Annotated in this window: 59 protein-coding genes and 1 pseudogene (2 of these 60 running past the window's edge); 30 read left to right on the top strand and 30 right to left on the bottom strand. The window is 64.0% G+C overall.

The genetic code is table 11. From position 1 onward, the window contains the following. Window positions 1–48: the beginning of an iron-containing redox enzyme family protein gene (locus H276_RS0111315; RefSeq protein WP_026356862.1), read on the bottom strand. 972 nt of this gene lie to the left of the window's left edge; the window shows 48 of its 1,020 coding nt (coding positions 1–48); its start codon is at window positions 46–48; its stop codon lies off the left edge, out of view. Between the two features lie 193 nt (window positions 49–241). Between H276_RS0111315 and usfY (H276_RS0111310) the strand changes: the two genes are divergently transcribed. From usfY (H276_RS0111310) to H276_RS0111300, 3 genes are read left to right on the top strand one after another with little or no spacing between them, the layout of a single operon-like run. Next, entirely contained in the window at window positions 242–553 is a 312-nt protein-coding gene (gene usfY / locus H276_RS0111310) for a protein UsfY (protein WP_155943047.1), read from the top strand. A 52-nt stretch (window positions 554–605) separates the two neighbouring features. Further along, window positions 606–1,577 (top strand): glycosyltransferase, encoded by a 972-nt coding sequence (locus tag H276_RS0111305; RefSeq protein WP_019971421.1) that lies wholly within the window; start codon window positions 606–608, stop codon window positions 1,575–1,577. Between the two features lie 20 nt (window positions 1,578–1,597). Next, on the top strand, window positions 1,598–2,833 hold the full coding sequence (locus H276_RS0111300) for a glycosyltransferase (protein WP_019971420.1): 1,236 nt from the start codon (window positions 1,598–1,600) through the stop codon (window positions 2,831–2,833). A 36-nt stretch (window positions 2,834–2,869) separates the two neighbouring features. On the opposite strand, the gene H276_RS0111295 is transcribed toward H276_RS0111300, so the two are convergent. The 5 genes from H276_RS0111295 to H276_RS0111275 all read right to left on the bottom strand — a co-directional run bounded on the left by H276_RS0111295 (window position 2,870) and on the right by H276_RS0111275 (window position 7,516). Continuing rightward, entirely contained in the window at window positions 2,870–3,067 is a 198-nt protein-coding gene (locus tag H276_RS0111295) for a hypothetical protein (protein ID WP_019971419.1), read from the bottom strand. Between the two features lie 161 nt (window positions 3,068–3,228). Further along, on the bottom strand, window positions 3,229–3,582 hold the full coding sequence (locus tag H276_RS0111290) for an STAS domain-containing protein (protein WP_231376656.1): 354 nt from the start codon (window positions 3,580–3,582) through the stop codon (window positions 3,229–3,231). Window positions 3,583–3,924: 342 nt separating this feature from the next. Then, a complete protein-coding gene (locus tag H276_RS0111285; RefSeq protein ID WP_019971417.1) occupies window positions 3,925–6,033 on the bottom strand; it encodes a catalase in 2,109 nt (702 codons plus the stop codon). Window positions 6,034–6,127: 94 nt separating this feature from the next. Then, the gene (locus H276_RS22870) at window positions 6,128–7,162 is read right to left on the bottom strand and encodes an alpha/beta hydrolase (RefSeq protein ID WP_196807890.1); all 1,035 of its coding nucleotides are present in this window, start codon (window positions 7,160–7,162) and stop codon (window positions 6,128–6,130) included. A gap of 129 nt (window positions 7,163–7,291) precedes the next feature. Beyond that, window positions 7,292–7,516, bottom strand: a complete 225-nt coding sequence (locus H276_RS0111275) for a hypothetical protein (RefSeq protein WP_019971415.1) — start codon at window positions 7,514–7,516, stop codon at window positions 7,292–7,294. Between the two features lie 89 nt (window positions 7,517–7,605). Between H276_RS0111275 and H276_RS0111270 the strand changes: the two genes are divergently transcribed. Together H276_RS0111270 and H276_RS0111265 are read left to right on the top strand one after the other, a co-directional pair. Continuing rightward, window positions 7,606–9,390, top strand: coding sequence for a thiamine pyrophosphate-requiring protein (locus H276_RS0111270; protein WP_019971414.1), 1,785 nt, complete (start codon window positions 7,606–7,608; stop codon window positions 9,388–9,390). A 158-nt stretch (window positions 9,391–9,548) separates the two neighbouring features. Continuing rightward, complete coding sequence (locus tag H276_RS0111265) at window positions 9,549–10,064, top strand: DUF6328 family protein (protein ID WP_026356860.1); 516 nt, start codon at window positions 9,549–9,551, stop codon at window positions 10,062–10,064. Window positions 10,065–10,070: 6 nt separating this feature from the next. Here the strand turns inward: H276_RS0111265 and H276_RS22865 are convergent, their stop codons facing one another. Continuing rightward, window positions 10,071–10,364: a hypothetical protein gene (locus H276_RS22865; RefSeq protein ID WP_019971412.1), complete on the bottom strand. Its 294-nt coding sequence runs from the start codon at window positions 10,362–10,364 to the stop codon at window positions 10,071–10,073. 229 nt (window positions 10,365–10,593) lie between these two features. Here H276_RS22865 and H276_RS0111255 point away from each other — a divergent pair, with 229 nt between their 5' ends. Together H276_RS0111255 and H276_RS0111250 are read left to right on the top strand one after the other, a co-directional pair. Then, window positions 10,594–11,376, top strand: coding sequence for a beta-phosphoglucomutase family hydrolase (locus H276_RS0111255; protein WP_019971411.1), 783 nt, complete (start codon window positions 10,594–10,596; stop codon window positions 11,374–11,376). Further along, window positions 11,376–13,736, top strand: coding sequence for a glycoside hydrolase family 65 protein (locus H276_RS0111250; RefSeq protein ID WP_019971410.1), 2,361 nt, complete (start codon window positions 11,376–11,378; stop codon window positions 13,734–13,736). The genes H276_RS0111255 and H276_RS0111250 overlap by 1 nt, the downstream gene beginning before the upstream one ends. Window positions 13,737–13,779: 43 nt before the next feature. On the opposite strand, the gene H276_RS0111245 is transcribed toward H276_RS0111250, so the two are convergent. Beyond that, window positions 13,780–14,103 carry a hypothetical protein gene (locus H276_RS0111245; protein ID WP_019971409.1) on the bottom strand — a complete coding sequence of 108 codons (324 nt, stop codon included), beginning with the start codon at window positions 14,101–14,103 and terminating at the stop codon, window positions 13,780–13,782. A 107-nt stretch (window positions 14,104–14,210) separates the two neighbouring features. On the opposite strand from H276_RS0111245, the gene H276_RS0111240 reads away from it, so the two are divergent. Then, window positions 14,211–15,332: an AI-2E family transporter gene (locus H276_RS0111240; protein WP_019971408.1), complete on the top strand. Its 1,122-nt coding sequence runs from the start codon at window positions 14,211–14,213 to the stop codon at window positions 15,330–15,332. Window positions 15,333–15,336: 4 nt separating this feature from the next. Next, entirely contained in the window at window positions 15,337–15,996 is a 660-nt protein-coding gene (locus H276_RS0111235) for a UdgX family uracil-DNA binding protein (protein WP_019971407.1), read from the top strand. On the opposite strand, the gene H276_RS0111230 is transcribed toward H276_RS0111235, so the two are convergent. Beyond that, window positions 15,982–16,971 (bottom strand): helix-turn-helix transcriptional regulator, encoded by a 990-nt coding sequence (locus H276_RS0111230; protein ID WP_019971406.1) that lies wholly within the window; start codon window positions 16,969–16,971, stop codon window positions 15,982–15,984. The two genes, H276_RS0111235 and H276_RS0111230, sit on opposite strands and share 15 nt — an antisense overlap. Window positions 16,972–17,446: 475 nt before the next feature. Between H276_RS0111230 and H276_RS0111225 the strand changes: the two genes are divergently transcribed. Further along, entirely contained in the window at window positions 17,447–17,848 is a 402-nt protein-coding gene (locus tag H276_RS0111225) for a heme-binding protein (protein ID WP_026356858.1), read from the top strand. A 30-nt stretch (window positions 17,849–17,878) separates the two neighbouring features. Here H276_RS0111225 and H276_RS0111220 read toward each other — a convergent pair whose 3' ends face one another. Beyond that, complete coding sequence (locus tag H276_RS0111220; RefSeq protein WP_019971404.1) at window positions 17,879–18,997, bottom strand: FAD-dependent monooxygenase; 1,119 nt, start codon at window positions 18,995–18,997, stop codon at window positions 17,879–17,881. A gap of 71 nt (window positions 18,998–19,068) precedes the next feature. Here H276_RS0111220 and H276_RS0111215 point away from each other — a divergent pair, with 71 nt between their 5' ends. Continuing rightward, window positions 19,069–19,677 carry a TetR/AcrR family transcriptional regulator gene (locus H276_RS0111215; protein WP_019971403.1) on the top strand — a complete coding sequence of 203 codons (609 nt, stop codon included), beginning with the start codon at window positions 19,069–19,071 and terminating at the stop codon, window positions 19,675–19,677. Window positions 19,678–19,736: 59 nt separating this feature from the next. On the opposite strand, the gene H276_RS0111210 is transcribed toward H276_RS0111215, so the two are convergent. From H276_RS0111210 to H276_RS0111180, 6 genes are all read right to left on the bottom strand, one after another. Further along, window positions 19,737–20,990, bottom strand: a complete 1,254-nt coding sequence (locus tag H276_RS0111210; protein WP_019971402.1) for a S9 family peptidase — start codon at window positions 20,988–20,990, stop codon at window positions 19,737–19,739. A gap of 72 nt (window positions 20,991–21,062) precedes the next feature. Next, a complete protein-coding gene (locus H276_RS0111205; RefSeq protein ID WP_019971401.1) occupies window positions 21,063–22,184 on the bottom strand; it encodes an FAD-dependent monooxygenase in 1,122 nt (373 codons plus the stop codon). Window positions 22,185–22,194: 10 nt separating this feature from the next. After that, complete coding sequence (locus tag H276_RS0111200; RefSeq protein ID WP_019971400.1) at window positions 22,195–22,980, bottom strand: alpha/beta fold hydrolase; 786 nt, start codon at window positions 22,978–22,980, stop codon at window positions 22,195–22,197. Window positions 22,981–23,758: 778 nt separating this feature from the next. Continuing rightward, on the bottom strand, window positions 23,759–24,361 hold the full coding sequence (locus H276_RS0111195) for a TetR/AcrR family transcriptional regulator (RefSeq protein WP_026356857.1): 603 nt from the start codon (window positions 24,359–24,361) through the stop codon (window positions 23,759–23,761). A 1,139-nt stretch (window positions 24,362–25,500) separates the two neighbouring features. After that, window positions 25,501–25,869, bottom strand: a complete 369-nt coding sequence (locus H276_RS0111185; RefSeq protein ID WP_231376655.1) for a PE-PGRS family protein — start codon at window positions 25,867–25,869, stop codon at window positions 25,501–25,503. A 40-nt stretch (window positions 25,870–25,909) separates the two neighbouring features. Then, the gene (locus H276_RS0111180) at window positions 25,910–27,226 is read right to left on the bottom strand and encodes a bifunctional lysylphosphatidylglycerol flippase/synthetase MprF (RefSeq protein WP_019971396.1); all 1,317 of its coding nucleotides are present in this window, start codon (window positions 27,224–27,226) and stop codon (window positions 25,910–25,912) included. A gap of 231 nt (window positions 27,227–27,457) precedes the next feature. On the opposite strand from H276_RS0111180, the gene H276_RS22860 reads away from it, so the two are divergent. The 3 genes from H276_RS22860 to usfY (H276_RS0111170) all read left to right on the top strand — a co-directional run bounded on the left by H276_RS22860 (window position 27,458) and on the right by usfY (H276_RS0111170) (window position 28,297). Continuing rightward, the gene (locus tag H276_RS22860; RefSeq protein WP_019971395.1) at window positions 27,458–27,667 is read left to right on the top strand and encodes a hypothetical protein; all 210 of its coding nucleotides are present in this window, start codon (window positions 27,458–27,460) and stop codon (window positions 27,665–27,667) included. Between the two features lie 34 nt (window positions 27,668–27,701). Next, window positions 27,702–27,857, top strand: coding sequence for a DUF6131 family protein (locus tag H276_RS24640; RefSeq protein WP_019971394.1), 156 nt, complete (start codon window positions 27,702–27,704; stop codon window positions 27,855–27,857). Window positions 27,858–27,988: 131 nt separating this feature from the next. Further along, a complete protein-coding gene (gene usfY / locus H276_RS0111170; RefSeq protein WP_026356855.1) occupies window positions 27,989–28,297 on the top strand; it encodes a protein UsfY in 309 nt (102 codons plus the stop codon). A gap of 69 nt (window positions 28,298–28,366) precedes the next feature. Here the strand turns inward: usfY (H276_RS0111170) and H276_RS0111165 are convergent, their stop codons facing one another. Beyond that, the gene (locus H276_RS0111165; protein ID WP_026356854.1) at window positions 28,367–28,720 is read right to left on the bottom strand and encodes a hypothetical protein; all 354 of its coding nucleotides are present in this window, start codon (window positions 28,718–28,720) and stop codon (window positions 28,367–28,369) included. A 51-nt stretch (window positions 28,721–28,771) separates the two neighbouring features. On the opposite strand from H276_RS0111165, the gene H276_RS0111160 reads away from it, so the two are divergent. The 4 genes and pseudogenes from H276_RS0111160 (at window position 28,772) to H276_RS0111150 (ending at window position 31,568) form a co-directional block, all read left to right on the top strand. Further along, a complete protein-coding gene (locus tag H276_RS0111160) occupies window positions 28,772–29,758 on the top strand; it encodes an LLM class F420-dependent oxidoreductase (protein WP_026356853.1) in 987 nt (328 codons plus the stop codon). Between the two features lie 291 nt (window positions 29,759–30,049). After that, window positions 30,050–30,301, top strand: a pseudogene (locus H276_RS24050) (ChaB family protein); the annotation flags it as partial. A 95-nt stretch (window positions 30,302–30,396) separates the two neighbouring features. Then, window positions 30,397–30,819, top strand: coding sequence for an anti-sigma factor (locus tag H276_RS0111155; protein WP_051111419.1), 423 nt, complete (start codon window positions 30,397–30,399; stop codon window positions 30,817–30,819). Window positions 30,820–30,845: 26 nt separating this feature from the next. Beyond that, a complete protein-coding gene (locus H276_RS0111150) occupies window positions 30,846–31,568 on the top strand; it encodes an RNA polymerase sigma factor SigF (RefSeq protein ID WP_231376658.1) in 723 nt (240 codons plus the stop codon). 119 nt (window positions 31,569–31,687) lie between these two features. Here the strand turns inward: H276_RS0111150 and H276_RS22855 are convergent, their stop codons facing one another. The 5 genes from H276_RS22855 to H276_RS0111120 form a co-directional block, all read right to left on the bottom strand. After that, on the bottom strand, window positions 31,688–32,020 hold the full coding sequence (locus H276_RS22855; RefSeq protein WP_018601548.1) for a hypothetical protein: 333 nt from the start codon (window positions 32,018–32,020) through the stop codon (window positions 31,688–31,690). A 75-nt stretch (window positions 32,021–32,095) separates the two neighbouring features. Then, complete coding sequence (locus H276_RS0111135) at window positions 32,096–33,892, bottom strand: acetyl/propionyl/methylcrotonyl-CoA carboxylase subunit alpha (protein WP_019971388.1); 1,797 nt, start codon at window positions 33,890–33,892, stop codon at window positions 32,096–32,098. A gap of 147 nt (window positions 33,893–34,039) precedes the next feature. Continuing rightward, entirely contained in the window at window positions 34,040–34,453 is a 414-nt protein-coding gene (locus H276_RS0111130) for a SufE family protein (protein WP_019971387.1), read from the bottom strand. Then, window positions 34,450–35,346, bottom strand: coding sequence for a sulfurtransferase (locus tag H276_RS0111125; protein ID WP_026356852.1), 897 nt, complete (start codon window positions 35,344–35,346; stop codon window positions 34,450–34,452). Before H276_RS0111125 ends, H276_RS0111130 begins: the two co-directional genes overlap by 4 nt. A 55-nt stretch (window positions 35,347–35,401) precedes the next feature. Then, entirely contained in the window at window positions 35,402–35,716 is a 315-nt protein-coding gene (locus H276_RS0111120; protein ID WP_019971385.1) for a hypothetical protein, read from the bottom strand. Window positions 35,717–35,965: 249 nt separating this feature from the next. On the opposite strand from H276_RS0111120, the gene H276_RS0111115 reads away from it, so the two are divergent. Beyond that, a complete protein-coding gene (locus H276_RS0111115; protein ID WP_019971384.1) occupies window positions 35,966–37,075 on the top strand; it encodes an alpha/beta fold hydrolase in 1,110 nt (369 codons plus the stop codon). Between the two features lie 30 nt (window positions 37,076–37,105). Here the strand turns inward: H276_RS0111115 and H276_RS0111110 are convergent, their stop codons facing one another. Further along, complete coding sequence (locus tag H276_RS0111110) at window positions 37,106–37,744, bottom strand: nucleoside triphosphate pyrophosphatase (RefSeq protein ID WP_081625453.1); 639 nt, start codon at window positions 37,742–37,744, stop codon at window positions 37,106–37,108. A gap of 590 nt (window positions 37,745–38,334) precedes the next feature. Here H276_RS0111110 and H276_RS0111100 point away from each other — a divergent pair. Next, window positions 38,335–39,825 carry a sugar transferase gene (locus H276_RS0111100; protein ID WP_081625443.1) on the top strand — a complete coding sequence of 497 codons (1,491 nt, stop codon included), beginning with the start codon at window positions 38,335–38,337 and terminating at the stop codon, window positions 39,823–39,825. 245 nt (window positions 39,826–40,070) lie between these two features. Here the strand turns inward: H276_RS0111100 and H276_RS25010 are convergent, their stop codons facing one another. Genes H276_RS25010 through H276_RS0111085 form a run of 3 tightly spaced genes read right to left on the bottom strand, consistent with a single transcriptional unit; the run spans window position 40,071 to window position 42,178 of the window. Beyond that, complete coding sequence (locus H276_RS25010) at window positions 40,071–40,211, bottom strand: hypothetical protein (protein ID WP_196807898.1); 141 nt, start codon at window positions 40,209–40,211, stop codon at window positions 40,071–40,073. 39 nt (window positions 40,212–40,250) lie between these two features. Beyond that, window positions 40,251–40,544: an acyl-CoA carboxylase subunit epsilon gene (locus H276_RS0111090; RefSeq protein WP_026356849.1), complete on the bottom strand. Its 294-nt coding sequence runs from the start codon at window positions 40,542–40,544 to the stop codon at window positions 40,251–40,253. Then, on the bottom strand, window positions 40,541–42,178 hold the full coding sequence (locus H276_RS0111085) for an acyl-CoA carboxylase subunit beta (protein WP_019971378.1): 1,638 nt from the start codon (window positions 42,176–42,178) through the stop codon (window positions 40,541–40,543). The genes H276_RS0111090 and H276_RS0111085 overlap by 4 nt, the downstream gene beginning before the upstream one ends. A 418-nt stretch (window positions 42,179–42,596) precedes the next feature. Here H276_RS0111085 and H276_RS0111080 point away from each other — a divergent pair, with 418 nt between their 5' ends. Both H276_RS0111080 and H276_RS0111075 read left to right on the top strand, forming a co-directional pair. After that, window positions 42,597–43,883, top strand: coding sequence for a methyltransferase domain-containing protein (locus H276_RS0111080; protein ID WP_019971377.1), 1,287 nt, complete (start codon window positions 42,597–42,599; stop codon window positions 43,881–43,883). After that, entirely contained in the window at window positions 43,880–44,692 is an 813-nt protein-coding gene (locus tag H276_RS0111075; RefSeq protein WP_019971376.1) for a sugar phosphate nucleotidyltransferase, read from the top strand. The genes H276_RS0111080 and H276_RS0111075 overlap by 4 nt, the downstream gene beginning before the upstream one ends. Before the next feature lie 37 nt (window positions 44,693–44,729). Here the strand turns inward: H276_RS0111075 and rfbC are convergent, their stop codons facing one another. Next, a complete protein-coding gene (gene rfbC / locus H276_RS0111070; protein WP_019971375.1) occupies window positions 44,730–45,284 on the bottom strand; it encodes a dTDP-4-dehydrorhamnose 3,5-epimerase in 555 nt (184 codons plus the stop codon). A 409-nt stretch (window positions 45,285–45,693) separates the two neighbouring features. On the opposite strand from rfbC, the gene H276_RS0111065 reads away from it, so the two are divergent. Together H276_RS0111065 and H276_RS0111060 are read left to right on the top strand one after the other, a co-directional pair. Beyond that, window positions 45,694–46,506, top strand: a complete 813-nt coding sequence (locus H276_RS0111065) for a biotin--[acetyl-CoA-carboxylase] ligase (protein WP_019971374.1) — start codon at window positions 45,694–45,696, stop codon at window positions 46,504–46,506. Between the two features lie 10 nt (window positions 46,507–46,516). Then, window positions 46,517–47,035, top strand: a complete 519-nt coding sequence (locus H276_RS0111060) for a PH domain-containing protein (protein WP_019971373.1) — start codon at window positions 46,517–46,519, stop codon at window positions 47,033–47,035. Here the strand turns inward: H276_RS0111060 and H276_RS0111055 are convergent. Further along, window positions 46,990–47,652 carry a GtrA family protein gene (locus H276_RS0111055; RefSeq protein WP_019971372.1) on the bottom strand — a complete coding sequence of 221 codons (663 nt, stop codon included), beginning with the start codon at window positions 47,650–47,652 and terminating at the stop codon, window positions 46,990–46,992. The genes H276_RS0111060 and H276_RS0111055 overlap by 46 nt on opposite strands. Before the next feature lie 122 nt (window positions 47,653–47,774). On the opposite strand from H276_RS0111055, the gene H276_RS0111050 reads away from it, so the two are divergent. Genes H276_RS0111050 through H276_RS0111040 form a run of 3 tightly spaced genes read left to right on the top strand, consistent with a single transcriptional unit; the run spans window position 47,775 to window position 50,722 of the window. After that, entirely contained in the window at window positions 47,775–48,995 is a 1,221-nt protein-coding gene (locus H276_RS0111050) for a 5-(carboxyamino)imidazole ribonucleotide synthase (protein ID WP_255327471.1), read from the top strand. Further along, window positions 48,985–49,512, top strand: a complete 528-nt coding sequence (gene purE, locus H276_RS0111045; RefSeq protein WP_019971370.1) for a 5-(carboxyamino)imidazole ribonucleotide mutase — start codon at window positions 48,985–48,987, stop codon at window positions 49,510–49,512. Before H276_RS0111050 ends, purE begins: the two co-directional genes overlap by 11 nt. 40 nt (window positions 49,513–49,552) lie before the next feature. Further along, a complete protein-coding gene (locus H276_RS0111040; protein ID WP_019971369.1) occupies window positions 49,553–50,722 on the top strand; it encodes an acyl-CoA dehydrogenase in 1,170 nt (389 codons plus the stop codon). A gap of 98 nt (window positions 50,723–50,820) precedes the next feature. On the opposite strand, the gene H276_RS0111035 is transcribed toward H276_RS0111040, so the two are convergent. Then, window positions 50,821–51,537: a TIGR03089 family protein gene (locus tag H276_RS0111035; protein ID WP_026356847.1), complete on the bottom strand. Its 717-nt coding sequence runs from the start codon at window positions 51,535–51,537 to the stop codon at window positions 50,821–50,823. Further along, window positions 51,534–53,021 carry an LCP family protein gene (locus H276_RS0111030; RefSeq protein ID WP_026356846.1) on the bottom strand — a complete coding sequence of 496 codons (1,488 nt, stop codon included), beginning with the start codon at window positions 53,019–53,021 and terminating at the stop codon, window positions 51,534–51,536. Before H276_RS0111030 ends, H276_RS0111035 begins: the two co-directional genes overlap by 4 nt. Before the next feature lie 66 nt (window positions 53,022–53,087). On the opposite strand from H276_RS0111030, the gene rfbD reads away from it, so the two are divergent. The 3 genes in view from rfbD to H276_RS0111015 are tightly spaced (at most 1 nt apart) and all read left to right on the top strand, a layout consistent with a single transcriptional unit that may run on beyond the window. After that, a complete protein-coding gene (gene rfbD / locus H276_RS0111025) occupies window positions 53,088–53,984 on the top strand; it encodes a dTDP-4-dehydrorhamnose reductase (protein WP_019971366.1) in 897 nt (298 codons plus the stop codon). Then, window positions 53,981–54,880, top strand: coding sequence for a glycosyltransferase family 2 protein (locus H276_RS0111020; RefSeq protein ID WP_019971365.1), 900 nt, complete (start codon window positions 53,981–53,983; stop codon window positions 54,878–54,880). Before rfbD ends, H276_RS0111020 begins: the two co-directional genes overlap by 4 nt. A 1-nt stretch (window position 54,881) precedes the next feature. After that, window positions 54,882–55,389: the beginning of a sugar phosphate nucleotidyltransferase gene (locus H276_RS0111015; protein WP_019971364.1), read on the top strand. 572 nt of this gene lie beyond the right edge of the window; only the first 508 of its 1,080 coding nucleotides appear in the window; it begins with the start codon at window positions 54,882–54,884; its stop codon lies off the right edge, out of view.

The following is a 55,389-nucleotide window of genomic DNA, read 5'->3' as shown; positions in this document are numbered from 1 at the left end:
GCGGGCGTCGGGTAGCTTGGGCTGCGCACAAATCGGGAAAGTCGTCATATCGGCCGGGGGTATTCCCCGCCCGACGCACTGCAAAACGTCTATGGCGACTCCTGCTCGCAGGAACGGCTACCCGATGGCGGAAAAGGGCAACCGTCAGCGCCGCGTTTGAACCTGCCGAATCCCGGGAAAACGCGGACGTGGATGGTCGGTGGATCGGCATCCGCCGACCGATGAGCCGAGAGGAGCAATGATGGGGAACACCGCCAAGGACCCTGTGGATCATGCCCGTACGACCCGACCGCACGCCGGCGAGACGATGAAAGACACGGCCAACATGCCGGCATTGGTCTTGCTCTTTGTGGCTGTGGTGTCATTCTTCGCGTGTCTGGCGGCATTCGGAACCTCACACGGCGATGTCGGCACATGGTTGGCCGTGATCTCCGCCCTTCTGTTCGTGGCCAGCGGATGGTGGTTCGGCCTCGAGCATTGGCGGGTGCGTCGGAACGAACGTCAATGGAACGCCCGCCACCCCGGCGCGGGCGGCCGACCCGAGAGCAGCTGAGGCCAAAACTCTTCGCGCGTTTAAGAGTCGGTTGCCCGGGTATTTCCGCCCAATGGATTCAGACTTCCCGCGCACAGTGCTTGCGTGGCATGTCCACGGCTCGTGGATGGAGTCGTTCGTCGCAGGCCCGCACCGCTATCTGGTACCCGTCAACGGTGCCAAGGATGCAGATGGCCGGGGCCTTATTGGCCGCAGTTGGCCACGCGCAGAAGAAGTTTCGACAGACAAACTAAGAGATCAGGACATCGACCTGATCGTGCTGCAGCGGCCGCACGAGATCGAGTTGGCCGCCGAGTTGCTGGGTCGGCGTCCCGGTGTCGACGTACCGGCGGTGTATGTCGAGCACAACGCCCCTCGACCGTACGCTGCGGACAGTCAACACGTACTGGCCACGCGCACCGATATCCCGATCGTCCACGTCACCGAGTTCAACAGGTTGATGTGGGACAACGGGGTTGCCCCGACGAGGGTGATCACCCACGGAATCGCCGATCCCGGCAATCTGTACACAGGCGATGTGGCTGCGGCAGCGACGATGATCAACGAACCGCTGCGTCGCTGGCGCACTGTCGGGGCGGATCTCCTCGACGAGCTCAGCAGCCAGGTCCCGATCGACGTGTGGGGCATCGGCTCTCGGGAACTCAACAGGAAAGGCGCCCTTGCGGCGGTGCGCGGTAAGGGCGACGTTCCGCACCCGCATGTCCTGCATCAGATTGTCCGCCGTCGCGTGTACCTGCACACCGCGCGATGGACGTCCTTGGGCATCTCGCTGATCGAGGCGATGTTCCTCGGGATGCCGATCGTTGCGATCGGCTCGACGATGGCGCCGATGACGGTATTCGCCGAGGCCGGCGTCGTCAGCGCCGATGTGAAGACGCTTGCCTACGCGCTGCAGGGATTCGTGACCGACGTGTCGGCGGCTGCGGTTGCGGGTAAGGCAGCGCGCGCATACGCGCTGGCGCACTTCACCCTTGACCGGTTCGTCAACGACTGGGACCGCGTCATCGCCGAGTGCTGCCGATGAGTTCCCGAAGGAGGATGTGAATGAAAATCGCAATGGTCTCCGAGCACGCCAGTCCGCTGGCGGCGCTCGGAGGAACCGATGCCGGTGGCCAGAACGTCCACGTGGCCGAGCTTTCCGCGGCGTTGAGCCGACAAGGTCATCGGGTAGTCGTCTACACCCGACGAAACGACCCGAATCTGCCGCAACGAACGACGACACCGCACGGATACACCGTCGTACACGTCCCTGCCGGTCCGGCTGAACACGTGCCCAAGGACGAATTGCTGCAATACATGGGCGAATTCGCAAGATTTCTCGACCGCGCCTGGACGGTCCAACGGCCGGATGTCGTGCACGCACATTTCTGGATGTCGGGAGTCGCCAGCCAACTGGCCGCCCGGCATCTGAATCTTCCTGCGGTGCAGACATTCCATGTTCTCGGCGTGGTCAAGCGCAGGCATCAGGGCGAGCTGGACACCAGCCCACCCGAGCGGCTCAAGCTTGAGGCCATGGTGGCGCGTGGGGCGACCTGGGTGACAGCGACGTGCACGGATGAGGTGTTCGAGCTCATGCGACTGGGACGGTCGCGGTCCCGGACCTCGGTGGTGCCCTGCGGCGTGGATCTGGAACTGTTCACCCCCGAAGGACCTAAGTCACGCCGTGGTGCGCCGCACCGTATCGTCAGCGTCGGTAGATTCGTGCCGCGCAAGGGTTTTGATCTCGCGATCCGGGCGTTGCCCAGTCTTCCCGACACGGAACTGGTGATCGTGGGCGGTCCGGACCGGGTCGGGCTCAAAGCAGATCCGGAAGCACGCCGGTTGCGGGCACTGGCTCGAGAACTCGGTGTCGCCAGTCGGGTCAAGCTTCGCGGATCAGTGGCCCGCGCTGACATGCCGGCCGTGTTACGGTCGGCCGATATCGTCGCGTGCACGCCGTGGTATGAGCCCTTCGGCATCGTGCCGCTGGAAGCGATGGCGTGTGGTGTCCCGGTGGTCGCCTCGGCTGTCGGCGGGATGCTCGATACGGTTGTGCACGACGTCACGGGTCGGCTTGTCCCGCCGAAGCGACCGGATCTGTTGGCCGACACGCTCTCCAGTCTGCTGCGCGACGACTTCCTGCGCCGCAGCCTCGGCGCCGCGGGCCGGGACCGCGCGCGATCACGCTACTCATGGAACCGGATCGCCGCTGACACCCTGCGGGTCTACGACCGAATAGGCCCCGCGGTCTACGTATCACCGACGATGTCTGGTGTCGTCTCTCGGAGCGCTGTTCAATGAAGGATTGGTAGCGGAAGACAAAGATGCGGCGCTCGCTCACTGGAAGCGGAGGAAAAGATTCTTGGCGTTGCCGGAGTTGATCGCGGTGGCCTGCTCGGCTGTGAGGCCGGTCTCCTCGTCGAGGATTCGGCTGAACTCCGCCGACACAGCGCGCGAGGCGTATGGGTAGTCGACCAGCGGTCCCGGTACCCCGGCCAGCGGCGGCAGCGGGCGGGCCGGGTGTACGAACACCACCGCGGATCGACGACCTGTCCCAACACCTCCTGGTGTTCATCCGGTCATCCGACGCTGCGGACCCGCAGAACAGCAGGCGACGGCCGTCGGTGTAGCCCGCGTCCGCCGACTACGCTGCGGCACAGGCATATTCGAGCACGAGCTGACCGGGCGCCGACTCGTCACACGGCAAAGAAGGCATCTGGCGAAGCTTCCGCGGCGGTGATCGAGCCGGTGATCCGCCGGCTTCGCAGTGCCGACAATGCCGTCGCGACGGTCGCCTCGATGGGCAGCTGCCCATCGAGGTCGCAAACGCGGAGCACTCGGGCAACGGCGGGGCTGGGTATCAGTACCCAGCCGACACCTTCACGTCCGCAGCGCATGTTCAGGTTGTGCAGCGCCGGGAAGCAGGAGATCGCGAAAAACCCGACGGCCATGAGATCGAGGATGAGCTCTTTGCTATGGCTGATATGGCCCACCGCGTACTCCGCGAATTGGCGGGCGTTGGCCGCGTCGAGTTCGCCGTACGCGGTCACCACTGCAGTGCACGACCGGGCCCAGTGAGTGCTGAAGCCTGCGGTTTGGTCACCGCGAAGACTGTACTGTTTTCCGGCAGTAAGCGGCACGTTGACAACAGACACGTTGCCTCCATCAATCGAAATAGTCGATTCTTGTATGGCACGCAAACGAGCTCTGGTTTTTCAAAGCAATGGGTACAGGGAGTCTTGCATAGCCCTGCACGCCGACGCGCGTGTGCGGCTGTGAACTCAACCTAGATATGACTCTACGTCGCTTGGGCGGTGGGGACAATCGTCTTAAGGGATCTCTCATAGCTGGGCAGCTGCCGCGGTGTCGATCGGAAGACTTGCGACGGATCGTCAGGCGGGAATCATGTCGGTCACCCGGTCCCATACCCGGTGTCGTTCGACAGCTCCGACGAAAGCTCCGATGAACGCGTCGTCGAGGTCGTCGGCGCCGCTGTCGGAGGTGACCACGCCGGTATCTGCGCCGGCGACGGAGCCATTCATCGGCCGAGTTCTCACTCCGGCGGCCTGCAGCACATCGATGCCTGCGCCGAATGCAGCAACGGGCTTCAGGTGCTTGTATGCCTCGCTCACGAAATGAACCATCGATCCGTCTTGTGTGAGCTGCCCGGCCGATTCGGCTCCGCCAGGAACCAGCACTGCGTCGTAGAGCGCTGAAGAGGTGGTATTGATGCCGAGATCCACCGTGAGTTCGTCGCCGGTATCACCGCGCACGGTGCCACCGGCCATTGTGCTGATCATGTCCACTGTGGCGCCCAGCCGCTGCAGTGCCGCCATCGCCCGCTCGGTCCCGCGCGCATCGACTCCGCTGGCCACCAGGACGGCGATGCGTCGTGTGTCGATCGTGTGGGGGGCGGCCGTGAGCTGAGATAGGGCAGGGGAGGGCGGCTGCCGGTCCTCGATGGGAACTGCCGTGGGCGCCGTCAGCCCAAGCTTTGCGGCGACCCGTTCTGCGAGATCGTGGTCGATCATGTTGAGCTGTTCGATGACACGCGGGCGAATGCCGGTGGTGGGTCCGACTTTTCCGAGCTCGAAGGCGAACGCGGCAACAATATGCTCGGCTTCCACCTGGGACATGCTGTCCCAGAACATCCGCGGCTGGCTGTAATAGTCTTTGAAGCTCTCCGCGCGTTGGCGAATCTTGTGTCCGTCAACGCGTTCGGTGTAGTGGCGGAAGACGTCGTCATCGGCGATGGCGGGGCAGCCACCGCCGAGGGTGTTCTTGTAGTAGCTCGACGGACCTTGCGGAATCGTTTGCTGACCATAGCCGTCGCGCTGGTTGTTGCGAACGTCGGCGACGGGGCGGTTGATGGGCAGCTGGGCGAAGTTGGGTCCGCCCAACCGAATGAGCTGGGTGTCGAGGTAGGAGAAGTTGCGGAACTGCAGCAACGGATCGTTCGTGAAATCGATGCCCGGCACGACGTTGGCGGTGTGGAACGCCACCTGCTCGGTTTCGGCGAAGAAGTTGTCCGGGTTGCGGTCGAGCACCATCCGTCCCACCGGGAGCACCGGGACACGTTCCTCGGGGACGACCTTGGTCGCGTCGAGCAGATCGAATGGGAACTCGAACTCGTCGGCCTCGGGGATCAGCTGTACCCCGAACTCCCACTCCGGATAATGGCCGGCTTCGATTGCCTCCCAGAGGTCGCGGCGGTTGAAGTCGGGATCCTTCCCGGCGATCTGCTGGCACTCCTCCCAGATGAGCGAATGCACCCCGAGTAGTGGCTTCCAATGGAATTTGACGAAAATACCTTGGCCCGATGCATTTACGAGCCGGAACGTGTGTACGCCGAACCCTTGCATCATGCGGTAGCTTCGGGGCAGCGCGCGGTCGGACATCAGCCACATGATGGCGTGCAGGGTCTCCGGTTGCAGCGAGACGAAGTCCCACAGGGTGTTGTGTGCCGACGCTGCCTGGGGAATCTCGTTGTGCGGCTCGGGTTTGACGGCGTGGACGAAGTCGGGGAACTTGATACCGTCCTGGATGAAGAAGACCGGGAAGTTGTTACCGACAAGGTCGTAGTTACCTTGTCCGGTATAGAACTTCGTGGCGAAGCCACGCACATCTCGGACGGTGTCCGCTGAGCCGCGGGAGCCGGCGACCGTGGAGAACCGGACGAAGACGGGGGTCCGAAGGCCGGGGGTGGTCAAGAACTTTGCCGCGGTGAACTCTGCCAGACCGTCGTCGTAGGGCTCGAAATAGCCATAGGCGCCTGCACCTCTGGCGTGGACGACACGCTCGGGAATCCGCTCGTGATCGAAGTGGGTCACCTTCTCCCTGGCGTGGAAGTCCTCCAGGAGAGTCGGGCCGCGCTCACCGGCGGTGAGCGCGTCGTCGGTATGGTCGACGCGCACGCCTTGTTGGGTCGTCAAGTACGCCTTGGCATTGTCTACGCGCGCATTGTCGAGCTGCCGCTGCTTCGGGTTCGGGGTGTTGTTCACCGTATTCCTCTCATTGCGGGGACGCTTGGCCGGTGGGTACCCGAGGTCCTCACACGCAAACACCGCAGATGTCTCGGGTCAAAGCCTGAGCCCGTCAGAGAGAGGCTGCTCTGGCGTAGTCGCGGGCGACGGCGTCCTCGTCTGAGGCCGGGGTGACCTGCTTGATGAACTCACCGACATAGCGGATGGCCCGGCGTCCCTCTGGGAGGATGTCAGCCGCCAGCGGGAAGTCGTGGATCTGCCCGTCCCACAGGTGTAGATCGCAGGTTGCTCCGGCATCGTTCATGCGCTGGTACATCAGCTCGGCATCGGACAGCAGCAACTCGTCGGTGCTCACATGGATCGAAACCGGTGGCATGTCCGTCAGCTTCGCATCGACGGGAGAGATGATGTGCCGGTTGAATGCGCTGCGGCGCTGCGTCGCGAGGTGGCGGGCGAATACCGACATGGCGCGCGCGGTGAACATCGAGCACCGACCCGAATTGGGTTGGTTTAGTTTGCTTTCCGGGTTCAGATCGGTCAGCGGCGAAATCGCGGCCACGCCTGCTGGGGTGTGACCACGCCGCAGCAGTTCCAGCGTGGTGACAAGCGCAAGATAACCACCGGCGGAGTCGCCTGCCAGTACGATGTCGCGGTCCTGATAGCCACGGCGCACGAGCCATCGGAGCCCGTCCAGAGCATCGGCGACCGCTGCCGACGGACCGTAGTTGGGCAGCATGCGATATCCGATGTTGAGAACTTCGGCGTCCGCGGCGCGCGACAGCCGTGTCACCAGGGGCCGGTGGGTGTTGAGCCCACAGGTCAGGAACGCACCACCGTGCAGATACAGCACCGCACGGCGCGCTGATATGCCTGCCGCGCAGATCAACTCGGCGGGACACGAGGGCAGATCGATCAGCTCGACGGACACCGCCGCCGGCAGCGGCGCGAACTCTGCGAGGCGATCGATCGTGTCGAACGGCCAGCGCATCTTCGGTTGCAGTGCCCACATCCGAACGGCGTTCTTGACGATGACTCGGCACCCGGCCTCCAGCGCCAAAGATTGTGGGCTCCGGTGATGATGGTGATGCCGCTTGCCCACGACCGGGCTACGGGCGCAGGCGCCGGCATCGCGTCGGGCTGTTCTCATGGCGATCAACTCCTGTCCCTGACAGGGATACCCCAGGTGGCGGGACCGAAACGGCTATTGATCGAATCATGTTTGGCCCGTTCTGGTTTCGCTTTGACCACTACAACGGTCACGGTCGCGACGGCGCCATCAAACTCGTGGTGATCCTTTCCTGCGGGTCACCGCTTCGTCGCCCGAAAAGGTGATGACGTCGTCCGGGTCTTTGTCATAGAAGCTGAACACCCCACTGCCCTCGCCGGAGGCCACCTGAATCTCGTTCACGGTAAACCAGCGGTCTGCCGCCGGATCTCTTATGACATCGCCCTCTGCGACGTCGCCGGGAAGGATCGTCTCAACCGCGCAGTCAGCCGTCATACGGGTGGATTACCCAGCGTTTCCGGCGGTTACTCCCCGCGGCATGCGGGTACTCGCCGAAACAGAGCCGAAGACCTGAGGGAGGCGGCATGACGACGACTGTCGGTGACTTTTTGATCGAGCGATTGAGGCAGTGGCGGATTCGCCATGTGTTCGCCTACCCGGGCGACGGGATCAACGGCATCGTGGCGGCTTTCGGGCGAGCGAAGGACGCACCACAGTTCGTCCAGGCCCGGCACGAGGAGATGGCGGCTTTCCAGGCAGTCGGATACGCCAAGTTCTCCGGCGACGTCGGCGTGTGTATGGCAACCTCCGGGCCCGGCGCCATTCATCTACTCAACGGGCTTTACGACGCCAAGCTGGACCGAGTTCCCGTCGTGGCCATCGTCGGTCAAACCGCACGCAGCGCCATGGGTGGCAGCTATCAGCAAGAGGTAGATCTGCAGAGTCTGTACAAGGATGTCGCCAGCGACTACCTGGTGGAGGTCAACGTCGCCAGCCAATTACCCAACGCACTCGACCGTGCCATCCGCACGGCCCTCGCCCGGCGGGCGCCCACGGCCTTGGTGATCCCTTCGGACCTGCAGGAGCAGCCCTACTCGGCTCCCGGCCATGAGTTCAAGCAGGTCCCCTCGAGCGACGCCGCGTACGTCCGGCCTGTCGTGGATCCGCAGAGCGACCAAATCCGGTGCGCGGCAGAGATACTCAATGCCGGTACGCGGGTTGCGACTCTGATCGGGCAGGGAGCCCGTTCGGCCGCCGCCCAGGTGCGTGAACTGGCCGAGCGCACGGGTGCCGGAGTGGCCAAAGCGCTTCTGGGTAAGGACGTGCTCCCTGACGACCTGCCCTACGTCACCGGATCCATCGGATTGCTCGGTACGCGTCCCAGTTACGAGATGATGCGCGATTGCGACACGCTGCTCATCGTGGGCTCGAACTTCCCGTACAGCCAGTTCCTTCCCGATTTCGGGCAGGCCCGCGCGATCCAGATCGACATCGACGGAAGTGCTATCGGCATGCGCTACCCGACGGAAGTCAACATCGTCGCCGACGCCGAAAGTGCACTCACCGAACTGCTTCCGCTCGTGGAACCCAAGAAGGACCGCTCGTGGCGCGAGGACATCGAACGCGGTGTGGCCCGATGGTGGGAAACGCTGGAGCGGCAAAGCCTGCTGTCGGCCAAACCGGTCAATCCCATGCGCGTGGCGTGGGAACTGTCGCAGCGGCTGCCGGAGCGCGCCATCGTGACCGCTGACTCGGGTTCGTCGACCAACTGGTATGCCCGCTGCCTCAAGTTCCGTGAGGGTATGCGAGGCTCGTTGTCCGGGACCCTGGCGACGATGGGACCCGGTGTGCCGTATGCGATCGGAGCGAAGTTCGCACATCCGGACCGCCCGGTGATCGCTCTGGTCGGGGATGGCGCCATGCAAATGAACGGCATGGCCGAACTTCTCACCATCTCGCGCTACCACTCCCAATGGTCCGATCAGCGCCTGGTGGTCTGCGTCTTCCACAACAACGATCTGAACCAGGTCACCTGGGAACTGCGAGCCATGGGCGGAGCCCCGAAATTCGTCGATTCGCAAGCGCTTCCCGATGTGTCGTACGCCGACATCGCATGCACGATGGGCTTGAACGGAATCGTGGTGACAGACGGGGATTCGATGGGCACGGCGTGGGACGAGGCGTTGTCCGGTGCCGGTCCGACCGTCCTCGATGTCCACTGCGATCCCGAGGTGCCCCCGATCCCGCCGCACGCCACCTACGAGCAGATCAAGGACATGGTCTCCGCGGTGCTCAAGGGCGATCCCAATGGCTGGCACCTGATGTATCAGGGAGCGAAAACCAAAGCACAGGAGCTGATCCCACACTAGGGGCGCAATATGACCAGCAATACACCGACAGCCCTACGGGACGACGTCGACAGCAGGTGCTCATGGCCGCCGACAGTGGCGATCGCCGTCGGCGGGGCGGCGGGTGTCCGCCTGCGGCAGATGTGACCGCGGATGCGCGGCCAACTAGCGGTGAGATCATGGACATCGACCATCCGGAACGGGATCAGCACTGGGATACCCGGCAGCGTCAGGAGACCGAAACCGAACGGCTGGACCGTAATTGGTCCAGCCTGCTGCAGGAGCTGCGGGTCACCCAAACCGGTGTGCAACTGCTGACGGGGTTCCTGCTGACGTTGCCGTTCCAGCAACGGTTCAATATTCTCACCGCCGAGATGCGACTGGTCTATCTCGCCACCGTCGGTGCGTCGGTTGCTGCCACCGTGCTGCTGATCGCACCGGTCGGGATGCACCGGCTCTTGTTCCGCCGCCACCGGCTGGCGGTGCTGGTGGCCGCGGCGCACCGGTGTGCCTACTCCGGACTGATCCTGCTCGGGGTGGCACTCGTGGGCGTAACGGTCATCGTGTTCGATGCGGTCGCCGGCACCGCCGCGGCGTTGATCGCGGGTGCCATCGCATTGTCCATGTTCGCGCTGTTCTGGCTGGCAATACCGTTGTTCATGCGGACGGGCGAACTACAGCCGCCGGCGCCATAGCGGCCGTCACACAGTCAGCCCGAGCCGTTCGGCCAGCAGCAGAAACGCGGCGGCGTAGTCGTTGTCGGCGGTCTCTTTGTGAACACGTTCCCAGTCCAACACCTCTCGCGTGGCGCGCACCACAAGCAGCAGGGACGTGAAGTCGCACCGATGTTCTTGGAGCGAGCGCAGTTTCTGGACGATGACAATGGTAGGCGGCAGCACCGGCATGGTGATCGCGAGTACGTCGCGGGCTTCGGCACTCTGCACGGTTGCCGGCTCGACCGGTAAACCGTTGACCCGGAACAGCACATCGACCACAACGTCCCCCGTTCGCGCCTTGAACAACCAATCCTCGGGCGGGTGTTCAATGGCGAATCCCGCGGCAGCCAGCGTCAGCGCTGCGGCTTGTGCGTCGTCGGCGATCAGGAACGGTCGGGACGGGCCGATCTGGAGGTGATGGGAGCCAGCTTCCTGACCCGCGTGTCAGTTCTCACATCGCTTGGGAGTTCATGCGGTGACGTGACCGACGAACGGGTAATCGGCAGGTATGGCTGAAGACCACACCGATGAACGCGCCCCGGGGGCCGGCTTGGCACCCAAGGCCAAAGCGCTGGGCCTGCCCACTCATGTGCGGGCCTGCCTGTTCGACCTGGACGGTGTCCTCACCGACACCGCGAGCGTGCATGAGCGAGCGTGGAAGTCGATGTTCGACGAATACCTGCGCGGGCGTGGCGACGGACGCGGGTTCAGCGATGACGATTACCGTCGCTACGTCGACGGCCGCACCCGGGAAGACGGCGTGCGCGATTTTCTGTCCAGCCGACATTTCGACCTCCCCGAGGGGGATCCCGGAGACGACGCCCGCGCCGACACCGTGCACGGCTTGGCCATCCGGAAAAACGAACTGTTCCAGCAGTTGTTGCATCGCGACGGTGTCACGGCGTTCGAGGGCTCCCGCCGCTATCTTGAGGCCGTAAGCCGCGCCGATCTCGCGGTCGCCGTCGTGTCGTCGAGCATGAATACCCGCGACGTACTCGGCATCACGGGCCTCGACAAGTTCGTCGCCTGCCGGGTCGACGGCATCACGGTGAGCGAACACCATCTCAAGGGAAAACCGGCGCCGGACTCGTATCTGTATGCCGCGCGCCTGCTCGACGTCATGCCGGCTCAGGCGGCGGTCTTCGAGGACGCGGTCGCCGGCGTCCAGGCCGGTCGGGCCGGGCATTTCGGTTGCGTGGTCGGCGTCGACCGGACCGGATCGGCCGAAGCGTTGCGGAACAACGGCGCCGACATCGTGGTCGGCGACCTTGCCGAACTGCTGGTGGTGTGATGATCAACGATGATGCTTTTCCGGTCGAGCCCTGGCGGGTGCGCGAGACCGAGCTCCAGTTGAACCTCATCGCCCAGACCGAATCGGTATTCGCGTTGTCCAATGGACACATCGGGTTCCGGGGGAATCTGGACGAGGGCGAGCCGCACGGCCTGCCCGGCACCTATCTGAATTCGTTCTTCGAGTTGCGGCCGTTGCCCTATGCGGAGGCCGGCTACGGCTATCCGGAAGAAGGCCAGTCCCTGATCAACGTGACCAACGGAAAGGTGTTGCGGCTGCTGGTCGACGATGAACCGTTCGATGTCCGCTACGGCGAACTGATCGAGCACGAACGGACACTGGATTTCCGGGCAGGCACGTTGACGCGGCGAGCCCGCTGGTGTTCGCCGGCAGGCAAGCAGGTGCTGATGCAGTGGACCAGGCTGGTGTCCCTGTGCCACCGCAGCGTGGCAGCGATCGAGTTCGTCATCCAGCCGGTAGGTGAATTCGCCCGGATCACAGTGCAATCCGAACTTGTCGCGAACGAGGACCAGCCCAGCACCTCACCGGATCCGCGTGCGGCGGCGGTTCTGAGCCATCCCTTGACGTCGGTGGCGCATGAGGGACACGGTCAGCAGGCGCTCTTGATGCACCGCACCCGATCGAGCGAACTGACCATGGCCGCCGCGATGGATCACCTGGTCGATGTGCCAGGCAGGGTCGAGGTCTCGACCGAGACGAGTGCAGATCTGGCTCGTACGACGGTGATCTGTGGATTGCGGCCGGGTCAACGCCTGCGCATCGTCAAATTGCTCGCCTACGGCTGGTCCAGCCTGCGGTCGCGGCCGGCTCTGCGTGATCAGGTTGCCGGCGCGATGGCCGGTGCCCGCTACACCGGATGGCAGGGCCTACTCGATTCGCAGCGGGAGTACCTCGACGAGTTCTGGGACAACGCGGACGTGGAAGTCGAAGGGGATGCGCGTTGTCAGCAAGCCGTGCGGTTCGGTCTTTTTCACGTGTTGCAGGCCGGTGCCCGGGCCGAGCGGCGAGCGATTCCCTCGAAAGGCTTGACCGGTCCCGGCTATGACGGCCACGCGTTCTGGGACACCGAGGGCTACGTTTTGCCGGTGCTGACCTACACCTGGCCGTCGGCGGCCGCCGATGCGCTGCGGTGGCGGGCCTCGACCCTCGATCTCGCGCGGGAACGGGCCGCAGAACTGGAGTTGAACGGCGCCACGTTTCCGTGGCGCACCATCGGTGGCCAGGAATGCTCGGCATACTGGCCGGCCGGTACCGCGGCATGGCATATAAACGCTGACATAGCACTGGCTTTCGAGCGGTACCGCATCGTGACCGGTGACGGGACGCTCGAGTCGGAATGCGGGCTGCCGGTTCTGGTCGAGACGGCGCGGCTCTGGTGCTCGCTGGGACACTACGATCGCCACGGCGTGTGGCACATCGACGGGGTCACCGGTCCCGACGAATACACCGCAGTGGCGCGCGACAACCTGTTCACCAACCTCATGGCGGCCGAAAACCTACGCATCGCCGCGGCCGCCTGCGAGCGGCAGCCCGATCTCGCCGCAGGGCTGGAAGTCACCGACGATGAGATGGCGGCCTGGCGAGAGGCCGCGAACACCGTGCATGTGCCCTACGACAAAGAACTGGGTGTCCATCAACAGTGCGAAGGATTCACGAGGCTGCGCGAATGGCGGTTCACCGAGGACACCACCTACCCGCTGTTGCTCAGTCAGCCCTATGTGCGGCTCTACCCGTCGCAGGTGATCAAACAAGCCGACCTGGTGTTGGCCATGCACTGGTTGGGACACCGCTTCACCGACGAGCAGAAGGCCCGCAACGTCGATTACTACGAGCCGCGGACCACTCGTGACTCGTCGTTGTCGGCATGTACCCAGGCGGTGCTGTGCGCCGAGGTCGGGCATCTGGAACTGGCCCACGACTATGTCGCCGAAGCGGCGCTCATGGACCTGCGCGATCTGGAACACAACACGCGGGACGGGCTGCACGTGGCGTCGCTCGCCGGTGCGTGGATCGCTCTGCTCGCGGGTTTCGGCGGACTGCGCGACAGCGAGGGAATTCTCGCGCTGGATCCGCAACTGCCCGAAGACATCACGCGTTTGAAGTTCCGGTTGCGGTGGCACGACTACCGGGTCACCGTGGACATCACGCATGAGGCCGCGACGTACACCTTGCGTGACGGGTCCCGCGGATGCCTGCGGTTACGCCACGGCGATCGTGATCTCGAGCTGACAACGGCGTCGCCGATCTCTGTCCCGCTGCGGAAACGAACTCCGTTGCTACCACGCCCGCACCAACCTCCGGGGCGCAAACCTTGCCGTTGGGAGAGTCCGCCAGATTGACCCTCGGCCCGCCGGGCACAGCAGATGGCCAGGCCCTGCGCCATTATTCGACGACGTCGTAGAACGAGTCACCGTCCTCGGGAGTTCCGTCGATCTGGCCTTTCGTGCGGGCCTGCTCGTTGAGTGTGAGCGGGTCCGGCTCGGATTCGGAACCGCGGACGGTCGAGTCGTCTCCGGTGTCAGCCGGTACGTCCTCGGGTGTCACTTCCGGGTTCTCTTCGGACAGCCGTTCGTCCAGCGATCCGCTTTCTTTCGGTTCGATCCACTGTTCGGGCGGATCCACCGTCTGGTCTCCGTCGTCGTTGCGGACTTCGTCGGAGTCCAGGCTTTCCTGCTGGTCGAGCATGTTTTCATCTTCGCGTGCCATCACCGGAGACTGCCCGCCACGGTGCTCGGCCAAACCGAATTGCCCCGGCTCTGCCCGGCTTTGCGTGTAACGGTTTCGCGAGATGCGCTCGCGGCAATCCCACCATCATGGCGTCGTGGGAGTTGCGCTCGGATGGCGCGGCGGTGACGCCTGTTGTGCGCCAAGCCGCGGCGTGGGCTTGGCGGCTGCTCGTGATCGCCGTGGCCATCGCGACCCTGCTGGAGATGCTGCGCCATCTCGGCGTGGTGGTCGTGCCGGTGCTACTTGCGCTTCTGGTCACGGCGTTGCTGCTGCCCGTGGTCGACCTGCTAGACCGTGTCGGCGCACCACGGGGAGCGGCTGTCGCGCTCGTCATGGTGACGGGAGTGGCTGTACTGAGCGGAATACTGGCCTTCGTCATCACCCAATTCATCGACGGCGTCCCAGGCCTGGTCGAACAAGTCACGCACAGTATCGACTCGACCCGTGACTGGCTGATCACGGGGCCCGCGCACCTGAGCCGCGATCAGATCAACCACATCGGGGACACAGCCATTCAGTCCCTGCGCAACCATCAGGAGCAATTGACCACAGGAGCACTGTCCACCGCGGGGACGCTGTCGGAGATCGTCACCGGCGCACTCCTGGGGCTTTTCACCGTGATCTTCTTCCTTCTCGACGGCCGCAACATCTGGCGATTCAGCACCCTGATCGTGCCGTTGGGTGTGCGCGAGCGGATTCGCAAGGCGGGCAATGCCGGATTCCATTCGTTGATCGGCTACATCCGGGCAACCTCGCTGGTCGCTTTCGTCGATGCGGCCGGCATCGGCACCGCACTCGCGATCATGGGCGTTCCGTTGGCGTTGCCGTTGGCGTCGGTGGTGTTCCTCGGCGCGTTCGTCCCGTTGATCGGGGCGCTGGTATCCGGCTTTCTGGCCATCATCGTGGCACTACTGGCCAAAGGACTGCTGTATGCGCTCATCACGCTCGGGGTCATCGTGGCCGTCATGCAGATCGAGGCGCACGTATTGCAGCCCTTGGTGATGGGCCGGGCGGTGTCCATCCATCCACTGGCGGTCGTTCTCGGTATCGCCGCCGGCGGGGTTTTGGCCGGCGTGGTGGGAGCGCTGATCGCCGTGCCGACCATCGCGTTTCTGAACAGCGCTGTGCGGGTGCTGATGAGCGAACGGACACCCCCTCCCGACGGCGCTGTGGATAGCCGCCCTGTGCACCGCCAAGTGGGGGAGTGAATCGATGACTGCCCGCCACGTTGAGGGTGCAGAACCCTACATCCCCGAGACCATCACGCTCGCCGGGCTCGCAGATGCCGTGCAGGGGTGTCGCGGGTGCACCCTGTTTCGTGACGCCACGCAGGCGGTCTTCGGCGCCGGACCTGCCACGGCGACCATGATGCTGGTCGGCGAGCAGCCTGGTGACCGTGAGGACCGCGACGGGCAGCCGTTTGTCGGCCCGGCCGGGCGACTTCTCGACGACGCCCTGCTCGCCGCAGAGGTTGTCAGGGACCAGGTCTACCTGACCAACGCCGTCAAACACTTCAAGTTCACTCGGGCGGCCGGCCAGAAGCGTCGCATTCACAAGACCCCCAGCCGCACCGAGGTTGTCGCGTGTCGGCCGTGGTTGTTCGCCGAACTGGGTGTCGTGCAGCCCGATGTCCTGGTGTTGCTCGGCGCAACGGCGGCAAAGTCACTGATGGGAAACGACTTTCGCCTGTCCGCCCACCGCGGCGAAGTATTGCGGATGCCCGCCTCGGCGGTGACCGCCGACCACCTGGACCCGGATGTGGTGGTGAGCATCCATCCCTCAGCGGTCTTGCGTGCGCCACGCGACGCGCGCGCCGACGCCTACGACGGGTTGGTGACTGACTTGCGGTTGGCCATGTCACTGCTCGGGTGAGCGCGTAGCCAATCGCGGTTCGGCGGCGTCGGCTCGGTAATCCCTGAGGAGTTCCTGTGGCGAGCACCCGTAGTGCTCGCGGTGATACGCGGCGAACCGGCCTGCGTGCGCGAAGCCCCAGCGGCGGGCGGTTTCACCGACCGATGTCGCCTCGGCGCCCGTGAGCAGCTCGAGGTGAGCGTGGTGCAGGCGGACGCGCCGCAGGTACGCCATGGGCGTGCAATCGCGATGCCTGCGAAACATGTATTGCAGTGCCCTGGGCGTCACGTAGACCGCGGCGGCGATATCGGCCAGCGAAATATCGGCGTGGGCGTTGTCCTCGATGAAGGCGATGGCGCGCCGCAGCAGGACCGGGCTGCTGTCGCGCCGGTCCTGCGAAGTCGGTTCGAGGACCGCATCGTGCGGCAGGGTCGCCAGCAGTACGGCCGCAACGTGGTGCTCCAGCATTCGGGCCAGCAAAGGACTGCCCTGCAGGTGCCCATTGGCGCCGCTGCGGCCCACGTAATCGACGAGGGCGGCCAATTGGTGGTTGGCAGCAGCCGAGATCGGGTCGGTTCCGGTGAGGCGGACCGGATTCCCGATACCCGCGACACTGGTCAGGATGCCTGGGTCTACGACGAGATGGTGATAGCGGCCGCACAGGACTCGTCCGTCGAATCGTGGTGCCGCGCGGGGTATGAACGCGGTGACTTCGCCGGGCCGGTACCGCTCGCCTCCTGAATGCGGCGATCGTTGTTCGACGCCGCCGCTGATCACGTGGCACACCAGTATCTGCGCGGGTGGATCCATCTGGTATCCGAAGCTACAGCCGTACTCGGCAGTGTCGACGCCGATGGCGCCCGCCGACGAGCGTTCCAGACGCATCGGTGTGGGGGTCTCCGGGTGCGGCACTCGAATCCGGAGCTTGGCGAAGACGGCGCTCAGGGTGGCTTCGGCGGCATCGATGTCGTTGGTGTCAAGCAGAACTGCAGACATCACTCACCCCTGGACAACACATAACGACCAACGGCATCGTTCTGAGCCGACCTCGGTTCTCCAGCGTACCGACGCTCACGAAGCTCCTGGTCACGGCGAGCCGGCTCGATCGCCGCGTGAACGGTTCGTCAAACGAAAACCGGTATCCGAATAACGAACGACCGCCTGCCGGTCCGCCGACCCAACGGTTCCCGGACCGGTTTTTCCCGTGCGCTCAAGGTCACGATTGATTAAGAATAGGGTGGTATTTCTGTGATTCGATTGGGATTTTTGCCGAATTCGGCGCCCATTGCGATCAATGTCACGGTCGATCGGTGTAACGCTGCCCGATTGTTCGCTCATCGCGAACTGGCAACCCGGCGCTGCGGGGTGCGCATCGCAAACCGGTTACTACGGCGGCACTTTCGCGCTGCGCTACCGTGGTTTTCGGGGTTGGGAAAAAGACGACAATTCGCAGTCGAAGAAAGAAATGATCATGAAATTGAGTAGCAGAACCGCACGCCGAGGTTTCGCCGGTGTCGGTGCGGGCTTTTTGTTCGGCGGGGTTTGTGCGGCCACGATCGCAATCCCCGTCGCTTCCGCGACCCCTGATCAGTGCAGCGCCCAAACTCTGGCGGGCACGGTCAGTTCGGTGACGGGCGCGGCCCACCAGTACCTTGCCGCACACCCCGGGGCCGACAACGCGGTGACCGCTGCGTACGGGAAGCCCCGGGACCAGGCCGCAGCTGACCTGAGGGGTTACTTCACCGCAAACCCGGGGGAGTACTACGACCTGCGCAATATCCTGGCGCCGATCGGCGACGCGCAACGCCAGTGCAACGTCACGGTGTTGCCGCCGGACCTGGCGTCGGCCTACGAGCAGTTTATGGCCGGCTGAGTCACGGCTTAGTGGTCTCGATCGAGACCACTAAGGGCGCTGATTCTTACTGTGCGCGATCAACTCCCGATTGCGCGTATCTATCTCGTCCTGGGTGGCAGGGGCGAGGAGCTCGCCACCCGGCGCCGCCGTCGCCTGGCAGCGGAGCACTTCCGGCCGCTGGTCGCGTTCGTACTGTTCCCACGCGTCGCCGAGGTTGCTGGGATGTGCGCGCAGGGCCTGTGCGAGGAACCAGGCGCCGCTGAGGGCCAGGCTGGTTCCACGTCCCGACAGGGTTGAGGCGCAGTGTGCGGCATCGCCAACGAGGACGACGCGACCGTTGTGCCAACTGGGCATCTGGATCTGACTCTCAGAGTCGAAGTAGACCTGCGGGTCTTGTCTGGCGGCGTCGACCAATTCAGGTACTCGCCACTCATGGTGACCCGTGAAGGCTTCGGCCAGGATTCGCTTCTTCGCGGCGAGGTCGTGGTAGTCGTAGTCGATCCACGGTGAGCGGAACATGAAGAACGCCAGCGCTTTTGTGTTATAGGACATGATGCCGACTATGTGGCCCGGGAAGTTGTACATCGGGTTCACCCGGTCGGTCGGGTGGTAGCCGGGTAACGCGGCCATCCCGGTGTAGAAGCCGAGGTGGTGCAGGAACTGTCGTTCGGGACCGAACGTGAGTCGCCGTACCGCCGAGTGCATTCCGTCCGCCCCGACGACGAGGTTGTAGCGTTCGACCGCGCCCGAGGAGAACCGCACGTCGACACCCGACCCGCTATCGTCGAGGTCGGCGACGGATTCGCAGAACCGCAATTCTGCCGACGACCCCAGCCGGTTGCGCAGGATGTTGGTGAGGTCGTCGCGGGCGATCTCGATGTCATCGGGGCTGTCATTGATCTCGTCCAGCGGCAGTTCCGCCACCACCGTGCCGGCCCCGTCGACGAATTGCACCCGCTCGGTCATATCGATCTTGCGTTCGTGGATCTGTCCGAGCAGGCCCATCTTGTCGGCCACGTCGATCGAGTGCCCCCGAATGTCGATCGGCGGCGCACTACCTCCCAAGTGGTCCGCGCGCTCGACGATGGTGACGTCATGGCCGTCGGTACCGAGGTTGATCGCGGCACTGAGGCCCGCGACACCGGCACCGGAGATGAGAATGCGCATCCGTAAGCCTCCACGGAGATAAGATCCGTCGTGTATCCAACGAACGGTAGCGGTTAACTTTAGGAAACGCAATGCCTCTTATCCCCGATGTCGCTCCGCAGCGTCGCCGCGGTCTCGCGCTAGAGAACGCGCTTCTGGCCGCGGCCTGGGACGAACTGAATGAACATGGCTACGACGACTTCACCATCGATGGCGTCGCCGCGCGGGCCCGCACCAGTCGCGCGGTGCTGTACCGGCGCTGGCCCGGGAAGCCCGAACTAGTCCATGCGGCGTTGATCGCTGCGACCATCAAGGATCCACTCATCCTGCCCGATACCGGTAGCTTGCGCGGCGACGTCATCAATCTGCTGCAGCAGTCCAACAGCCAACGCGGCCATCTCGCCGTCACCGTCGTCTCCCGGCTCGGTGATTTCTACCGGGACACCGGCACCCGCATCGCCGAATTACGTGACGCTCTCGAGGTTCAGGGTGGCGCCACCATGAACAAACTCATCGCCCGGGCTGTCGCCCGAGGGGAGATCGGGCCCGACCAGATCAAGGGTCGAGTCGCACAACTACCTACCGACCTGCTTCGCCACGACGTGTTGGTCACGTTAGCACCCCTGACCGATCAGGCCATCGAAGAGATCGTGGACACCGTGTTCCTACCTCTCGTCCGGCTCGGCGCGGATGGCGCGTAGACCAGCGGCAGATGCCTACGAATGATCAATCGTCTCAACGAGATTGGAGCTGAGGGGGTTCAGTTGGAGATCTTGTGGTCGAAGACCTCGTCGAGCCAGTCGAACATCATCTGTTGAGCTTTGGCGAGGTTATTGACCTGGCAGTGCAAATCCGCCCCATCGGCGAGCGTTCCAATGGCTTGGCTCTTCACCTTGCTGGCGACGTTTTCAAACGCATACTCCGCCTGTCGCTTCACCTCTGGCGCTTCGCTTTCCGCGTACATGCAGAGGAACGGTGCCGTTATTCTCGAGCAGTCCACATCGAGAAATCCAGCGTTGGGAATCCAGTCCACCAAGCTATCAAAACCGTGAAACCAAACGACTCGCTCCAACGTCACTCTGGCGAACAAGGGGAGCGTCGCCACAAAGCTTCTCGATTCTTCAGGGGTCACTCCCCAATAGACCGGAAGTTCCTCGTTTTCTTTCTTGAATAGCTCCGGAATCGAGTAGAGGGGTGAGTTCGGGACGATTGCGGCAAACCGGTCATCTACGGTCGCGTGGTACATCGTCTTCGCCCCACCGTAACTGGCCCCGGCCAGGACAAGCCCGCCGGAGTCAACGTCAGGACGGGCGAGCAGCATGTCGGTGGCCGCTCGCCAGCACCCGGCAAGCTCTGTTTCTCCAAAAACCTTGTACGTTGCTTCCGGCTCGTAGAACCGCACGGGCGGATCCCATGGCCCATCAAGAATGAGGAAGTTGTAACCTCGGTCGATCGCCGCCTTCCCGCACATGAAATAGGCATCTTCTTTGTGCGACTCTCCACCGTTGTGGAAGTATATCGTTGGCTTCGGCTCATTGGTCGTATCAGCCTTGAGTAGACAGCCGGGAAATCTGTACCCGTTGTAATCAACGGTGACCCAGTCATGGGGTACGAGTTCCGATCTTGCGTCTAGCCCGCTCCGAAAGCAGGACGCTGATTTGTAATAAATGCGGTCATGGTCCTCTTCGCCAGGTGCTACAGCACAGAACGCCGCCCGATAGTACGTATAGGCTCGCAAGAAAGCATCACTCGCGCTGATCCGGTGGCCGCTCTCGAGACACTGCCCGGCAAGCGCTTCACTTTTTTCGGCCTCCTTGACGAACTCCGTCTTCCAACTCACATCACTCTTTGGGTCGATGCGGCGTGCGACGTTGAAGAGTTCGCCCAGGGCCGCGCCATGCTCGGCATGGTTGGACAGGAAGTACTGGAACATGAAGTCCATGTCTTCGCCGTCGAAGAAGACCTTGTGCGTCAATCGTTTGCTCAATTTCAGTTCATCTGACTGCGCGCCCATCCGAACACCCCTCTCATCGACATCAGTCCGAAGCTATTCCGTGCCTTACCTTTTCGTCGAGACTATGGTGCATCAGCTCTGGTCGGTCGCTGCCGCCCGAATCTGTGCGTTGCGCGCATGGATTGCCTCCCAGGAGTCGGGCAGCGTCAGGGCGAGCCCGCCGCCGTCGGGAATTGCTTGCCCCGCCTGCACATAGGGGCGCTGACGGCTTTCGTATGCTTTGAACGCGGCAGCCAGGTCGCGGCCGCTGCGGCCCACCTCCTCGGCGAGGAAGTCGGCACCAGTCAGCGCAAGTGAGGTACCGCGGCCCGACAGCCCCGACGCGGCGTGGGCGGCATCGCCGATGAGCACCACGCCTCCCCGATGCCAACAGGGCATGTGGATCTGACTCGCTGAGTCGAAGTACAGCTCGGGATCACCCTCGGCGGCCTCGAGCAGTTCCGGGATCCGCCACTCGGTGTGGCCAGCGTAGGCATCGGCGAGGATGTTTCGCTGCTGGTCGATGTCGTGGTAGTCGTAATCGAGAGGTTCGGAGCGGAACAGGAAGACAGCCAGGCCGGTATCTTTGTATCCCATCGCCCCCACCATGTGGTCGGGATAGTTGTAGATGGTGCTGACGCCAGAGACCTTGCCTGACGGCAAGTCAGCGATCGCGATGTAGCAGCCTAGATGGTGGACGTACTCGGATTCGGGACCGAAGGTGAGCCGTCGCACCGTTGAGTGCAGCCCGTCGGCACCAACGACGAAGTCGAACCGGCCGGTCCCGCCCGATGAAAAGACGACGTCCACGCCTTCGTCCACCTCGGACAAGGACGTGACGGAATCGCTCATACGAAGTGCCACATTGGACGGAAGGGCGTCGGCGAGGATGTTCGCCAGGTCTTCCCGCGCGATTTCGATATCGTCGTCGGAATCGCTGACCACCCGCGACGTCCAGGGAAGTTGAGCGGTGACTTGACCATCGGCATCGACAAAGACTGACTGCTGGGACATCGAAATTCGTGCGTTGAGCACGGCGTCGAGAAGTCCCATCTTCCGTACGGTAGCGATTGCATCACCGCGCACGTCAATGGGAGAGCCGTTGGTACGCAGGTGGTTCGCGCGCTCGATGATCATCACGTCGTGACCTGAGCGGCCGAGGTTGAGGCCCACGCCGAGACCGGCGACACCGGCGCCGACAACTAGAACTTTCACGCCACGCTCCTTACGATCCGTTGATTGGGTGTGCGAGTACAAATTCGCGCAGCAGCTTGGCGGTTTGGTGCTTGCCTTCGACCGTGATGCCGTGGCGAACACCAGGAAGCAACTCCAGGCGCGAGTTCGGGATCGCCGCGGCGATCTGCTCGCCGGCGGCAGGGGTCGCTCCCTGGTCGTCCTGGCCGTAGATGAGCAGCGTTGGCGCGGCGATCTCTGCTAGCCGATCGGTCACATCGAAATGGCGCACCGCGTCCAGTCGCCGGACGTCTGCCTCCGGTGTCCGGTGGATCAGCAGCGCCATCAGCTCTGCGACCATTTCCTCAGATGCTTGCCCCTGCGGAGACAGAACGAAGTCGAGCATCTGCGCTGTGCGTTGATCTGGCGGGGTTTCCACGATGGCGCCAGTTGTGGCGTTCGCTTGGAAATCAATTCGCGCAAGCGTTGCACCCAGGGCCAGGCTGTGCACCACCTGTGGTCTGGTCAAGGCCAGTTGCAGCGCGATTGCCCCGCCGAACGATGCGCCGAAGATGTGGGCGCGCTGGTAGCCGAGTCCTTCGATCAGGGCCTGGCAATCATCGGCGAGGTCCTGAATGCCATAGGAATCAGCCGGATTCAGTGAATCACCGGTATCCCGCTGGTCGTAGCCGATGGCGCGAACCCCCGGCCCGAGCAGGGTGCGCATCGAGTCGTACTGGATTTTCCCGGTCTCTCCTCCATGGATAAGGACGACGGGCTCTCCGCTGCCATGTACGGAATACGCGATGACCTGATCGCCGAACCGCAACGTCGGCATCGGGAACCTCCTTAAAGAAACTATTTGTTCACTTAAGCTAGCATCTCCCCATGCGGCATTCAAGGGCCACGGACCGCCGCCGGTGGGGGAGAGGGAATGTGCCGCATCTTGTTCGGGTTGTCACCCTTGGTCGACCGAGGCTGGCATCGCCGCCCCCATCCTGGATCGTACGCGCGGTAAAAAAAGACCTCGCCTACTTCCGCCGCCCGGTCGCTGACCGCTGCAAGAGCGGCGAGAAGATCGAAATCCTTTGCAGCGGAACTGAACACGCCAGGAGCACTAGCCCCGGACTCCCAGCGCTCCGCCATCGTGAAGTTCTTGTTCTGCGCGCCGCAATAGATCCGCGTCTTGAAACACCACGATGTCGTCGACCGACATGCCGCCGCCCCCTTTGTCCGAAACAAGCTGCGGTGGCCGATGTTATTGGCGCTCGATGTCGTAGGTCAATGACACATAGTCATACTGTCACCAGGTGTAATAGGGGCGTTGGCTACGGGGACCATTTGTGCAGATAGCTTCCTGCACACCTGGATTGTCCAGCCTCGGATCGTCGAAAGGTGCTGAACCACTGCTTAGTTGGACGATGACGGTCATTTCGTTACCGAGGGTGGGGAAATCGACTACAGGATGGTCGGGAAATCCGAATGAAAGTGTCCGGTTGCGCCGAGGCCACACTGGCCGACGGCCTTGTGGTCGAGCAGGACGGGATACTCGTCCAGACAGCCCGACACGGCCCGGCTTCACGATAAGCACCGTCCAGCGCGCGATGGGTGCGTGGTCATGAGCTGACAGCCCGGATTCCGGCCAACACAACATCACTGATGCGTTCGGCATCGGCGCGCGTGAACGGCCGTGTCCCGCGGAGAAGCCACATGTGGACAGGACCCGTTAACATCTCGGCGAGGAAGTGAACGTCCATGTCCGGCAGCTCACCACGGTCGCGGCCCCTGTCGAGCCGGCGGCGCAATACTGACAACCTCCGCTCGAAAACATCGTTCACCGTTTGCTGAACTTCAGGGTCATCGCGGGTGGTCCCCAAGGCCTGCACGAGTGCTTGTCCAAGCGGCGTGGAATAGGCCGCGACCAGGGCCACCAAAAATTGGACTAGGTCAGCACGGATGTCGCCCGAGTCCGGCATTGGAACGGCATCTTCGGCGAAAGCGGACAGCGCGTCGCTGACCAGCTTGCCGCGCTGTGGCCAGTTCCGGTAGACGCTGGTTCTACTCACTCCTGCGCGCTCAGCCACGTCCTCATAGCGCAGCCCGCTGATCCCACGCAGGGCCACGAGCTCAACCGTCGCCTGCAGCGTGCGCTCCCGGACGCGTGCAGTCCGTCCACCGGGTCGGCGGCCCGACGTATCCGGGGTGACGGGCTTAACCATGTGAGCCGCCACAGCGGTAACTATTGCGGTAGTCGGGCATCAGCCAACGCGGCATCGGCGAAACCCTATTGCGTGACGAGGCCCACGTGATGCTGATCGCGTGCCGACCGGACCTACACGTTGTGTCCTTTGACAGCAGCGGAATCCAAAGCGACCCGTTAAAGCGAACATTCTGGGGCTAGGCTAGCATTTGGTTCAGAAAGTGTTCAATCGCCAGGCTGATCCAGGCCACTGTCGCTGTCGGATCGATGCGTGCCGGCTATCCGGTGGACCTCGCGTTGCTTGTTTTGCTGAAGGGGCTCAGTAGCGTGGACGCGAAGCTCTTGTCGTATGTAGGTCAGGCGGTTTCCGCAAATCTGTTGCGCGCCTGATAAATTCGCCTTAGCGGGAAGCCTGCGATGCTCTCTCATGCGTCCGGCTTGGTCCAGAATTCTACAGCTGAGCCTCCGAATTCCGGCTCGGCGCTCAGGTAAAACGCATCCCAGCGCGGCTGCTGATTCTCGTTCCTTCACAGTAGAAAACATTGAGCCACAGTGCATTCGGATCTCCCACGAACTCCGCGACCCCTGGATACCTGAGTGAGAGCCATCCTCGACACAAGCGTGGTCATCGCCACCGACATCGGGCCGCTGGAGGGCGAACTCGCTATCAGGCAGCTACGACAGCACTGCGCTCGGCCGCGGCCCAATTCGATCAGCCGCCGCAAATCCCAGCGGACCCGGGACAGCTGTTACTGGAAACGGTCTTCCTCCCACGCGATGCTTTTTTTGGCAACACCGAGATGGTCTCTGCGGCCGGTATGAACGTCCCGGATCCTGCTGATCTGTCGCTAAAGGAATTCCGCGTCGTGGTCTGATCTCTGCGGGATGTCAACTTTGTGCGGTGTTAGGACGGCAATCCCTTGGCAGACAGTGTGATGAATCGACGACCCGAGCATCCGATGGCGGTAAGCGGCCGGGTATATCCGTCACGTCGCGGGCTGCGCCTCCACCACGGCCATCGTGGTGGAGGCACAGTCGAGCGTGCTGTCGGACTCAGGCGACCCGGTGGGAATTCTGTAAGCCGCAGCGGAGAGCGCCGATATGGCCGTGTCGTTGCGTATCCGGCGCCGTCCGCCTCACACCGCCGTCTCGCGTGTGTCAGCCGTGACCGGAACCGCAGCCCACGCCGGGGAGGCAGCCGCTGCCACCGGGAACCCCGCCGGGGCCACCGTTGACGCCGCCGGACCCGCAGATCGGGCCGTTCGCGCTAGGCACACAGCCGCTACCTCCGGGGCCGCCGCCCGGCCCGTTATCGGTGCCGCCAGACCCGCATTGGCCGTTGATACACCCGCCGCCACCCGGGTCGAGCGGGACAGTCGCGATGGTGCCAGGCTGCACACTCGCCAACTGGCCGGGGACCTGTGCTGTCGCGAATGGCGCGGCGGCGATAGCTGATGCGACGGCTCCGGCGAACACCAGAGGTGCGACGTCGCGCTTGATCCTGGTTCCTAGGTTGAGCTTCATCATGTCTTCGGGATATCCCGGTTGCGCGAACACGAAACCCGAATCACGGATCGGTCTTCAACGGGCCGCGGTCTGGACGGTGGCCGAATTCCAGGCGCAAGAGGATGAACAGGGTCGACAGCAGGTGAGTCGGCGGGAAGAGTACGTACCGGCGTTCTTTCAGGGCATCGAATTTTCGCAGGTACCGGTAGATCGACTCCAATTTGATGAGCCGGTCGCCGATATGGGCCAGCAGGTAACCGGCGTGGACAGCGATCCCTGCCGTCGGGTCCTTGGCGAAAAGTTCGGGGAACGGCGCGAAGGCGAGGGAAACCCGTTGAATTCCGGTGCGTTGAGCCCATTCGATGATGTCGACGGTGAGGCGTTCGTCGATTCCATTGGGAGCGCCCTTGCGTCGCCAGGGCAGTTCCAGGCTCAGGTCTGTTGCCGCAGCTGTGACATAACGATGAAATGCCTGTGCTCGCCCCAATCGATCACGAGCGATGATCAGCCACACGTCGGGGTAGCGGCCGGAGAGGGTGTCGCCCAGCATCATCGCGAATCCACGTTCTCCGGCCGCACCTCTGCCGGACGCTCGCACGACATCGGCGAGTTCGGCTCGTAGGTCGGCGTCGAGGTCCTGTTCGGCAATGATCTCGGTGGTGATTCCCGCGTTGTGGGTCCGCTGCACCGCTTGGCGCAGATTGCGTTTTTTCCGACCCAAGAGACTGAATTCGCCGACGTCGATGACGACATCGCGCCCGATGGGGATCGCTTTGAGACTGCCGACCCCGTCGGCGTCCAACCACAGTGCTATGCGGGATTCCGATGCCGCCAGGACCACGATCCGCCAGCCGCGGGACCGGCAGAGCGCTGCGAATCGGCCGACCACTTCGGGGTAGCGATTTTCGTCGCCGATCGGATCGCCGCTGACCACCGCCAGTCCACCCAGCGCCCGGTAGGCCACGCCCGCACTGTTATCGGTGCTGAAGACATAACTTTTGTCGGCGGCCATCGCAAATGGCGCCAATGGGTCGTCGTGGGTCTGGTCCACCAGCCGGTGCACTTGTGGCAATGCCTCGGGCTCGGCCCGTGACTGGCAGGGGAGCATCAGTAGAACTCCGGCCGCGAGGATGAACACCGCGAAGCCGCCGACCTCGCCGATGTCATCTGCCAGGACGGCCAGCAGCACCGCCGCCAGTGCCAGCGTGCCGTGCAGTCTGGTGATCGGGCGGCCGAGCAACATTCCGTGCCAGACGGTGATGACCGTGACCGCGGCCGCGACTATCTCCGCTGTAGCGGCGCGGGGCGTGGCGTGGCCGAGGCCGTACCACGCAGTGAGGATGATCGCCACACCGCCGACGATGATCAAGCCCGGCATGCCGCGCCACCCACGCCTGCGACCCGCGGCGGCCGCGGACACAGCGACGGTGGGCCGATGTTTCCATCTAGCGCGATCGCTCTCGAGCATCGCTGGAAGTCCTCCTCGATCGCGTGAATCGGCGCGTTGACGCTGCGCGGTAGCCAATTCGAGGATTACCCCGCGGGGCGGACAGCGCAACCGGGCGTGGCGTCACGTTTCGAAGTGGCTCGCAGGGGCTATTCCACCGGCATGAGGCTTGGTGGCGCACTTGGAGCAATTGTCCTGATCTGGTTGCTGATCGGGGTATTCGCGGCTTGGCAACGCGACTACTTCCGGACGGGTTCGACCAGCTGTGCCGCAGCAGGCAGCGTCGCGCTCACGGTCGTGGCGGGCCCGCTCAACTATGCGGGGGTGAACCCGAAGGTGGACCAGTGCCGGCTACCGCAACCAAGCCAGTGACATCCAGCCGCACACCTATGGAAACGAGGTCCCGATGATCGTCTTCGGAGCGATACTGCTCATTCTCGGTCTGGTATTCAACATCTATCTGCTGTGGGTCATCGGGGTGATCCTGTTGGTGGTAGGTGCCATCTTCTGGCTACTCGGCTCGATCGGGCGACCGGTCGGCGGTCGACGCGTCTGGTATTGACCTGCGCAGTAAGCGTCGAGGACGCCGGGTTGACGGAATTGTCGTCGATCCGGCGAAATCGTTCTACCGTAGATACAGCCCCGCAGTATGGGGGGAGCAGGGCCAGCAGAATATGGCGGGAAGGAGCAGCCATGAAAGGTCCTAAAGATCCGGTGGATCACTCCAGGACAACTCGGCAGTATGCCGGTGAGGCGATGAAGGACAACGTGATCATGCCCGCGCTGGTTGTGATCGGTCTGGCGCTGGTGTTGTTCGTCGCCTGTTTGTCCGCCTTCGCGACGGGCCATACCGAGGTCGGTTTCACTGTGGGCAGTTTGTCCGCAGCCGGATTCGTCGTCGGATCCCTGTGGTTGGCGTTCGAACACATCAGGGTCAGGCACATCGAACAGCGTTGGTACGCCGACCATCCGGGTGTGATCAGGCAACGTCCCAGCAGCTGACGACGTCGCGGCACAAGCGAAGAAGGTCACCAGCCGGATGCCGGCCGGACGGTTGACTGCGGTGTCGGATCAGGAACGGAACGTCAGGGCGAGCACCGCGAAATCGATGGCCAGAAGCGCCAATGCGGCGAGGGGAACCAAGATGCCGCGACGTAGCCGAGCCGTGAAGATGGACACCACGATGGTGACGATGGGGACCACTGGCGCCCCGTAGAAAAGGATGCCGAACCAGAACTCGTTCGGCCCCTTGTGAGCGCAGGCCTGGTCGGTGCAACCGGCCAGGCTCATCACGGCAGCCATACCGAACAAGAACACCGCGATTGCCGCAGGAATCGTCAGAATCGCCAATATCCATGTGGCGGAAAGCCGTAAGCCGCGGTGCTGTTGGTCAACCTGGTGGGTTCCTGTGTGTGACTCGGTCATGGCGGTTGGGTACCCCAGTTTCACCGCGCCATGCACGGGTATTCGATCGGCATGACGCGATTCGGATACACCCTGATGACCGAACAGAGCGGCCCTCGCGACCTCGTTGAGTATGCAGTCGGCGCAGAGCAGGTGGGGTTCGACTTCGAAGTGTGCAGCGACCATTACTCGCCTTGGCTGGCTGGGCAGGGGCATGCGCCGAACGCTTGGCCGGTGCTGGGTGCTGTTGCGCACGCGACGAATTCGGTGCACCTGTATTCCTACGTGACGTGCCCGACGATGCGGTATCACCCGGCGGTGGTCGCCCAGAAGGCGGCGACCGTGCAGATCCTCGCCGACGGCCGGTTCACCCTGGGCCTGGGGAGCGGTGAGAATCTCAACGAGCACGTAGTCGGGCAGCGTTGGCCCACGGTCGAGCGCCGGCTCGACATGTTGGGTGAGGCAATCAAGATCATCAGGGAGCTCCTCGGCGGCGACCTGATCGATTTCCGGGGCGAGTACTTCGAAGTGGACTCCGCGCGGATCTGGGACATCCCCGACGAGCCGGTGACCATCGGCGTCTCCATGACCGGTGAGAAAGCTGTCGAGAAACTTGCGTTGCTCGCCGACCACCTGATCGACGTGGCTCCCGACCGCGCCATTGTCGACGACTGGCGCGACCGGCGGCAAGCCACCGGCGTACTGCCCGAAGGCCGGGTCATCGGGCAGGTTCCGGTGTGCTGGGATCCCGACCGGAGTGAAGCCGTCAGAAGGGCTCATGAGCAATTCCGGTGGTTCGCCGGCGGCTGGTCGGTCAACGCAGACCTGCCGACGCCCGCGGGGTTCGCCGCCGCGACGCAGTTCGTCAGGCCGCAGGACGTTGCGTCGGCCATAGCGTGCGGGCCTGACCTCGACCGGATCGTCCAATCGGTCGACGAATATCGCGATGCCGGCTTCACCGACATCGCATTGGTTCAGATCGGCGGCGATAGCCAGGAGCAGTTCTTGAACGAGGCGGCCAAACCGCTGCTGGCCGCGCTGCGCGCCGAACTCGACTGAACAGCCTTGGTAGGGAACGGTTTTCGGACAGAATTCAGCGGGCATCCGCGTCCGTGTCGGGAGGTGCTGTGGTCCGTGGCCGGACTTAAAAAGGGCATAAATCGTTGTTTGACAATGTGATTGGATGCGAAACGCAGAAGGGTGAACATACGACAGCCCCTTGTTGCCGGCCGGTGGAGGCGGTCCGAGGTGATGTTTGAATTGTTCGGTATGTGGGCACTAAATGTGAGGAATACCCGAACGTGCGGTCGATCCGTCGTACCCGCCACAGCAGCCGAGAGGAGCCGGACGTTGCCGGAGACCACGAGGCAGGGTAAAGCCAAGCAGAGTGAACTGCCGAGCACATTGCAGAAATCGGATGCCAAGGCGCAGCGGACATTCGCAACAGCACACGACTCGGCAGTGAAATCCTATGGTGAGGGTCAACGTGCCCACCGGGTGGCGTACTCGGCGCTCAAACACAGTTATGAGAAGGTCGGCGATGGACAAAAAAGAACTTGTGGAAGCAATCGAAAAAGAGAATCGCCGGGAAACGCGCAAGCGATGACGTGTCGTCTGGACTGATTCCCGGTGCCCATATGTCAACGGTGAAACCGGTGGTCGGGGGTATGGTGGGCGAGACAATGCCTGGAGGTCACATGGCCCAAGACAACGCACCCGACGCAGGCGTGCGGTCCGTCGAGTTGCGAGTCGCGGCCAGGGTAGAGAACCTTGCTGTTCTCAGAACGTTGGTCGGCGCTGCAGCGACTTTCGAGGATCTTGATTTCGACATGGTCGCCGACCTACGGCTGGCGGTGGACGAGGCGTGCACCGCGTTGATTCGATCCTCGGTGCCGGATTCGACGCTTGTCGTTGTGGTCGATCCGCGCGACGACGAAGTGGTCATCACCGCATCGACGACCTGCAGGGGCGAGAAGGTGGTCGAGCCCGGAAGCTTCAGCTGGCATGTCCTGACGTCATTGGCGCACGACGTGCAGACCTTCACCGATGGTCGGGACGCCGACACCGGCGCGGTATTCGGCATATCGCTGATAGCGAGGCGAGCGAGCCTTTCGCAGTGACATCGGAATATGCGGACGTCCTTGACATGTTCCGTGTGCTCGGCGGGCTGAACGAACACACGCAGGCTTACGCTGACCAACGCGAAGAGATCGTCACCAGATGCCTGCCGCTGGCGGACCACATCGCTCGTCGCTTCGACGGGCGCGGAGAAGCCCGCGAAGACCTCGTACAAGTCGCCCGGGTGGGGTTGGTCAACGCCGTCAACCGGTTCGATGTCGAGACCGGTTCGGACTTCGTATCATTCGCCGTGCCAACGATCATGGGTGAGGTACGGCGGCACTTCCGCGACAACAGCTGGTCGGTCAAGGTGCCGCGGCGGCTCAAGGAACTACACCTGCGCTTGGGAACGGCGACATCTGAGCTCTCTCAACGGTTAGGCCGGGCGCCCACTGCGTCCGAACTCGCCGAAGAACTCGGTGTCGACCGCGACGAAGTCGTCGAAGGTCTGGTGGCGGGCAGCTCCTACAACACGCTGTCCATCGACAGCGGCGGTGGCGGAGACGAGGAAGCTCCCGCCATCATGGATTCCCTCGGCGACGTCGACACCGCCCTCGAACGCATCGAGAATCGCGAGACGTTGCGCCCGTTGTTGGCAGCGTTGCCCGAGCGAGAACGCACGGTGCTACTTCTGCGGTTCTTCGAGTCTCAGACTCAGACGCAGATCGCCGAACGGGTCGGTGTCTCGCAGATGCATGTCTCGCGTCTGCTCGCGAAATCGCTGGCGCGGCTGCGCGACCAGTTGCAGTGATCGTGCGGCCCAGGAGGTGAAGCCTCAGGCCGTCCTAGGTGCGCCGATGCGCGTCTCAGTGGCAGGAGCTGGTGCCGGAACTTGACTTGAATTGTCGAAAGTCGTTGCTGGCGCGGAAGTTACGTGTGCACTTCCAGGCCCAGCGCCGCCTCCGCATACCGCCTCACGGTGTCCTCCGACATCGCGGCGGCATCCTCGAACCCGGGACGGCCCCGGCTGCTCATGAACCCGGTGACGGGGTCGAGTACGACCTCGGCGAGCAACTCGCCCGTCGTGGGCTCGCACACGGCCCACGTGTAACGGGTGTCATCGGCCCAGCCGTCCTCGGCGTCGTGCACATAGTCCAGGTCCGTCTCGCCCAGATCGGCCAGTGCGGGCCGGTCGTCGACGCGGTCATCGGCACGCAGTCCGCGCAAGTACCACTGGCCGTTGTTGATTTCGACGGGTTCCACATGCCCTCCAAGAAAGCCGAATGGCCACTTACGACACAGGATCTGCGTCATAGGTGGCCACTCGGCGCGAAAGATCTACTTGATCTCGGCGATCACGGTGCCCTGGGTGATGGCCGCGCCGGCCTCTACCGCTAGGCCGGTGATGGTGCCGTCCTTGTGGGCGGTAACCGGGTTCTCCATCTTCATGGCCTCCAGCACCACCACCAGATCGCCCGCGGAGACCTCCTGGCCCTCCTCGACGGCGACCTTGACCACGGTGCCCTGCATCGGTGCGGTGACCGCGTCGCCCGAGGCGGCAGACGCGCCGCTGGCGCCACGCTTACGCGACTTGGGCTTCTTGCGAACCACGCCGGCGGGGGCACCGCCGCCACCTCCACCGAGCGCCAGGTCGCCGGGCAGCGACACCTCGAGGCGGCGTCCGCCGACCTCGACCACGACGGTCTGCCGTGGGATGGTGTCCTCTTCCTCGATCGGGTCGCCACCGGTGAACGGCTCGACGGTGTTGTCCCACTCGGTCTCGATCCAGCGGGTGTGGACGTCGAACTTGTCGCCGTCACCGATGAACGCCGGATCGCTGACCACCGCGCGGTGGAATGGGATCACGGTCGCGAGGCCCTCGACGTTGAACTCGGCGAGCGCCCGGCGGGACCGGTCCAGCGCCTCGTCACGGGTCGCGCCGGTGACGATCAGCTTGGCCAGCATCGAGTCGAACTGACCGCCGATGACCGATCCGCTCTCCACGCCCGAGTCCATCCGGACGCCCGGGCCTGCCGGGGCCTCGAACTTGGTGACCGGGCCGGGGGCGGGCAGGAAGCCGCGGCCGGCGTCCTCGCCGTTGATCCGGAATTCGAAAGCATGACCTCGGGGCTCAGGATCTTCAGTAATGTCCAGACGCTCGCCGTTGGCGATCTTGAACTGCTGGCGCACCAGGTCGATGCCTGCGGTCTCCTCGGTGACGGGGTGCTCGACCTGCAGACGAGTGTTGACCTCGAGGAAGCTGATCAGGCCGTCCTGGCCGACCAGGTACTCGACGGTGCCCGCACCGTAATAGCCGGCCTCCTTGCAGATGCGCTTGGCGGACTCGTGGATCTCCTTGCGCTGTGCGTCGGTGAGGAACGGGGCCGGGGCCTCCTCGACCAGCTTCTGGAAGCGGCGTTGCAGCGAGCAGTCGCGAGTGCCGGCGACGACGACGTTGCCGTGCGTGTCAGCGATGACCTGAGCTTCGACGTGACGCGGCTTGTCCAGGTAGCGCTCGACGAAGCACTCACCGCGGCCGAACGCGGCGACGGCCTCACGGGTCGCAGACTCGAACAGTTCGGGAATCTCCTCGAGGGTCCGGGCCACCTTCATGCCGCGACCGCCACCACCGAATGCGGCCTTGATCGCGACCGGCACGCCGTACTCCTTGGCGAATGCGACGACCTCGTCGGCGTCCTTGACCGGGTCGGAGGTGCCGGGCACCAGCGGGGCTTGCGCGCGGGCGGCAATGTGGCGGGCAGTGACCTTATCGCCCAGGTCGCGGATGGACTGCGGGCTGGGTCCGATCCAGATCAGCCCGGCGTCGATGACGGCCTGGGCGAATTCAGCGTTCTCACTCAGGAAGCCGTAGCCGGGGTGGACGGCGTTGGCGCCTGACTTCGCGGCGGCGTCCAGGATCTTCTCAAAGACCAGGTAGGACTCGGCTGAGGTCTGCCCACCCAGGGCGAACGCTTCGTCGGCGAGCCGTACGTGCGGCGCGTCGGCGTCGGGCTCGGCGTACACGGCCACGCTGATCAGTCCGGCGTCCTTGGCGGCGCGGATCACCCGAACCGCGATCTCCCCTCGATTGGCGACAAGCACCTTGGAGATCTTTGAGCTGGCGTGGTTGGCCACGGTGCCTCCTCGGCAGGTTCTCTAAGAATCGTCTTTAAGAATGTATCGCGGGAAGTTTATGCGGCGCTCCTTAATGCTCGGTGAGGCGGTGCCGGTTACTTGAAAGTAAGTTTTTACAGGTTGCAGTGACCTGGGGCGCAGGCCGACTCAGCGCAGGCGCCGTTTGATCCGGGCCAGCATGGCCGACATCCCACGTAACCTCAGCGGACTGATCAACGCGGCGAGTCCGAGGTCGGTGTAGAAATCGTCGGGGACTGCGAGGATGGCGGCGGTGGACTGGCGGTCGAGGCCGGTAGCCAGGATCGCGGCGAAGCCCCGCGTCGTGGGAGCTTCGGCGGGCGCGCTGAAATACAACCGGACGTGATCAGGGTCGGACGCGTCGACGTCGAGGAACAACGGCGACTGGCACTCCGGCACAGGCTCCATGGCCGCCTCTTCGAGCTCAGGTGGCAGCGCCGGCAATTCATTGGCGAACTCCAGTAGGAGCTGGAGCTTGTCCTGGCCGGACACTTCCTGGAAGTCCGAAACCACCTCCGCCAGAGCCGCCGGCATGGAGCTCATGAGGCTCCCGGGACTTCACCTGCATCAGGGCCGACAGCGACCGGCACGCGCACCGCGTTGCCCCATTCGGTCCACGAGCCGTCGTAGTTGCGGACATCGGGCAGCCCGAGCAGATGCGTCAGCACGAACCAGGTGTGGCTGGAACGTTCGCCGATGCGGCAGTACACGACGGTCTCGTCGGCAGGGGTGAGGAAGCTGTAGAGCTCCTCGAGTTCGGCGCGGCTGCGGAACTCGCCGCTGTCCTTGGCTGCCTTGGCCCACGGGATGGAACGCGCGGTCGGGATATGGCCGCCCCGCAGCGCACCTTCTTCGGGATAGTCGGGCATGTGCGTGCGCTCGCCGGTGTACTCCTGTGGTGATCGCACATCGATCAGCGGCTGCTTGCCGAGGATGTCGAGGACATCCTGTTTGTACGCCCGGATCGGGGCGTCGTTGCGCTCGACCACCGGGTAACCCGAGGTCTCCCGGGACGGCACGTCAAGGGTTGTGTCGCGACCGTTGGACACCCACAGGTCGCGGCCACCGTCGAGCAACCGCACATCGGGGTGGCCGAACAACGTGAACACCCACAGTGCGTAGGCAGCCCACCAGTTGCTCTTGTCGCCGTAGATCACCACGGTGTCGTCCCGGGCGATGCCCTTACGATCCATCAACTCAGCGAATTGCTCGCCGGTGATGTAGTCCCGGACGTGAGGATCGTTGAGGTCGGTGTGCCAATCGATCTTCACCGCACCGGGGATGTGGCCGGTGTCGTAGAGCAGCACGTCCTCGTTGGACTCGACGATGGACAGTCCGGGCCTGCCGAGGTTGCTGGCCAGCCAGTCGGCAGTGACCAAGCGTTCGGGATGGGCGTATTCGGTCAGTGTGGGGCTGGGATCTGCAGGCAGCGGCACAACCACGAGCGTACCGCTGAGCGGGAAAGCGCTGTTCGGCGGTAGGAGTCCGTCGTCAGGCGGTGTACACGACCTCGTAGGCGACGGCATAGCGGCGCATGGCCTGCCCGGTACGGCTTTTCATCTGAGAGGACCGCGTGCGGAACAGCGACCCGCCGTCCTGGCACCACGTGACGACCCGCAGCAGGCGCTTGCCCGGTGCGAGCTGCTTGGCGATGACGTCGGCGAATGCGGCGCGCAGCCGCTCCAGATCATAGGTCTCGATGTCGCGTGTCACGCGTACGTCCCACATCGTCTCTTCGACTGGCATGCCGCCCAGTGTCGACCCGCCGGAGCGCATATCGGAGTCATCGGCGCGGCGTGCCGTCACGGAAAAAGGTTGCAATTTGGTCACTGTAGAACGGTGACGCCGGCCCGGACCCTGTGTCGCCCAAAATCGAAGTAGCCGCCGACATTGCGAATTCCGTTGTCGTGCAATGACAGTCAGTCGGCCGTCCTGTTCGCCGGCAGGGCGCCCATCCGATTCGGGAAGTCCTTGGTAGGCCCGCCGCGTCGTCCGGGCGGAGTTTGGCTGAGGTCGGTGAGGGTATCCACATCGCAAAAAGAGGAGCGATGCCCGATGAAAGCGGCGACATCCGGTCGAACAGGAGCCAGGGTTCGGCTGTCCCACCATGTAATCCGGCTCGATGACGGGCATCAGGTCGGTGTCTCCATCGGCGGTCGAGGTGTTCCGTTGGTCTTTCTGCACGGTTTGGGACTGAGTCGTCGGGCATATCTACGCCTGCTCAGCCGGGTCGCCGGCCTGGGGTTCCTGGTCGTGGCCGTCGACACTGCCGGCCACGGCGACACGCACGACCTACCCTGTGGCGCAGGCGAACTCAGCGACCGAGCCGATCTCGTGATTCGAAGCCTCGATGCGCTCGGGGTCAATCGGGCTGTCTTCACGGGACATTCGATGGGTGGGCGAATGACAATCCACCTCGCCGCCACCGCACCCGAGCGGGTGATAGCGGCCATCCTGTTCGATGCCGCCGCGGGCACGTCGTTCGACGCCGCCGTAGCCACCGTGGTGCATTCGCCCCGTCAGATATTGCGCGCCATCTCCGGAGCGGTGAGTGACATGTACCGGGACCCATTCCGAATGCAGCTCGCCTCCGCAAGCAGATACCTACGCATGCTGAGCGCTGTCGCGATGGGCCGGCTCCTGCCCCCGACGGGATTCACCGGTGCGGCGCGAGCGATCCTGCAGTCGGCGGAGTGCACCCCGCTGCTGCGTACGATGCGAGAACGGCATATTCCGACGATCGTGCTCCATGGCGAAAGCGATGCGATCGTGCCGTTCGAAAGCGCTTGCGACGTCGCGAATGACGCGAACGCGACGCTGTATCGGGTGCGTGGCGCCTGTCATTCCTGGCTCATCACCAACCCACGCCACGGGGCCGACTCGGTCCGCCGGCTGCTCGAGGGTGCGTTGGGCGACGTGCTTCGCCAGACTGCCGCAGAGTTGAGCATCACCGACTGGCGCGACATCGAGGAATGGGACCGGACGCTGACCGCGCCGGACGCGTGGGTGCGGAAACTGAACACCGACGCCAACCTGCTGGGGATGGATGTTGCCGAGCGGGTCGACATGGAGCTGGTGCGCCGTGCCGAGCGCCCAAGCATCGCCCGACAACATGTCGCAGCGGTCCGCCAATTGCTTCTGCCCCGAGACGTGCGCACCGCATGACCGCGTATCGACGTGCGCGCAGGCGTCAACTCATCGCGTGGAGTTTTGCCAGAGACCCGCGATGGAGAGCCCGGCCGTGGCCAGCATGCGGCGCAGCAGCGGCAGACTCAAGCCGATCACGTTCGACGGGTCGCCGTCGATGCGGTCGACGAACCAGCCGCCCAGCCCATCGAGGGTGAATCCGCCTGCAACGCCGAGAGGTTCACCGGTGCCCAGATAAGCGTCGAGGTCTTGGTCCGTCGGTGTCGCGAAATACACTGTGGTGGCGGCTGTTTCGACAATGCGGTCGCCGACGGATCCATCGCGCACGGTGATCACTGCGTGTCCGGTGTAGAGCCGGCCCGCCTGACCGGACATGGCGTGCCACTGCTGGCGTGCCACCTCGGCTGTGCCGGGTTTCCCGCAGAGCCGACCGTTGAGGAAAAGCATGGAATCACAACCGATCACCACGCAGTCGGAGGCGATCTCAGCGGGCAGCCGGGTGACGACGTCGTCGGCCTTGGCCACCGCCAGCTCGCCGACCACATGATCGGGTTGGGCATCGCCCAAGCCGGCGATGATCGCGTCCTCGTCAACGCCCGAAACCACCACCAGCGGGTCGATGCCGGCGTGGCGCAGTACACCGAGGCGGCCTGACGACGCGGAACCCAGGACAACGCGCGTCATCAGTACCGTTTCTTCTTCGCGCAAGCGCTCATCACTGCCGCTTTCTTCTTCGCGCAAGCGCTCATCAGTGGTCCACCTTGTGCTCAGCCCGGACTTCGGGCGGCCCAGTAGCGCCCGTCATGGGTGACGAGGGTATCGAGCCTTTGCGGTCTGCTCGCCGTCGGTGTGGTGAGCGGCCCTGGTCGCGTCTGGGGAAGCCGCAGCGCGCGGTCCGACGAGCAAACTTTCAAAGGTGATCAGCAGGTTCGCTTCGGCAGAATGACGACCCACTGCACCAGCAACATCCTGTAAGAGTGCTGAAACTGCATATCTAAGCCTAGTTTAAGCATCGAGGTCGATATGGTCATCAACTGACACTGCCTAGCCAGTCTCTGCTTAAGCAACATCATAGTCTGTTGGGTACTGGAAACAGATATTGGTGTCTAGCTGGAGTGATGCTATAGGACTATACGCACAAACTTATGTTTGGCAACGTATCGATCGTGTACTAGCGTAAGCTTCATCACCGTGGTGACCCCCATCGTGTATCCACAAGGGGGAAGGTGCTATTTATTAGCTGTAACTGCGCTGACGAACGGATAAGGGAGCTTGAAATGAGTAGGGCCATATCCGACGCTCGGCATGTGGCAGAAGTTGTCGCAATGCCGGTGCCACGCAGGCTTCGGGCGTGGCAACGCGGTTACCTTCAATTGCTCTGGATCTCCGACGCGCTTGTCGTCACCTTGGTGATCGCCGGTGCTCAATCCCTGAGGTTTGGGAGCCTGCACGGTGGGAGCCTCGCTGGCTATAACTCAGTGGGCTACTCGATGGTGTCCCTGGCCTTAGCCGCGGCGTGGTTGGCGGCGATGGCCATCTACCGGACTCGCTCTCATCGTGTGATCGGGAGTGGACTCGAAGAATATCGACGCGTTTGGGCTGCGACGTTGTCTTTGTTCGGAGCCGTCGCCGTGGTTTCCACGCTTTTCCGGCTCGATATTGCACGTGGCTACCTCGCGATTGCGCTCCCGGCGGGGCTGATGATGCTGACTGTCAATCGCTGGCTGTGGCGTCGATATGTCGCGCACCGCCGGGTCGACGGCGCATTCATGAACACCGTCCTCGCGGTTGGCCGGCCGGATTCGGTTGAGGAGTTGGCCGAAGCGCTGGCGAAGCGTCCCGCCGAGGGGTACCGGGTGATTGGCGTGTGCGCCCCCGGCCTGTTCGGTCGCGACCGCGTAAACATTCCTGGACTGGGGGATGTGCCGGTCTTCCCCAACGACGAGGACCTGGCCGCCGTAGTTGCGGAATCAGGAGCCGACACCGTGGTGCTCACTTCGGGCTACCTGCGCCCGGACGCCATCCGCGACCTGTCGTGGCAGTTGGAGAAGCTGGATGTCGATCTGGTGGTTTCACCCGGGATGGTCGACGTCGCCGGTCCGCGGCTGACCGTGCGCCTGGTGGGCGGACAGCCCCTGATCCACGTCGACAAGCCTCGCTACGACGACGCCAAGTGCTTCCAGAAGCGCGTTTTCGATATCTGCTTCTCGATTCTGGCGCTCACCTTGGTCTCCCCGATCCTGGTCGGTGCGGCACTGGCCATCAAACTGTCGAGTCGCGGGCCGGTGCTCTACCTTTCGGAGCGAATCGGCTTGGACGGCAAGCCATTTCAGATGATCAAGTTCCGCAGTATGATCGTCGACGCGGATCGCCGACTGTCTGACGTGGCCCACCTCGACGAGGGCGGCGGTGTGCTATTCAAGATCCGCCGGGATCCACGGATCACGCCAGTAGGGCGCTTCCTTCGTCGGTACAGCCTCGACGAGCTGCCCCAATTCTTCAACGTGCTGAGTGGTGCGATGAGTGTGGTCGGTCCGCGACCGCCACTGCCAAACGAGGTGGCCTCCTACAACTCTCAGATTTGGCGCCGGTTGTTGGTGCGGCCGGGGATCACGGGTTTGTGGCAGGTGAGTGGCCGCTCCGACCTAACCTGGGAAGAGTCAGTGCGACTGGACCTGTCATACGTCGAAAACTGGTCGATGCTCACCGACCTGGCCATCGCGGTCAAAACGGTTCGAGCCATATGGCTGGGGTCTGGTGCCTATTGACCGGCCGCATCGTGAACCCGGCTTTCACGGAGAGTAGTGACTCGATCGCGGTTTGTTTGATGCGGCCGGCGCCTTCGAGAGCGATGACGTCGGTGTGATGGACGACCGGGTCCACCATCGCCGAGGTGATGGTTCTGGCCTCAGATGTCGTGCGGCGCTGGCCTGAATGAGACTATCGCGTGGTTCGCGCTGAACGGTCGGTCGGTTTCGTAGGTTGATCCGCCACACGCTGCACCTCGGCAGTGCTAAGCAGCCAATCCGGCGATGATCGTGTCCTCGTCGACGCCCGAAACCACCACGGGGTCGATGCCGGCGTGGCGCAGTACATCGAGGCGGCCTGACGACAGGGAACCCAAGCGCTCACAGTCCATATGTTCTTCGCGCAAGCGCTCATCAGTACCGTTTCTTCTTCGCGCAAGCGCTCATCAGCGCCGAATGTGGGTCCGCTCCAACAACGTCACCCGCTGCCAGCTGAAGATCGAGTAGCGCAGCTTGTCTGCCGGATGGCCCCACAGGTTGCGATTGCGGCGGACTCGTTCGGTGCCGCCGCCGGCGGCGCCCAGCACGGCCATCAGCACAGCCATGTCCTCGTCGGTCGGATTACCGGTGAGGACTTTGATATGGGCCTCATGGTCGGCCTTCGCTTCGTCGGTCTGGACCCCGTCCGTTGCCACCGTCTGTTCTCCGCTCACTACAGTTGAACCGTTCGCCCCGCTCACAGTGGAATGTTCCCGTGCTTCTTCGGCGGCGTCTGCACGATCTTGCGGTCCAGCAGCCGTAGCGCAGTACCGATGTAGCCACGCGTGTGCGACGGCGGGATGACCGCGTCAACGTATCCGCGCTCGGCAGCGATGTAGGGGTTCACCAAAGTGTCTTCGTAGGTCTGCTGCAGTTCGAGGCGCAGCGCGTCGACGTCCTGCCCGTCCTGCGCTGCCTTCCTGAGATCGGAGCGGTAGACGAAGCCCACCGCACCCGAGGCGCCCATGACCGCGATCTGCGCTGTCGGCCACGCCACGTTGACGTCGCAACCCATGTTCTTGGACCCCATCACGCAGTACGCGCCACCGTAGGCCTTGCGGGTGATGACGGTGACCTTGGCGACGGTGGCCTCACCGTAGGCGTAGAGCAGCTTGGCGCCGCGGCGGATGATGCCGTTGTACTCCTGGTCGGTGCCGGGCAGGAAGCCGGGAACGTCGACGAGCATGACGATCGGGATGTTGAAGCAGTCGCAGGTGCGCACGAACCGGGCGGCCTTCTCCGAGGCGTTGATGTCCAGGCAGCCGGCGAACTGGGTGGGCTGGTTGGCGACGATGCCGACCGGGCGGCCCTCGATGCGGCCGAATCCGATGATGATGTTCTGCGCGTAACCCGCCTGCACCTCGAGGAATTCGTCGTCGTCGAGGATGCGTGAGATGACCTCGTGCATGTCGTAGGGCTGGTTGGGTGAATCCGGGATCAGAGTGTCGAGCTCGAGGTCTTCCTCGGTGAGGTTGTCCTCGATCGGCCCGACCGGCGGCTCGGCCGGGTAGTGCGGTGGCTCGGCGAAGTTGTTGGGGGGCAGATAGCTCAGCAGTTCGCGCACGTAGTCGAAGGCGTCCTGCTCGCCGGTGGCGACATAGTGCGCGGTACCCGACTTGGCCTCGTGGGTGTGAGCACCGCCCAGCTCCTCCATTGTGACGTCCTCGCCGGTGACGGTCTTGATGACGTCGGGCCCGGTGATGAACATCTGGCTGGTCTGGTCAACCATGACGATGAAGTCGGTAAGCGCGGGGGAGTAGACGTGCCCGCCGGCGGCGGCGCCCATGATCAGGGAGATCTGCGGGATGACGCCCGAGGCCAGGATGTTGTTGCGGAAGATCTGGCTGTACAGACCCAGCGAGACGACGCCTTCGTGGATGCGGGCGCCTGCGCCGTCGTTGATGCCGATCAGTGGGCGGCCGGTCTTGATGGCCAGCTCTTGGATCTTGACGATCTTCTCGCCGTACACCTCGCCGAGGCTGCCGCCGAACACGGTGGCGTCTTGGCTGAAGATGCACACGTCGCGGCCGTCGATGGTGCCGTACCCGGTGACCACGCCATCGCCGAGCGGGCGATTGTCGGCCAGGCCGAAGTTGGTGCTGCGATGTCGGGCCAGCGCGTCCAGCTCGACGAACGAGCCCTCGTCGAGCAGCCCAAAGATGCGCTCGCGGGCAGTCAGCTTGCCCTTGGCGTGCACCCTGTCCACGGCGTCCTCGCCGACAGGATGCAGGGTCTCTGCGGTGCGCTTGCGTAGATCGGCCAGCTTGCCTGCGGTGGTGTGGATGTCCACCGTGTGCTCGGCTTGGGCTTCCGGCGGATCGGTAACGCTCGTCATGGGTCACGATGCTATCGGTGCGACGGTGCCGTGTCGCGCGTGGCCCTTAGTTTTTCCTTAGAGAAGGTCGGCCGCAGGTACTCGCCCGGGTTGCTAAGTACTGACGTTCTCCACGTGGTCTAGTCCAAGGCTGGTCGTATTCAGCACACTTTATCTGTGGTGCTGACGAGAGACGCTCGGTGCATGGGTCTTGAGCTGTGGCTTTGCGGTCACATCGACGAGTGTCTGCGGTCGTACTTGCATTTCTATTGCTAATGACACTAAAAATACCTGGTAGAGAGGCTGAAGATGCCTGACAGGAGGCTGAACTCAGCGGGCGTAGTTGCCGATCTCGGTTTAGCTGCTACTGTGTTAACTGGAGTGCATCTCAGCAAATGAAAGTAGCCTTCGCGCCATGAGCGATTCGCCGGTAGGGTCAATGAAAGCGCGGATTGCAGCGCCTGAATCCGATTCGGTTGCATGCCGGTTGTGCGGTTCGACCCGCCTGGTCAGCGTCCTCGATCTGGGTGCCACCCCGCCTTGTGAGAAGTTCCTCGCAGTCGCCGAGCTCGATCTCCCCGAGGTCACCTACCCGCTGCATCTGAGGCTGTGCGAAGACTGCATGCTGCTGCAGATCCCGGCGTTGATCACTCCCGAGGACACTTTCACCGAATACGCGTACTTCTCGTCGTACTCCGACAGCTGGGTACAGCATTCCAGGGATTTCGTCAATGGGGCCATCGAAAATCTGGGACTCGACAACACCTCGTTGGTCGTCGAAGTCGCTAGTAACGACGGCTACCTTCTTCAGCACGCCGTGGCGGCCGGCATCCCCTGCTTGGGTATCGAACCCTCCGTCAACGTCGGTGCGGCCGCCCGCCAACGCGGGGTGCCCACCCTAACCGCATTCCTCGATGAGGAGTTGGCGCGGTGTGTGAGTGCCGACCACGGTCCGGCGGACCTCGTGATCGCCAACAATGTCTACGCCCACATCCCGGACCTTGTGGGGTTCACCCGGTCGCTGCGTGGCTTGATGGCCGATGACGGTTGGTTGAGCATCGAGGTGCACCACGCGTTGAACCTGGTGACACTCGGCCAGTTCGACTCTATCTATCACGAGCATTTCCAGTACTACACGGTGCTTTCGGTCATCCGTGCGCTGGCTTCCGGGGGGCTGACCGTCGTCGATGTCGAGTTGCTCACGACGCACGGAGGGTCACTGCGGGTGTGGGCACGGCCGTCGGAGGCCGCTGAAAAACCCTCCGACCGGGTGGCCGAGGCGTTACGAGCCGAAGAAGAAGCCGGGCTTCATCATGTCGACGGCTACCTTCAGCTGTCTGCTCGAACAGCGAAAATTCGCCACGATCTGTTGCGATTCTTGTTGGACTGCAAGGCGTCCGGGAAGAGGGTCGTCGGTTATGGCGCACCGGGCAAGGGCAATACCCTGCTGAACTACTGCGGTATTCGCTCCGATCTACTCGAATACACCGTGGACCGCAACCCTTACAAGCACGGCCGCTACACCCCCGGTACTCGGATCCCAATCCACGCTCCGGAGATGATCGCCAAAGATCAGCCAGATGTCGTGCTTGCGTTGCCGTGGAACCTCGAAGCGGAGTTGACCGGGCAACTCGCCTACATCGGGGAGTGGGGTGGACAACTCGTCTTTCCACTCCCGGAATTGCACACATCCAACTCCGAATCCATTGGAGGACAGTTAATATGAAGGTGGTCCTGTTCTGCGGAGGGTACGGCATGCGGATGCGTACCAATTTGGCCGACGATATCCCGAAGCCGATGCAGATGGTGGGCCCCCGCCCGCTGATCTGGCATGTGATGCGGTACTACGCCCACTACGGACACACGGACTTCATCCTGTGCCTGGGTTACGGCGCGTCCCATATCAAGGACTATTTCCTGTCCTATCAGGAGACTGCCTCCAACGATTTCGTCATGCGCAACGGGCAGGTCGAACTGTTGCACAGCGATATCAGCGACTGGTCCATCACGTTCGTCGATACAGGCCTGGAATCTGCCATCGGCGAACGACTCAGGCGGGTACGCAAGCACATTCAGGGTGACGAGTACTTCCTGGCCAATTATGCCGATGTTCTAACCGATGCCCCGCTCGACGACGTCATCGACAAGTTCCATCAATCGGGTGCCGTGGCGTCGATGATGCTCGTTTCGCCCCAGCAATCCTTTCACTGCGTCGAGGTCAGCGAAGCGGGTGAGGTTAAGGACATCATCCCCGCCTCCGATCTCTCTGTATGGGTGAACGGTGGCTACTTCGTCCTCACCCAGGAGGTGTTCGATCTCATCCCCGAAGGTGGTGACCTTGTCGCCGACGCGTGTGGAACATTGGCTGGACAGGGCAGGCTCTTCGGTTACAAGCATGGTGGATTTTGGAAGCCGGCAGATACTTTCAAGGAGCGAGCCGAACTCGACGTCGGGTATCAGCAGGGCGACCGGCCATGGGCCGTTTGGGAACGCGATGTCGATGCGTCCGCCACATTCTGCCCAGAGCCGCGGTGAGGTTGCAGGTTCACCCTGGACGAGTCGATGCGCGAGATCACGGCAAGTGCGTGAGCAGTTCCTGCCAACTGGCTGCGGAGGTGTCGCGGGCCGACACCATCGTCACGGGCAGCGGCCAGGCGATTGCCAGATCGGGGTCGTCGTAGGCCACTCCGATGTCTTCGCTCGGATTGTGCGGACGATCGATCCGATAGCAGACGTCTGCCGTCGCGGAGATCGCTTGAAAGCCGTGCAGGAATCCCGGCGGGATGTACAGATGGTGGAATTCGTTGTCGTCGAGCGTAAAAGCCTGCTGCGCACCGAACGTCGGCGAATCCGGCCTGATATCCACCAAAACATCGTGGACCGCGCCGTGGGCGCACCTGACCAGCTTCGCCTCGCCGCGGCCGGACCGGCCATGCATGCCCCGGACCACGCCGCGGGCCGACCTGGACTGCGAGTCCTGAATAAACGTCGCGGAAGTTCCCGGGACGCCGAGGAATTCGTCGAAGACGGCAGCGTCGAACGTTCGGGTAAAGAACCCCCGTTCGTCGCGGAAGGGGTCCGGAATCAGCACAATGACGTCGGCGAGGTCGGTCCGTTCGACGCGCATGAGGTCATAGTGCCATGATCGTCTGCCGAGGTGCGGGGACAGCGCATCGCACCGTGTTCTTGCCTTGGGCGAGCGCGCTGACCGCAGCGAGCTGACAAGCGAACAGCACAGCGTTATGCCGCTATTTGATCGTCGGCTTGGAACGGCTGGTTTGTTGTCTTGCTCAGGGCCTTGTTTGCGTGGCTCGGCTTCCCCGACTCAGCCGGGAATCCTCGGTTGCGGCCGGCGCTCCACGTGGCAGCGGTCCAGCTTTACGCCGATGTCCAGCCGGACATGACGGCGCGGTTCGAGAAACGAGGTCGACACCATGCACGCCGATGACCTCTGGCAGCAAGAAGTCGCCGAGAACACGGCGGCGAAGGCGGGCGCTACCGCCGGCTGATGTCCGTGTGGCCGTAAGCTGACCGCGATGAACACCAGGCCACCGCTGGACGTGACGGTGCTGCGCGACGGGCTGGCCAGCCTGCCGTGGCGGCGCATCGACGTCGTCGAGGAAACGGGATCAACCAACGCCGATCTGCTGGCCAGTGCCGCTGCAGGTGAGGATATCGCCGGCGCTGTGTTGTTCGCCGAATATCAGAGCGAAGGCCGCGGCAGGCAGGGCAGGCAGTGGTCGGCGCCGCCGCGCTCACAGCTGTCGGTATCCGTTGGCGTCGACGCCAACGGTGTGCCGGTCGAATCGTGGGGCTGGCTACCGCTGGCGACCGGCGTCGCCGTCGTCGATGCGGTCGCCGACGTCACCGGCGTGCGCGTCGGCCTCAAATGGCCCAACGATGTGCTGGTCGGGCCCGGCGGCGGCAAGCTGGCCGGCATTCTGTCCGAGGTGGCGTCTCCGGCGCAGGTCATCGTCGTCGGCCTCGGTTTGAACGTGACCATGACCACCGACGAGGCTCCTGATCCACGGGCTACCTCATTGACGCAACTCGGGGCCGCCACGGTGGATCGCACTCCATTGGCCGAAGTGCTGCTTCGGCACCTGGCCTCCCGCGTCGATGCGTGGCGCCGCGGCGATTCCACGCTCGCCGCCGATTATCTGAGCCGCAGCGTGACGATCGGCACGCGGGTGCGTGCGATCATGCCGGGCGATCACACCGTGGTCGGCGTTGCCGAGGCAATCGACGAGCTGGGTCGTCTGGTCATCCGAACCGACCCTGGTACCGGAGCCGGACAGGTGACTGTGTCCGCTGGCGACATCGTCCATCTGCGTCCCGACGAACCGTAGGGTTGGTGCCGTGGGTTACCCGCAGAACGTGCTGGCCAACGACGAGCAGGTGGTCCTGCACCGGCACCCGCACTGGAAGCGGCTGACCGGTTCGGTGGTGGTGTTGTTGGTCGCCAGCGCTGTCGCGGCGTTCGTCGCCGCGGTGGTCAACACCACCGACTGGCAATCGACCGCCAAGAACGTGCTGTTCATCGTGATCGGCGCGATCTGGCTGATCGTCGTCGGCTGGCTGACGCTGTGGCCGTTCCTGAACTGGTGGACGACGCATTTCGTCATCACCGACCGGCGCGTGATGTACCGCCACGGCGTGCTGACTCGCTCTGGCATCGACATCCCACTGGCACGGATCAACAGTGTCGAGTTCCGGCACGGTCTGAGTGATCGGCTGCTGCGCACCGGAACGCTGATCATCGAATCGGCGTCGCAGGATCCGCTGGAGTTTCACGACATTCCACGTGTGGAACGCGTGCACTCACTGCTGTATCACGAAGTTTTCGACACCTTGGGGTCCGAGGAGTCCCCGAGCTGACGGTTGCGACGGCCGGACCGACGTAACGGCGTCACCGTGCCGCCCTGCCGCTGGTGTTCGGCGTGATCCTCGAACGCCTCGGCAATGCCGCCACCGGTGAAGGTGGATTCCAGCGCCAGTTCCGGGTTGTCGGTGAACTCGTCGGGGAACACCCAGCGCCTGAAGGCCCAGAATCGGAACGCCATCTGTAAGAGGTTGCCCAAGACGTAGGCCGAGACGAAGTCCGCGATGTTCTCGACTGTCAGCGACACTTCCGGCACCCGCAGCCCCAGCACGTAACTGGAGAAATACAGCGGGAGCATCGACAGCAGCACCCCCACACCGCTGAACGCGAAGAACAACAGCGCCTCGTGGTGGCGTTCCCGGCCGCCGCGGTTCTGGAAGCTCCACTCGCGGTTGAGGATGTAGGACGCGATCACCGCGACGATGCCCGCGATGATCTTGGCGGTCACCGGTTTGGGCTCCAGGATCGTGAGCTTGAGGGTGTAGAAGATCGCCGAGTCGATGATGAACGTCGTCGCGCCGACAATCGCGAACTTGATCAACTCATGATGCCGCTCGGCGAACGGACGGACGAATCGCGGTAGGCGTGCGATCGTCGCATCGGCAAATGACACAACTACACAGTGTACGTAAACAAGCTGTCACATGCCGCATCGCTGCGCGCCGTCGGACCTTAACCGCAGATCAATGCGGTGGTCATGACCGAGACACGAAAGCCGCATGACACGATGGACCCGTGCCGAGTACACCCAACAGTCAGCCTTCGCCCCCGAGCGGGAGAGCCGCTCAAGTCGTGATGATCGGGGGAGGTCAGCTCGCCCGGATGACCCACCAGGCCGCCATTGCGCTGGGCCAGACCCTGCGAGTGCTAGCCGCCGGGCCCGACGACCCGGCCGCCCAGGTGACCCCCGACGTGGTCATCGGATCGCATACCGATCTCGATGCGCTGCGCAGAGCCGCCAAGGGCGCCTCGGTGTTGACCTTCGACCATGAGCACGTGCCCAGCGAGCATCTGGAACAACTGGTCGCCGAGGGCATCACGGTCGCGCCCCCGCCGCAGGCGCTGATCCATGCGCAGGACAAGTTGTTGATGCGTCGCCGCCTCGAGGCGCTGGGCGCGCCGGTCCCGCGGTACACCGACATCTCCTCCGTCGAGGACATCGAGGCGTTCGTGCGTCGGATCGACGGTCCTGTGGTGATCAAGACCATCCGCGGTGGCTACGACGGCAAGGGCGTGTCAATGGCCGACGACCTGGACCAGGCCCGCGAGATTGTGGCGAGCTACCTGGCCGACGGGGTGCCCGTGCTGGCCGAGGAACGTGTGACGATGCGCCGGGAACTCGCTGCGCTGGTGGCCCGCTCGCCATTTGGGCAGGGAGCGGCGTGGCCCGTGGTGGAGACCGTCCAGCGCAACGGCATCTGTGTGGAGGCCTACGCCCCGGCGCCCGGCTTGTCCGACGACCTGGGCGCTGCGGCCCAGGAACTCGGCCTGCGACTGGCCTGCGAACTCGGTGTCGTCGGCGTGCTGGCAGTCGAGTTGTTCGAGACGGTCGACGGCAAGCTGCTGGTCAACGAGCTGGCAATGCGACCGCACAACTCCGGGCACTGGACCATGGACGGCGCGGTCACCAGCCAGTTCGAGCAGCATCTGCGGGCGGTATTGGACTATCCGCTGGGCGACACCTCGGCCATCGCACCGGTCACGGTGATGGCCAACGTGCTCGGCGCCCCCGAAACACCGGCCATGTCGATGGACGAGCGCATGCATCACCTGTTTGCCCGCATGCCCGAGGCCAAGGTGCACATGTACGGCAAGGGGGAGCGGCCCGGCCGCAAGATCGGGCACGTCAACATGCTCGGTTCCGATGTGACCGACCTGCGGGAGCGGGCGGTCCGCGCGGCGCATTGGCTGTCCCATGCGGAATGGACCGACGGCTGGGACTCACATGCCGGGTAAACCGAATCAGCCCCGCGTCGGACTCATCATGGGCAGCGACAGTGACTGGTCGGTGATGTCCGATGCGGCCACTGCATTGGCCGAATTCGAGGTGCCGTTCGAGGTTGGCGTCGTCTCGGCGCATCGCACCCCGGGCCGGATGCTCGACTATGCGCAGAACGCAGCCGACCGAGGCATCGAGGTGATCATCGCCGGGGCCGGCGGGGCCGCGCACCTGCCCGGGATGGTGGCGTCAGCGACGCTGCTGCCGGTGATCGGCGTGCCGGTGCCGCTGGCCCGGCTCGACGGCCTCGATTCGTTGCTGTCGATCGTGCAGATGCCCGCCGGTGTGCCGGTCGCCACGGTGTCGATCGGTGGCGCACGTAACGCCGGTCTGCTCGCGGTACGCATCCTGGGTGCCGGCGACGCTGCGCTGCGGGCCCGGATGGCGGCGTTCCAGGCGGATCTGGAGGCCATGGTGCTGGCCAAAGACGCCGCACTACGGGAGCAATTACTCGGCGGCGGCGCGGACGAGTAAAGTTACCGCCGAGTAGCTTGCACACTGCAGGGAGGCTGTCATGGCGGGCTGGAGCGGTAATCCATCGTTTGACCTCTTTCAACTGCCGCAGGAGCATGTAGAGCTTCGGGCGGCGATTCGGGCGCTGGCGGAAAAGGAGATCGCTCCGTATGCCGCCGATGTGGATGAGCATGCCCGGTTTCCGCAGGAGGCTCTGGATGCGTTGAACGCTTCGGGGTTCAACGCGGTGCATGTGCCCGAGGCCTACGGCGGGCAGGGGGCGGACTCGGTGGCGGCGTGCATCGTCATCGAGGAGGTGGCGCGGGTGGATTGCTCGGCGTCGCTGATCCCGGCGGTCAACAAGCTGGGCACGATGGGGTTGATCCTGCGGGGCAGCGAGGAGCTCAAGAAGCAGGTGTTGCCCACGTTGGCGGACGGCTCGGCGCTGGCGTGTTACGCCCTCTCGGAGCGCGAGGCCGGGAGCGATGCGGCGTCGATGCGCACGCGCGCGAAGGCCGATGGCGATGACTGGGTTTTGAATGGCGCCAAGTGTTGGATCACCAACGGTGGCAAGGCGACCTGGTACACGGTGATGGCGGTGACCGATCCGGACAAGGGTGCCAACGGGATTTCGGCGTTCGTGGTGCACAAGGACGACGAGGGTTTTTCGGTGGGCGCGAAGGAACGCAAGCTGGGTATCAAAGGGTCGCCGACCACCGAGTTGTATTTCGAGGATTGCCGGATACCCGGGGATCGGATCATCGGGGAGCCCGGCACCGGGTTCAAGACAGCCTTGGCGACCTTGGATCACACTCGTCCGACGATCGGGGCCCAGGCGGTAGGGGTCGCGCAGGGGGCGTTGGACGCGGCGATTGCCTACACCAAGGATCGCAAGCAGTTCGGACAGTCGATCAGTGAGTTCGAAGCGGTGCAGTTCATGTTGGCCGACATGGCGATGAAGTTGGAGGCCGCGCGGTTGATGGTGTACCACGCCGCGGCGCGGGCCGAGCGGGGGGAAAAGGATCTGGGATTCATTTCCGCGGCCAGTAAATGCTTTGCCTCCGATGTGGCGATGCAGGTGACCACCGACGCGGTGCAGTTGTTCGGCGGGGCCGGCTACACCGTGGATTTCCCGGTCGAGCGAATGATGCGCGATGCCAAGATCACCCAGATCTACGAGGGCACCAACCAGATCCAGCGTGTCGTCATGAGCCGCGCCCTGCTCAAGTAACTCCCACGGGAGACTTTCCCCGCCCGAGCAGACATGGAGGTACCCGAAACGCGGCGTGTCGGGTACCGCAGTGACTGCTCGCGCGACTGGGTGAGGCTTCAGCCGCGGGTGACCTTCTCCATCGATCGTCGCCGCTCCAGTGCCGCGGGATCGGGGTTGGTGACTTGAACCAGTGAGGCGCCCGCGACGAACACTGCCAGCAGGTGCTCCACGAGATCATCGGCAGTGTCCCAGGCAGCTGTTGACAGCACCCGGTCACGGGCGGTGAAACCCTGTGCGGCCGCGGCGTTTCGGGCAGCATCGAGGACCTCGGCGACAGATCGGCCGGCCAGGGCTGAACCTGGGTGGCGTTCGGGCACGATCTGATCACCGTGTACCCGCACCGCGGTCGCGTAGTCGGTCACGCCGAGCGGAAGATCATCGGCGGGCCTGCCGAACGGGTCCAGGGACAGTACTGCCACCTCACCGCCGGCCACGGCGTCGTCGGCCTCGTCGAGCCGGTCGCGAGTGCACAACGCGATGTCGGACGGATTGTCGGAGCCACCGCCCAACGACACTTCACTGCCGATCCACCAGATGCCGAACAGCACCGCGACGGTCTGCCAGTGCGCGGGCAGCAATACCGCGACCCGGGTGCCGGAGCCGGCCCCCAGCTCGTCGCGTAACAGGTTGGCCGTCTTGGCGGCCCAGTTCGCGAGCGTCACCGCCGACAATTCGATGCGTTCGCCGGTCGCGTCGTCGTAGTAGGTGATCCGCGGGCCCGCGGGATCCGAGGCCAGCAGTGGATCGAGGACGGCCGCGCTGAGCGTGGTCAATTGACGCACGCCGGGTCGTCCGAACCGGCGGTGAGGATGGGCGACGGTGGCGGCGGCGCATCATCTGTTGCGGTGCTGTTGCCCGCACTGGGCGCCGCATCGGCCGACTCGGTGTCCGAGGTGGCGTCGTGACCGTCCAGGCCCGAGCCCGGGCCCGTGTAGTCCGCGGTCAGCACCACCCGCACGGTGCCGGGTGGAACCGAGGCGTCCTCGGTGACCGGTAGGCCGCCGAGATCCTTCGAAACCGCTTGGGCGCCAAGATCGTCGGTTTTGGCTGCCTGCACCTGGCTGCCTGTCACCGCACCGCCCTGATGGTTGCCGGTCTCGCCGGGGGTGAACCCCTTGGTGGTCAGTACGTGTGACACCGCCGCGGCCAAGCCGTTGATGTCGCTGGCGTTGACCACCTGCACGGTTGTCTTGTCAGGGGAGTACGCGACCTGTTCGGTCTTGCCTTCGCTCTGGTCCTGCAGCAGCCCGGACACCCACTCGCGCACCTGAGCCGGATCGACGCGCACCACGCTCTGCATACCGTCGTCGCTCCAGCCGTCCTCCCGCAGCACGGGGATGGTGGCGAACGCGACGTTGCCCGCTGCCAGCTTCTGCAGCTGGTCGATGAAATCCATCACGTCCCAACCGCTGGAGATCGCCACCGAGCGCTGCACGGCTTCGCGTAACTTGCTCAGCGTGGACGGACTGGACAGCGTCTTGCCCGAGATCACGTCGTGGGCCAGTGCGGCCATCACCGCTTGCTGGCGGGTGACCCGGTCCAGGTCGCCACGCGGCAGGTCATGACGTTGCCGAACGAAGCTCAGCGCCTGCGGGCCGTTCAGCTTCTGCCAGCCTGCCGGAAAATCGGCGCCTGAAAGTGGTTCGTCGACAGCTTCTTTCAGACACACGTTCACCCCGCCGAGGGCGTCGGTGATCAAGGCGAAGCCCAGCAGCCCGATTTCGGCGTAGTGGTCGACGGTGACGCCGGTGAGGTTGGCGACCGTCTTGATGAGCTCCTCGCGGCCGGCCTCGACGGCTTTTGGTTCGGCGACGGCGGGATCCTCACCCTCGACCTCGACGAGCTGCTTCATCTTGTCGAGCTTGACGTCGCCGAAGACACCGTTGATCTTCATCTTTCCCCAGCCCGGCGCCTCGACGTAGGAGTCGCGCGGGATGGAGATCGCGGTGGCGGACTTCCCGTTGTTCGGGATGCGTATCAGGATGATGGTGTCGGTGTTGGTCGACACGTCGTCGCCGGCGCGCAATGTCGCCAGCTCCTGCTCGGAGAGCGGGTTGCCATGCGCATCGGTGCGGCTGTCCAAGCCCACCAGCAGGATGTCGATGGCGCCGTCGTCGCCGCCTCCGCCGAGCGCCGCGGAACTGATGTGGTTGATGCCCGACTCGAAGGACCGGATCTGGCTCCAGGCCACGCCTGTCCCGAGGACCACGGCCGACGCTGTGGTGACAGCGAGCGTGCGGATGAGGCGGTTAGGCACCCGCTTAGGCTACTTGCGGGGTACACGTGAGCCGGGTAACGCCGACCGGCGTGCCAGACTCAGCGTATGTCGCAGCGGATCGTCGTCACCGGGGCTGGTGGCATGCTTGGCCGTGTTTTGACTGATCAGGCCCGTCGCGCAGGTCGTGAGGTGGTGGCGCTCACGTCCTCGGAATGTGACATCACCGATCTCGAATCGGTGCGTCGGCACGTCGCGCCCGCCGACGTGGTGATCAACTGCGCGGCCTACACCCAGGTCGACGCCGCCGAAACCGATGAGGCTCGCGCGTATGCAGTCAACGCCGTCGGTGCAGGCAACGTCGCCCAGGTCTGCGCCCAGACCGGTGCCGGCCTGGTCCACGTCTCGACCGACTACGTGTTCAGCGGTGCGGCCGACGGTGACCGGCGTCCCTTCGAGATCGACGACGAGCCTGCACCGGTCAACGCTTACGGCCGCACCAAGCTGGCAGGTGAACAGGCCGTGCTGGCCGTCAAACCAGACGCGCACGTGGTCCGCACCGCCTGGGTGTACCGCGGGAGCGACGGCACCGACTTCGTCGCCGTCATGCGCAGGCTGGCCGCCGGCGACAAGCCGGTGGAGGTGGTGGTCGATCAGATCGGCTCACCGACATATGTGGGCGATCTGGCCGCTGCGTTGCTGCAGGTCGCCGATGGCGGAATCGACGCGCCTGTGCTGCATGCTGCCAACTCCGGGACTGTCAGCCGCTTCGAACTGGCCCGAGCCACGTTCGCCGCGCTGGGGGCCGACCCGCAGCGGGTGCGTCCGGTGGGCAGTGACCGGCACCCGCGTCCGGCCCCGCGGCCCGGCTACACCGCGCTGTCACAGCAGCGTTCGGTGGCGGCCGGGCTGACCGGGCTGCGGGATTGGCGCGATGCTCTGATCGCAGCGGTTGCTGACTCTGACGGAAACGCTGTCGCCGGACCGCTACCCTCTACGCCGTGACACAGGAAGCCCTCCGCCCACTTGTCGTGGTTACCGTGACGTACTCACCGGGCCCACACCTGGAGCGGTTTCTGGCGTCACTCTCACTGGCCACCGAGCGTCCCCTGACGGTTGTCATGGCCGACAACGGGTCCGTCGACGGCAGTCCCGAAGAAGCCGAGCAGCGGTATCCGAACGTGCGGTTGCTGCGCATCGGCGCCAACCTCGGCTATGGCAGCGCGGTCAACCGCGGAGTGGCCGCCTACTGCAACGACGGCGACACCGATCCCGAGTTCTTCGTGGTGGCCAACCCCGACGTGCAGTGGGGGCCCAAGGCGATCGACATGCTGCTGGAGGCCGCGCAGCGCTGGCCGCAGGCCGGCGCACTGGGCCCGCTGATCCGCGATCCCGACGGCTCTGTCTACCCGTCGGCACGCCACCAGCCCAGCCTGGTCCGCGGTGGCATGCACGCCGTCGTCAGCCCGTTCTGGAGATCCAACCCGTGGACCGCGACCTACCGGCAGGACCGCGAGCCGCCGAGCGAACGCCCGGTCGGGTGGTTGTCAGGTTCGTGCCTTCTGTTGCGCCGGGCGGCCTTCGATCAGATCGACGGCTTCGACGAGCGCTACTTCATGTACATGGAAGACGTCGATCTGGGTGATCGGCTCGGCCGGGCGGGCTGGCAGAACGTTTACGTGCCGGCGGCCGAGGTACTGCACCACAAGGGCCACTCCACCGGCCGGGACCCTGCCCGCAATTTGGCTGCTCACCACCGCAGTACCTACACTTTCTTGGCCGATCGGTACCCGGAGCCCTGGCAGGCGCCGTTACGGTGGACAATCCGGGGCGCGCTGGCGGTACGTGCGGGCCTGGTGGTCGGTAATTCCCGACGTAAACAGGCGAAAGGGCAGCGTTGAGGTGACCAATCCCGCGGAGGTCGATGCCGTCATCCTGGTCGGTGGCCAGGGCACTCGGCTGCGGCCGCTGACTCTTTCGGCACCCAAACCGATGCTGCCGACTGCCGGACTGCCGTTCCTGACCCATCTGCTGTCGCGCATCGCCGCCGCCGGCATCACCCATGCGGTGATGGGCACCTCGTACAAGGCCGAGGTGTTCGAGACCGAGTTCGGTGACGGATCCAAGCTCGGCCTCCAGATCGACTACGTCACCGAGACCGAGGCGCTGGGCACCGGGGGTGCCATCGCCAACGTCGCCGGGCACCTGCGCCACGACACCGCCATGGTGTTCAACGGTGACGTGCTGTCCGGAGCCGACCTGGGCGGGCTGTTGGAGTCGCACGACAACCGCGGGGCCGATGTGACGCTGCATCTGGTCCGCGTCGGGGATCCGCGGGCCTTCGGCTGTGTGCCGACCGATGCCGACGGGGTGGTGACCGCCTTCCTGGAGAAGACGCAGGACCCGCCGA

It is taken from the genome of Mycobacterium sp. 141 (assembly GCF_000382405.1).
Classification (GTDB): Bacteria; Actinomycetota; Actinomycetes; order Mycobacteriales; family Mycobacteriaceae; genus Mycobacterium.
Note: the sequence above shows the minus strand (reverse complement) of the source record. Positions and strands in the feature narration are given on the sequence as shown.

Bases quoted from the DNA above. Each gene is read 5' to 3' on its own strand.
- usfY (WP_155943047.1), top strand. From the start codon at position 242: ATGGGGAACACCGCCAAGGACCCTGTGGATCATGCCCGTACGACCCGA.
- H276_RS0111305 (WP_019971421.1), top strand. From the start codon at position 606: ATGGATTCAGACTTCCCGCGCACAGTGCTTGCGTGGCATGTCCACGGC.
- H276_RS0111300 (WP_019971420.1), top strand. From the start codon at position 1,598: ATGAAAATCGCAATGGTCTCCGAGCACGCCAGTCCGCTGGCGGCGCTC.
- H276_RS22870 (WP_196807890.1), bottom strand. From the start codon at position 7,162: ATGAGAACAGCCCGACGCGATGCCGGCGCCTGCGCCCGTAGCCCGGTC.
- H276_RS0111275 (WP_019971415.1), bottom strand. From the start codon at position 7,516: ATGACGGCTGACTGCGCGGTTGAGACGATCCTTCCCGGCGACGTCGCA.
- H276_RS0111270 (WP_019971414.1), top strand. From the start codon at position 7,606: ATGACGACGACTGTCGGTGACTTTTTGATCGAGCGATTGAGGCAGTGG.
- H276_RS0111265 (WP_026356860.1), top strand. From the start codon at position 9,549: ATGGACATCGACCATCCGGAACGGGATCAGCACTGGGATACCCGGCAG.
- H276_RS0111255 (WP_019971411.1), top strand. From the start codon at position 10,594: ATGGCTGAAGACCACACCGATGAACGCGCCCCGGGGGCCGGCTTGGCA.
- H276_RS0111250 (WP_019971410.1), top strand. From the start codon at position 11,376: ATGATCAACGATGATGCTTTTCCGGTCGAGCCCTGGCGGGTGCGCGAG.
- H276_RS0111245 (WP_019971409.1), bottom strand. From the start codon at position 14,103: ATGGCACGCGAAGATGAAAACATGCTCGACCAGCAGGAAAGCCTGGAC.
- H276_RS0111240 (WP_019971408.1), top strand. From the start codon at position 14,211: ATGGCGTCGTGGGAGTTGCGCTCGGATGGCGCGGCGGTGACGCCTGTT.
- H276_RS0111235 (WP_019971407.1), top strand. From the start codon at position 15,337: ATGACTGCCCGCCACGTTGAGGGTGCAGAACCCTACATCCCCGAGACC.
- H276_RS0111230 (WP_019971406.1), bottom strand. From the start codon at position 16,971: ATGTCTGCAGTTCTGCTTGACACCAACGACATCGATGCCGCCGAAGCC.
- H276_RS0111225 (WP_026356858.1), top strand. From the start codon at position 17,447: ATGAAATTGAGTAGCAGAACCGCACGCCGAGGTTTCGCCGGTGTCGGT.
- H276_RS0111220 (WP_019971404.1), bottom strand. From the start codon at position 18,997: ATGCGCATTCTCATCTCCGGTGCCGGTGTCGCGGGCCTCAGTGCCGCG.
- H276_RS0111215 (WP_019971403.1), top strand. From the start codon at position 19,069: ATGCCTCTTATCCCCGATGTCGCTCCGCAGCGTCGCCGCGGTCTCGCG.
- H276_RS0111210 (WP_019971402.1), bottom strand. From the start codon at position 20,990: ATGGGCGCGCAGTCAGATGAACTGAAATTGAGCAAACGATTGACGCAC.
- H276_RS0111200 (WP_019971400.1), bottom strand. From the start codon at position 22,980: ATGCCGACGTTGCGGTTCGGCGATCAGGTCATCGCGTATTCCGTACAT.
- H276_RS0111195 (WP_026356857.1), bottom strand. From the start codon at position 24,361: ATGGTTAAGCCCGTCACCCCGGATACGTCGGGCCGCCGACCCGGTGGA.
- H276_RS0111185 (WP_231376655.1), bottom strand. From the start codon at position 25,869: ATGATGAAGCTCAACCTAGGAACCAGGATCAAGCGCGACGTCGCACCT.
- H276_RS0111180 (WP_019971396.1), bottom strand. From the start codon at position 27,226: ATGCCGGGCTTGATCATCGTCGGCGGTGTGGCGATCATCCTCACTGCG.
- H276_RS22860 (WP_019971395.1), top strand. From the start codon at position 27,458: ATGAGGCTTGGTGGCGCACTTGGAGCAATTGTCCTGATCTGGTTGCTG.
- H276_RS24640 (WP_019971394.1), top strand. From the start codon at position 27,702: ATGATCGTCTTCGGAGCGATACTGCTCATTCTCGGTCTGGTATTCAAC.
- usfY (WP_026356855.1), top strand. From the start codon at position 27,989: ATGAAAGGTCCTAAAGATCCGGTGGATCACTCCAGGACAACTCGGCAG.
- H276_RS0111165 (WP_026356854.1), bottom strand. From the start codon at position 28,720: ATGACCGAGTCACACACAGGAACCCACCAGGTTGACCAACAGCACCGC.
- H276_RS0111160 (WP_026356853.1), top strand. From the start codon at position 28,772: ATGACGCGATTCGGATACACCCTGATGACCGAACAGAGCGGCCCTCGC.
- H276_RS0111155 (WP_051111419.1), top strand. From the start codon at position 30,397: ATGGCCCAAGACAACGCACCCGACGCAGGCGTGCGGTCCGTCGAGTTG.
- H276_RS0111150 (WP_231376658.1), top strand. From the start codon at position 30,846: ATGTTCCGTGTGCTCGGCGGGCTGAACGAACACACGCAGGCTTACGCT.
- H276_RS0111130 (WP_019971387.1), bottom strand. From the start codon at position 34,453: ATGAGCTCCATGCCGGCGGCTCTGGCGGAGGTGGTTTCGGACTTCCAG.
- H276_RS0111115 (WP_019971384.1), top strand. From the start codon at position 35,966: ATGAAAGCGGCGACATCCGGTCGAACAGGAGCCAGGGTTCGGCTGTCC.
- H276_RS0111100 (WP_081625443.1), top strand. From the start codon at position 38,335: ATGAGTAGGGCCATATCCGACGCTCGGCATGTGGCAGAAGTTGTCGCA.
- H276_RS0111085 (WP_019971378.1), bottom strand. From the start codon at position 42,178: ATGACGAGCGTTACCGATCCGCCGGAAGCCCAAGCCGAGCACACGGTG.
- H276_RS0111080 (WP_019971377.1), top strand. From the start codon at position 42,597: ATGAAAGCGCGGATTGCAGCGCCTGAATCCGATTCGGTTGCATGCCGG.
- H276_RS0111075 (WP_019971376.1), top strand. From the start codon at position 43,880: ATGAAGGTGGTCCTGTTCTGCGGAGGGTACGGCATGCGGATGCGTACC.
- rfbC (WP_019971375.1), bottom strand. From the start codon at position 45,284: ATGCGCGTCGAACGGACCGACCTCGCCGACGTCATTGTGCTGATTCCG.
- H276_RS0111065 (WP_019971374.1), top strand. From the start codon at position 45,694: ATGAACACCAGGCCACCGCTGGACGTGACGGTGCTGCGCGACGGGCTG.
- purE (WP_019971370.1), top strand. From the start codon at position 48,985: ATGCCGGGTAAACCGAATCAGCCCCGCGTCGGACTCATCATGGGCAGC.
- H276_RS0111040 (WP_019971369.1), top strand. From the start codon at position 49,553: ATGGCGGGCTGGAGCGGTAATCCATCGTTTGACCTCTTTCAACTGCCG.
- rfbD (WP_019971366.1), top strand. From the start codon at position 53,088: ATGTCGCAGCGGATCGTCGTCACCGGGGCTGGTGGCATGCTTGGCCGT.